Source organism: Streptomyces sp. NPDC006335, assembly GCF_040612795.1.
Lineage (GTDB): Bacteria > Actinomycetota > Actinomycetes > Streptomycetales > Streptomycetaceae > Streptomyces.
In genome coordinates, this window is record NZ_JBEXQX010000002.1 from 55181 (window position 1) to 110005 (window position 54825).

Here is a 54825-nt window from a genome sequence, read left to right on the forward strand (position 1 = left end):
CGGCGAGCAGCGCGGCCAGCGCGGTCTCCTCGTCGGCGCCCTCCGGCGGGTGCCCGCCCGCCTCGCGCCAGCGGTCGACGAGCGCGCCCGCGCCCGCGTAGGCCTCCAGGCAGCCGAGCGCACCGCAGCGGCAGCGGCGCCCCCTGACCCGCACGGTCACATGCCCCCACTCCAGGGCGCGGCCGTACTCCACCCCCTCGGTGACCAGACAGGCGCCGATGCCCGAGCCGAAGAGGACGACGACCGCGTTGCGGGAGCCCCGGCCGGCGCCGAACCACAGCTCGGCCTGGCCCAGCGTGCGGGCCCCGTTGTCGATGAAGTACGGGACGGAGTCGGGGAGTTCACAGGTCGAACGCAGCAGGGACTCCAGCGGGACGGCGTCCCAGCCCATCGTCTGGCCGTGCACCACCGCGCCCTGCCCGGGGGTGCGGGCCACGATGCCGGGGACTCCGATGCCGACGCCTAGAAGCTGTTCCGGGGTGATGTCCGTGCCGGTGAGGACCTCGGCGATGCCGTCGCGGATGTGGCCGACGACGACCTCGACGTCGTAGCCGTGCCGCTCCAGGGGCCGCTCGGCGCGGGCGAGTTCGGTGAGGGTGAGGTCGAAGAGCTCGACGCGCACGCGGGTCTCGCCGACGTCGACGCCGATCATGTGGCCGCCGGTGGGGGCGACGCGCAGCAGGGTGCGGGGGCGGCCGCCGTCGGACTCGACGGTGCCGGCCTCCTCGACCAGGCCGTCCTCGACCAGTTCCGCGACCACGTTGCTGATGGAGCCGCCGCTCAGACCGGTGGCCGGGGCCAGTTCGAAGCGGCTCATGGGGCCGTCGAAATACAACCGTTGCAGTACGGCGGTCCGGTTGCCCCGTCGCAGGTCACGCACCGTCCGCCCGTTACGCCCCGCCATGTGGATCCCTTCCGACGCCGCCTCGACCTGCAAGATACCGCTGCGCCGACTCTTGACGCGACTTTCCTTCGCGTCTTAAATCACGCCATAAATTAACTCCGGGGTGGTGTTCGAGAAGCGAACGCACCGGGGGTTACTCCCTGGAAGGGACACCAGAGCCATGCGCAGAACCCGAGCCGCGGCCGCCGGTGCGGTCACCGTTTCCCTCATGACTCTCGTGACCGCCTGCGGCGGCGGCTCGTCGACGAGCGGCGGGTCCAACGACTCGCCGAAGACCCTGACCTACTGGGCCTCCAACCAGGGCGCCAGCATCGAGGTCGACAAGAAGGTCCTCCAGCCCGAGCTCGACAAGTTCGAGAAGCAGACCGGCATCAAGGTCAAGGTCGAGGTCGTGCCCTGGTCCGACCTGCTCAACCGGATCCTCACCGCGACCACCTCGGGGCAGGGCCCCGACGTCCTCAACATCGGCAACACCTGGAGCGCCTCCCTCCAGGCCACCGGCGCACTGCTGCCCTGGGACACGAAGAACTTCGCCGCGATCGGCGGCAAGGACCGCTTCGTCGACTCCGCGCTCGGCTCCACCGGCGCCCAGGGCCAGGACCCGGCCGCGGTCCCGCTCTACTCCATGGCCTACGCCCTCTACTACAACAAGGAGATCTTCACCGACGCCGGCATCAGCAAGCCCCCGGCCACCTGGGACGAACTGATCGCCGACGGCAAGAAGATCCAGGCCAAGGGCAAGTCCGCGCTCGGCGCCGAGGGCGCGAACCTCTCCGAGAACATCCACCACGTCTTCGTCTTCGCCAAGCAGCACGGAGCCGACTTCTTCACCTCCGACGGCAAGCCCGACTTCACGAACGACAACGTGGTGGCCGCCGTCAAGCAGTACGTCGACCTCATGGCCAAGGACAAGGTCATCCCGGCCGGCGACGCCGAGTACGCCCAGAACCAGTCGGTCAGCGACTTCGCCAAGGGCAACCAGGCCATGCTGCTGTGGCAGTCCGCGTCCGCCAACCTCAAGTCCCAGGGCATGAGCGAGGACGAGTACGGCATCGCGCCCGTGCCCGTGCAGTCCGGCACCCCGGGCGGCGGCACCCAGGTCAACTCGGCCGTCATGGGCATCAACCTCGCCGTCTTCAAGAACACGGACAACATCGACGGCGCCAAGAAGTTCGTGAAGTTCATGACCAGCGACGCCGAGCAGAAGATCCTCAACACCGCCTACAGCTCCATCCCGCCGGTGAAGACCGTGCAGCAGGACTCCGTCTTCAGCTCGGGCGCCAACAAGGTCCTCAAGGACACCCTCGCCACCAGCGCGGCCGCCCTGCCGCAGGTCGCCGACGAGTCGCAGTTCGAGACGGCCGTGGGGACCGCCGTCAAGGACCTGTTCGCCGACGCGGCCGCCGGACGCGCGGTCACCACCGAGTCGGTGAAGGCGGCGCTGGACAAGGCCCAGCAGCAGATGCCGACGAAGTGAGCACGATGACCACCACCGCGCCCGCGGGGACGGCCGCGCACGAAACCCCCTCCGGGGTGGAGCGGCCCGGTCCCCGCCGCCGCCCCGGAAGGATCCGCCGCATCGGGCTGCCGTACCTGCTCCTGCTGCCGGCCCTGCTCCTCGAACTCCTGGTCCACCTGGTGCCGATGGTGATCGGCATCGTGATGAGCTTCAAGGAGCTCACGCAGTTCTACATCCGCGACTGGGGCACCGCGCCCTGGTCCGGCCTCGACAACTACAAGGTGTCGGTGGACTTCGACGCCCCGGTCGGCGAGGCGCTGCTGCACTCGTTCCTCGTCACCGTCGCCTTCACCCTGCTGTCGGTCGGCCTGTGCTGGCTGATCGGCACCGCGGCGGCGGTCTACCTGCAGGACACCTTCCGCGGCCGGGGCCTGCTGCGGGCGCTGTTCCTCATCCCGTACGCCCTGCCGGTCTACGCGGCCGTCATCACCTGGGTGTTCATGTTCCAGCACGACAACGGCCTGGTGAACCACGTCCTGCACGACCAGCTCCACCTCACCGACAAGCCGTCCTTCTGGCTGATCGGCGACAACAGCTTCTGGGCCCTGCTGACCGTCTCGGTGTGGAAGGGCTGGCCGTTCGCCTTCCTCATCGTCATGGCCGGACTGCAGAACATCCCCGACGAGCTGTACGAGGCGGCGGCCCTGGACGGCGCCGGGATGTGGCAGCAGATCCGCCGCATCACGCTGCCGTCGCTGCGGCCGGTCAACCAGGTGCTGCTCCTGGTGCTGTTTCTGTGGACGTTCAACGACTTCAACACGCCGTTCGTCCTGTTCGGCAAGTCGGCTCCGGAAGCCGCGGACCTCATCTCGGTCCACATCTACCAGGCGTCCTTCGTCACCTGGAACTTCGGCACCGGCTCCGCCATGTCCGTGCTCCTGCTGCTGTTCCTGCTCGTGGTGACGGGCGTCTACCTCCTGCTGACCTCCCGGGGAAGGAAGCCGGCCCGTGGCTAGCACCAACTCGCCGATGGCACCGCCGCGTTCGTTCTTCTGGTCCCGGCGGATCTTCCTCACCCTGCTCACCGGCTTCGTCCTGCTGCCGGTCTACGTCATGGTCTCCAGCTCGCTGAAGCCGCTCGCGGACGTCACGGGCGAATTCCACTGGCTGCCCAGCCGGTTGACCCTCCGGCCGTACATCGACATCTGGTCGACCATCCCGCTCGCCCGGTACTTCGTGAACTCGCTGGTGGTGGCGGGCGCGGCGACCGTCTGCTCGGTGGTGATCGCGGTGTTCGCCGCGTACGCCGTCAGCCGCTACGAGTTCCGCGGCAAGCGCGTCTTCACGGTCACCGTGCTGTCCACGCAGATGTTTCCCGGGATCCTCTTCCTCCTCCCCCTCTTCCTGATCTACGTCAACATCGGCAACGCCACCGGGATCGCCCTGTTCGGCTCGCGCGGCGGGCTGATCCTGACGTATCTGACCTTCTCCCTGCCGTTCTCGATCTGGATGCTGATCGGGTACTTCGACTCGGTGCCGCGCGACCTGGACGAGGCCGCGCTGGTCGACGGCTGCGGGCCGCTCGGCGCGCTCTTCCGGGTCGTCGTGCCGGCCGCGATCCCCGGGATCGTCGCGGTCGCCGTCTACGCCTTCATGACCGCGTGGGGCGAGGTGCTCTTCGCCTCCGTCATGACCAACGACACCACCCGCACCCTCGCCGTCGGACTCCAGGGCTACTCCACGCTCAACAACGTGTACTGGAACCAGATCATGGCCGCCTCGCTGGTCGTCAGCGTCCCCGTGGTCGCCGGGTTCCTGCTGCTCCAGCGCTATCTCGTCGCCGGGCTGACGGCGGGCGCCGTCAAGTGACCCATCGTGAAAGGACTTTCGTGAGCATCGACCTCGCCGCACTCCCGCACGACTTCCTGTGGGGCACGGCCACGGCGGCCTACCAGATCGAGGGAGCCGTGTCGGAGGACGGCCGCTCGCCGTCGATCTGGGACACCTTCTCGCACACCCCCGGCAAGGTCGCGGGCGGCGACACCGGCGACGTCGCCTGCGACCACTACCACCGCTGGCGCGAGGACATCGACCTGATGCGCCGCCTCGGCACCAACGCCTACCGCCTGTCCGTCGCCTGGCCGCGCGTGATCCCGGGCGGCGACGGCCCGGTCAACCCCAAGGGCCTCGACTTCTACGACGAGTTGATCGACGCCCTGCTGGCCGCCGGGATCACCCCGTCCGTCACCCTCTACCACTGGGACCTGCCCCAGGTCCTCCAGGACCGCGGCGGCTGGCCCGCCCGCGACACCGCCGAGCACTTCGCCGCGTACGCCTCGGTCGTGGCCGAGCGGCTCGGCGACCGGGTCCACCACTGGACCACCCTCAACGAACCCCTGTGCTCGGCCTGGATCGGCCACCTGGAAGGCACCATGGCCCCCGGCCTGACCGACCTCACGGCCGCCGTCCGCGCCTCCTACCACCTGCTCCTCGGCCACGGCCTGGCCGCGCGGGCGATCCGCGCCGCGTCCCCCTCCGCCCAGGTCGGCCTGGTCACCAACCTCTCCACGATCCACGCGGCCACCGACCGGCCCGAGGACCTCGCCGCCGCCCGCCGCATGGACGGCCACACCAACCGCTGGTGGCTCGACCCGGTCCACGGCCGAGGCTTCCCGGCGGACATGCGCGAGGTCTACGGCGTCGAACTCCCGGAGCGCGACGGCGACCTGTCGGTCATCGCCACCCCCCTGGACTGGCTCGGCCTCAACTACTACATGCCGATCACCGTCGCCGACGACCCCACGGGCCCGGCGCCCCGGGCCCGCCAGATCTCCCGCCCCGGCGTCCCGCGCACCGGCATGGACTGGGAGATCGACGCGAACGGCATCGAGACCCTCCTGCTTCGCCTCACGAACGAGTACGGCGTCCGCAAGCTCTACGTCACCGAGAACGGCTCCGCCTACCCCGACGTCGTACGCCCCGACGGCACGGTCGACGACCCGGAACGCCAGCGGTACCTGACCGACCACCTGGCCGCCTGCGCCTCCGCCGCCCGCAAGGGCGCCCCCCTGGCCGGCTACTTCGCCTGGTCCCTGCTCGACAACTTCGAGTGGGCCTACGGCTACGACAAGCGCTTCGGCCTGGTCCACGTCGACTACGAGACGCAGCGACGGACGATCAAGGGCACGGGGTACCGGTACGCGGACATCATCCGGGCGCACGGGGAGCGGGGCCGCAAGGCGGCCTGAGCGCGGGCCGCCCGAGTGCGCCTACTCGAAGGAAGGGGCGGGGTCCTCGGACCCCGCCCCTTCCTTTGCTGTTCACGGCCACACAAGGCAGTACGGCTGATGCCCCGCCTCATGCAACCGATGACTGAAGTCCTGCCACTCGTGCAGCAGTTGGTACACGTTGAACGCGTCCCGCGGGCCGCCCCGGTCCGGGACCGTCGACCAGATGAACGCCGCCGCGCCGACCGCTTCCTCGCCTATGCCGCGCAGGGGGTCCACGACCGTCATGGGGAGCTTGACCACCGCGTAGTCGGGGTGCAGGACGACCAGTTCGAGCGGGGGGACCTTGTGGAGGGGGACGCCTTCGATGCCGGTGAGGACCATCGCCGCCATGGTCTCCGGCTTGATCTTGGTGAACATGCCGTTCATGCCGAGCTCGTCGCCGCCGAGTTCCTCGGGGCGCATCGAGATCGGGACACGGGCCGCGGTCGCGCCGTCGGGCGCGCCGAAGTACTTGTACGTCACCCCCACCCGACCACCATTCCTGCTTCCCGCCCTCAACGGATCGATCCGACGTTCGATACGTCGCTCGTCGCGTTCCGACTCATCCGGGGTGCCCGGGGCACCGCGTCCCTGACGTGTCTCGGCCGCTTCCTCCGCCTCGCGCCGGTGCCTTCCCCGCCGGGCACGTCGAGGACCCAGGTCATCAGTCCCCTCGCCCAGTCCGCCACCGCGATGCATATCTCCACCCGACTGCTTTTCTAGGACGCGCAGGCCCCGCCGCGCAACCCGATCATCGTGTCAGTGACCTCCCCCACGGCCGCCCGCCGAAACGTGCGTTGAAACACCTGTCCGCAGGATCTTCGCAGCCCCTGAACAACCGACCGCGTGCCATCGTCTCCGTGAGCTGTGTGTATCTGCATCCAGTTTCGCAGATCGTGGGGCGCCGGGGGGTTTCGAGGGCTGGCCTACCCTGAGGTAGTCACCGGCAACGGAGTCCGAGAAAGCCGAACAAACCGGAGAAGGTCGGAGAAGTCGCAGGATATGAGTGAATTGCCCTATTCATACGAGGCGCCTGTCTCGCAGGCCCTGTTCGACCGCGCGTCCGCCGTCACACCGGGCGGCGTGAACTCCCCGGTCCGCGCCTTCCGTGCCGTGGGCGGCACCCCCCGCTTCATGGTGTCCGGCACCGGGCCTTATCTGACGGACGCCGACGGGCGGGAGTACGTCGACCTCGTCTGCTCCTGGGGCCCCATGATCCTCGGGCACGCGCACCCCGAGGTCATCGCCGCCGTCCAGGAAGCGGTGGCGAAGGGCACCTCCTTCGGCACCCCGGGCGAGGGAGAGGTCGCGCTCGCGGAGGAGATCGTCGCCCGGGTCGAGCCCGTCGACCAGGTACGGCTCGTCTCCAGCGGGACCGAGGCCACCATGTCCGCGATCCGGCTCGCCCGCGGTTTCACCCGGCGCACCAAGGTCATCAAGTTCGCCGGGTGCTACCACGGTCACGTCGACTCGCTGCTCGCCGCGGCCGGCAGTGGTGTGGCCACGTTCGCGCTTCCCGACACCCCGGGCGTCACCGGCGCCCAGGCAGGCGACACGATCGTGCTGCCGTACAACGATCTCGAAGCCGTCCACGAGGCCTTCCACCGCCACCCCGGCGAGATCGCCTGTGTGATCACCGAGGCTTCGCCCGGCAACATGGGCGTCGTGCCGCCGCTGCCCGGGTTCAACCAGGGACTGAAGGACGCCTGCGCGCAGAACGGCGCCCTCTACATCTCCGACGAGGTCATGACCGGGTTCCGGACGAGCCGTTCCGGCTGGTACGGCATCGACGGCGTCCGGCCCGACCTCATGACCTTCGGGAAGGTCATGGGTGGCGGGTTCCCCGCCGCCGCCTTCGGGGGGCGTGCCGATGTCATGGCGCACCTCGCTCCCGCCGGCCCCGTCTACCAGGCCGGCACCCTCTCCGGGAACCCCGTCGCCACCGCCGCCGGCCTCGCCCAGTTGCGGCTGCTCGACGAGGCGGCCTACGCCAAGGTCGACGCCGTGTCCGAGCAGATCCGCTCGCTCGTCTCGGAGGCGCTCGGCAAGGAAGGCGTCGCGCACACCGTCCAGAGCGCCTCCAACATGTTCTCGGTGTTCTTCACCGACCGGCCGGTGCGCGACTACGAGGACGCCAAGGCGCAGGAGTCCTTCCGGTTCACCGCGTTCTTCCACTCCCTCCTGGAGAACGGCGTCTACCTGCCGCCGTCCTCCTTCGAGTCGTGGTTCGTCTCCACGGCCCATGACGACCAGGCGGTTCAGCGCATCGCCGACGCCCTCCCGGCGGCGGCCCGAGCGGCGGCGGAGGCCACAGCGGCATGAGCACCCCGACCAACAGCGACATCACCGTCGTCCACCTGATGCGGCACGGCGAGGTCGCCAACCCCGACGGTGTCCTCTACGGCCGTCTCGCGGGCTACCACCTCTCCGAGCTCGGGCGGCAGATGGCCGACCGGGTCGCCGAGCACCTCGCGTCCCGGGACGTCACCTACGTCTGCGCCTCCCCGCTGGAGCGGGCGCAGGAGACCGCCACGCCGATCGCCAAGGCGCACGGCCTCGACATCGCGACCGACGAGCGGCTCATCGAGGCGGAGAACGTCTTCCAGGGCAAGACCTTCGGCGTCGGCGACGGGGCCCTGAAGAACCCGGACAACTGGAAGCACCTCGTCAACCCCTTCAAGCCGTCGTGGGGGGAGCCGTACATCGACCAGGTCGTCCGGATGAAGGGCGCGCTGGACGCGGCCAGGGACCGGGCGCGCGGCCACGAGGCCGTGCTGGTCAGCCACCAGTTGCCGATCTGGATCGTGCGGTCGTACGTCGAGAAGCGGCGGCTGTGGCACGACCCGCGCAAGCGGCAGTGCACGCTCGCCTCCCTGACGTCCTTCACGTACCAGGGCGACCGGATCGTGTCCGTGGGGTACAGCGAGCCGGCGATCGACCTGGTGCCGGTGCATCTCCGCGCCGGGGCCAAGCCGGTGAAGGGCAAGAGCAAAGCGTTCGGGGCGTAGCGCTCCGCGGGGAACCGAGCAAGAAGATCGTGGGGGGCTGCGGCGCCGTCGTGGCTGGTCGCGCAGTTCCCCGCGCCCCTTGAGGGGCGCGTTCCTGTTACCGAATCCGCAAATATCGCCGGAACCTTCCCCCTCGTCACGTCCTCTGACTGGGTGACCACCGGAGAACGTGACGAATCGGGGAAGCATGCACTCTCTCACCCGAAGGGGAGCGATAGGCCTGGGCGCGGGCGCCGCGGCCGCCGTGGGACTCTCGGCCTGCGGAACCCTCACCGGGTCCGACGGGGTGACCCACGCCTCGGGTCCCAGCGCCTCGCCCAGCAAGAAGCCGGTCACCGCCCGCCCCATCGGCGACGGCTCGACCTCCTTCACCGGCAAGCAGCCCCACCAGCCCGCCAAGCCGGTGCCGCTGGAGCCCGGGCAGACCCCGCCGCAGTTCGTCGTCTTCTCCTGGGACGGCGCCGGCGAGGTCGGCAACGGCCTCTTCCCGCGCTTCCTCGACCTCGCCCGCAAGCACGACGCGCACATGACCTTCTTCCTCTCCGGGCTGTATCTGCTGCCCGAGTCGAAGAAGCGCCTCTACGACCCCCCGAACAACCCCCGCGGTGCCTCCGACATCGGCTACCTCACCGACGAGCACGTCAAGGCGACCCTGACGAACGTCCGCCGGGCCTGGCTCGAGGGACACGAGATCGGCACCCACTTCAACGGCCACTTCTGCTCCGGCCACGGCACCGTCGGCAACTGGACGCCCCAGCAGTGGAAGAGCGAGATCGAGCAGGCGAAAGCTTTCGTCAAGGAGTGGCGCACCAACACCGGCTGGACCGACCTGCCCGCGCTGCCCTTCGACTACGACAAGGAACTCGTCGGCGGCCGCACCCCCTGCCTCCTCGGCCAGGACAACCTGCTGCCCACCGCCCGCGAGCTCGGCTGGCGCTACGACGCCTCCTCGCCCGGCGGCCGCCAGATCTGGCCCCAGAAGAAGAACGGCATCTGGGACCTGCCGCTCCAGGCGATACCTTTTCCCGGCCGCGGCTTCGAGGTCCTGTCCATGGACTACAACATGCTGGCCAACCAGTCGATCAACTCGACCAACGCGCCCGCCCACAACTACCCGGCCTGGCGCGAGCAGTCCGCCGGCGCCTACATCGCCGGCTTCCAGCGCGCCTACGAGACCAACCGCGCCCCCTTCTTCGTCGGCAACCACTTCGAGCACTGGAACGGCGGCCTCTACATGGACGCCGTCGAGCAGGCCTTCAAGCACATCGCGCGGGAGAAGGAGAAGGGCGCCGACGTCCGCATGGTCTCCTTCCGCCAGTTCGTCGACTGGATGGACGTGCAGAAGCCGGAGGTGCTCGCCAAGCTGCGCACGCTCGATGTCGGCCAGGAGCCGGCGGGCGGCTGGAAGACGTTCCTCAAGGGGTCCTCCACACCGCCCTCGGCACCCTCCTCGAACGCTGCCTGAAATGCGGGTTTCCGCCCGCAAGGGGGGTGCCCAAGATCCCCGGAACGGGCATGCGAAACTTTTCACATGAGTGCCGCCAGCCGTAGCCGCTCCCGAGTCCGCACCACCCTGCTCACCGCGGGTGCCGCAGTCGCGGCGCTGACCCTGTCCGCCTGCAGTTCGGGCGGCACCTCGGGCGGAGGCGGCGACACCAACTTCATCATGGGTGCGGACGGCATCTCGACGGCCAAGCAGGGAGACCGGGGCGCCGCCCCCGACCTGTCCGGCAAGACCGTCGACGGCGGCCGGCTCGACGTCGCCGACTACAAGGGCAAGGTCGTCGTCCTGAACATGTGGGGCTCCTGGTGCGCCCCCTGCCGGGCCGAGGCACCCAACCTGGAAGCGGTCTACAAGCAGCTCAAGGACAAGGACGTGCAGTTCGTCGGGGTGAACACCCGCGACACCAGCGTCCAGAACGCCCGCGCCTTCGAGAAGGACATGGGCATCACCTTCCCCAGCCTGTACGACCCGACCGGCAAGCTGATGCTCCGATTCTCCAAGGGCACCCTCAACCCGCAGGCCGTGCCCTCCACGCTCGTCATCGACCGGGACGGGAAGATCGCCGCCCGCTCACTGGCCGCGCTCAGCGAGAGCAAGCTGCGCAAGATGATCGACCCGGTCCTCGCGGAGAAGTGACGTGAGCGCAGTCGTCACGCTCGCCGCCGAGACGGGCTACAACGGCACCGTCCTCAACGGTGCCCTGCTCGTCGCCCTGCCCATCGCGGTCCTCGGCGGCCTCGTCTCCTTCTTCTCCCCGTGCGTCCTGCCACTGGTCCCCGGCTATCTGTCGTACGTCACCGGCGTGACCGGCACCGACCTGGCCGAGGCCCGGCGCGGCCGGATGGTCGCGGGCGCCTCCCTGTTCGTGCTCGGCTTCACCGCGGTGTTCGTCTCCAGCGGGGCGCTGTTCGGCTACTTCGGCCAGACGCTCCAGGAGAACCAGGGCGTGCTGTCCAAGGTGCTGGGCGTGCTCATGATCCTCATGGGCGTCTTCTTCATGGGCCTGATGCCCTGGATGACCCAGCGGGAGTTCCGCTTCCACAACAAGCCCACCATGGGCCTGGTCGGCGCCCCGCTGCTCGGCGCGCTGTTCGGCATCGGCTGGACCCCCTGCATCGGCCCGACCCTCGCCTCGGTGATCGCCCTGTCCTCCCAGCAGGGCAGCGCGGGCCGCGGTGCCATACTGACCGTCGCCTACTGCCTCGGCCTCGGGGTGCCCTTCGTGCTCGCCGCGGTCGCCTTCCGCAAGGCGCTCGGCGCCTTCGACTGGGTCAAGCGCCACTACGTCTGGGTCATGCGCATCGGCGGCACCATGATGATCGTGACCGGACTGCTGCTGCTGACCGGCGCGTGGGACCGCCTCGTGCAGGACGTCCAGTCCTGGTCCGCCGGCTTCACTGTGGGGATCTGATCCATGAGCAAGACCGCACCCGACACCTCCGACGCCTCCGAGGCTCCCACCGGTGACCAGGACCTCGGCGCCGCCGGCTCCCAGCTCTCCACCGCGCCCGTCGAGTCCTCGCCGAACCTTCCGTCGCTGGGCGTGATCGGCTGGGCCCGCTGGTTCTGGCGCCAGCTGACCTCCATGCGGGTCGCGCTGCTGCTGCTCCTTCTGGTGGCGCTCGGCGCGATCCCCGGCTCGCTGATCCCGCAGACCGGCACCGACGCCACGAAGGTCGCCGACTTCGTCAAGAACAACCCCACCCTCGGGGACGTCTACGACAAGCTCGGCCTCTTCCACGTCTACAGCTCGGTGTGGTTCTCCGCGATCTACATCCTGCTGTTCGTCTCCCTCATCGGCTGCATCGTGCCTCGCACCTGGCAGTTCGTCGGGCAGCTGCGCAGCAGGCCGCCGGGCGCCCCCAAGCGGCTGACCCGGCTGCCCGCCTACACCACCTGGCGCACCGAGGCAGAGCCCGAGCAGGTCCGCGAGGCCGCGCTCGTCCTGCTGAAGAAGAAGCGCTTCCGCGCCCACCTCGCCGGGGACAACGTCGCCGGTGAGAAGGGTTATCTGCGCGAGATCGGCAACCTCGCCTTCCACATCGCGCTGATCGTGATGCTGACCGCCTTCGCCTGGGGTCAGCTCTTCAAGTCCGAGGGCAACAAGCTGGTCGTCGAGGGCGACGGCTTCTCCAACACCCTCACCCAGTACGACGACTTCAAGTCCGGGAACCTCTTCGACACCGGAGACCTGGTGCCGCTCAGCTTCACCCTGAACAAGTTCACCGGCACCTACGAGACCAGCGGCCCCAACAAGGGCACCCCGCGCCTCTACCAGGCCGCCATCACCTACAGCGAGGGCGCCTACGGCAAGGACCACAAGACCCTCGTCAAGGTCAACGAGCCGCTGGAGATCGGCGACGCGAAGGTCTACCTCACCGCCCACGGCTACGCCCCCCTCATCACGGTGCGGGACGGCAGGGGCAACGTCGTCTTCCACGACGCGGTCGCCCTGCTGCCGCTGGACTCCAACGTCACCTCCACCGGTGTCATCAAGGTCCTCGACGGCTACAAGAACGCCAAGGGCGTCAGCGAGCAGCTCGGCATCTCGGCCTTCTTCCTGCCGACCTACACCAAGGGCAGCGAGACGGCCTCCACCTTCCCCGCGCTGCTCAACCCGGTGCTCAACCTCACGCCGTACCACGGCGACCTCGGTGTCGACTCGGGCATCCCGCAGAGCGTGTACCAGCTCGACAAGTCGCATGTGAAGGACTTCAAGGACGCCAAGGGCCAGGAGCTCAGGGAGAACCTGAAGCCGGGCGAGACCATGAAGCTCCCGAACGGCGCCGGCTCGGTCACCTACGAGGGCACCAAGCAGTGGGCGAACTTCCAGGTCGTCCAGCAGCCCGCCAGCGGCTGGGCCCTCGCCGGCGCCCTCACCGCGATCTTCGGCCTGGCCGCGTCCCTGTTCATCCAGCGCCGCCGGGTGTGGGTGCGGGCGGTGCGCGGCGACGACGGCGTGACGGTCGTCGAGATGGCCGGCCTCGGCCGCAGCGAGTCGGCGAAGGTACCCGAAGAACTGGGAGAGCTGGCGGGAGTGCTGTACGACCAGATGCCGAGCACCGAGCAACCCACCCCCGAACCCCAAGAAGCACCCTCTGAAGGGTCTGAAAAGTGACTCTCGCCGCCGCAACCGAGTTGGCCACCGCCACCAACGAGCACCTCGCCAACATCAGCAACACGCTGATCTACTCCTCCATGGCCGTCTACACCCTGGCCTTCTTCGCGTACATCGCGGAATGGCTCTTCGGCAGCCGCAGCAAGGTCGGCCGGACCGCCGCCGCGCTCACCGCCGACGCGAAGGCCAAGGCGCCCGCGGTCACCGTGAACCAGGGCGGCAGCACCGCCGTACTGGAGCGGCCGCAGGTCGTGGTGCGGTCGGCGGCCGGGTCGCGAGACGTGCCGGACGGGCCCGGGGCACACGGCGGGGACGAGCAGGGCGACCTCTACGGGCGTATCGCCATCTCCCTCACGGTGCTCGCCTTCCTCGTCGAGCTCGCCGGGGTGATCGCCCGCGCGGCCTCGGTGGAGCGGGCGCCCTGGGGCAACATGTACGAGTTCAACATCACTTTCTCAACGGTGGCCGTCGCCGTGTACCTGGGCCTGCTGGCCCTGAAGAAGAACGTGCGCTGGCTCGGGCTGTTCCTGGTCACCACGGTCCTCCTCGATCTCGGCCTCGCCGTCACCGTCTTGTACACCGCCAGCGACCAGTTGGTTCCCGCCCTTCACTCGTACTGGCTGTACATCCACGTCTCCACCGCGATCTTCTGCGGCGCGGTGTTCTACGTCGGCGCGGTCGCCACGATCCTGTACCTCTTCAAGGACAGCTACGAGAACAAGATCGCGTCCGGCGGCACCCCCGGCAGGTTCGCGAACTCCGTCCTCGACCGGCTGCCGGCCTCCGCGAGCCTCGACAAGTTCGCCTACCGCGTCAACGCGGCCGTCTTCCCGCTGTGGACGTTCACGATCATCGCGGGCGCGATCTGGGCGGGCGACGCGTGGGGCCGCTACTGGGGCTGGGACCCCAAGGAGACCTGGTCCTTCATCACCTGGGTCGCCTACGCCTGCTACCTGCACGCGCGCGCCACGGCCGGCTGGAAGGGCCGCAAGGCCGCCTACCTGGCGATGCTCGCCTTCGGCTGCTGGCTGTTCAACTACTACGGCGTCAACATCTTCGTCTCCGGCAAGCACTCGTACGCGGGCGTCTGAGTCCCCGCTCGACGACACTGGTGTCATGACCGGATCCGTCGAACAGGGCACCAGTCAGACCCGTGGAAGCAGCCGCGTCCTGCACTTCCTGGTGCGGCTGCCGGTCCCCATGGAGGGGGTCTGGCCCGTGGTGGGCAGTGCGGACGGGCTGGCGCGCTGGTGGACCGGCGTGCAGGTGCTGGAGCCCCGGCTCGGCGGCGCGGTCGTGCTGCCGGGTCTCGGGCAGGGGCAGGTCACCGCGTGGGACGTGGACCGGGTCGCCGAGTACACCCTGGAGCGGGGCGACCGGATCAGGTTCCATCTGGAGCGGGACGGGGACCAGGGGGCCGTCCTGCGCTTCACGCACGAGTACGAGGGGGCGGGGGAGACCGAGCCCGCCTGGCGGGCCCGGTTCGAGCGGTTGCTGGAGACCCTGGACGCCTAGAAGTGCACCTCCGCGCAGGCCCGCCCGCGTGACTCGAGTCCGCCGCCGGTGTGCTCCCAGCCCTCCGCGCACAGCACCGCGCCGTTGGGCAGGTCCCGGTGGACGTGCACGACGAACTTCTGGTGGTAGCCCCAGAACTGCGTCGCGCTGTTGGTGTCGATCCCGCCGCCCCAGATGTGGAAGTGCCCGGTGAAGTCGCCGTTCCAGGTGGTCGCCGCCGCGACCGTCTCGACGCGCAGTCCGGCGCCGTCGACGATGACGCAGGTGCGCTGGTTGCACCCGGTCGCTCCGGCGGAGGCGGCCGGCGCCCCCGCGATCGTCATCGCCAGCGCGCACACCGCGCCCAGTACCAGTCTCGTGAAAGTCCCGCTGTTCATGGGCGGGATCCTGGCAGTCACGGTGGGTGACCGGCCGGTACGACGCGCTACGACGGCGGCAGGCACTCCTTCGTGGGCGGTTTCCCCTCCGGCCAGGCGATCCGCACGAAGCGGGCGGTGCCCTGCGGGGTCAGTTCCACGATGGGTACGGCCTTGTCGTACGGGTTGCCGTGGTTGTCGAGGCAGATCCAGCCGCTCGCGCCGTCGACCCGCTGCTGGGTGCCCTTGACGAGCCGCCACTCGTTGCGGACCTCTTCGAGGGTGGGGATGTCCTTGGTGCCCTTGGCGAACCGGATGCCCTGGTACGTCAGCCGCATCGCGTCGTAGGCGATGATGAGCTGGCCGTCCTCCAGGTCGACGTCACCGATCGGGCCCACCTCGTTGCCCTGGCCCTCGCGCACCAGTTCCTGGAGGACCCTCGCGTCGGCGGCCGAACCCCCGGTGGCGGGCGGCGACTTGGTCCAGGCGTCCGGGTGGGCGAGCGCGGTGTAGCGGACGGTGAGGTTGCGGTTCAGGGCGTCCCGGTTCAGGTCCTTGTCGCCGGTGAGGTAGGACGCCTCGTCGCCGGTGAGCAGGGTGAACCTCCGCTTCTGGCAGCCGCGTTCGCCGAGCGCGTTGATGAACTGGCGCAACTGCGTGTGGCGTCCGGCGAACAGGATGGTGTCGGTGCCGGCGTCCGTGTCGCAGACCAGGTGGGTGATCTGCTCGAAGTCGTTGGCGGTGCTGCCCTCCAGACTGCGGTCGTCGGGCGGGTTGAACGACCAGGGGGCGTACGGCGATCCCTTGAGCAGTTTCTCGAAGGAGCGCTGGAGGGTCAGCGAGTAGGGGTCGCCGTGGTCCTTGTCGTCCGCCTTCTGGTCGTGGACCAGGACCGCCTTGTCGGCCGCGACCTGGGCGAAGGAGGTGAGCGCGCGGGCCTCGTCGGTGTTGGTGGGGGCCACTCGGGCGAGCCCGGGGAAGGGGTCCTTGCCGTTCTGGCCGTTGGCGAGGTTGTCGGCGGTGATGGAGGTGCCGACGACCGCGATGCCGCGGGCGGTGAGCGCGGCGACGGCCCGCTTGTTGTCGGCGGTGCTCAGTCCGACCCCGGCGACCGCCCGCAGCCTGTCCTCGCCCCCGGTCATGCCCTCCAGCTGGTCGACGGTGTGCTCCCAGTGGGCTCCGGTGGCACCGGGGTTGGCGAGCACCAGCCGGATCGCGGGGACGGTCCCGTTGGACCGGTGGTTGGCCTGGTACTGCGCGAGGTACGCGCCCTGGAGCTCGTGCAGCACGTCCCCGAGGTTGTCGGCGTCGGTCGCGGTGAAGGGCTCCAGGAGGGCCACGGTGACGTACGGGCCCTTGATGGACCGGTTCTCGCGGTCGATCGCGCGGACCACCGGCCGCAGCGGGGCCCGCCCCCAGTCGTAGTCGGTCGCCGAGACGCCCACGCACTCGTCGCTGCCCTCCGGTCTGACCACCCCGGCCGCGCAGGAGCGGTCGTCGTGGGCGAGGGTGCGGACGGCGAGGACCAGTGCCGCGGTCACCGCCACGCCGAGCACGATCGCGATGTACCGGCGCAGCGGGATCTCCCACACGCCCTCCCGCAGCCGTGCTCCGAAGCCCCGTCCGGCCATCACGCCTCCCCCTCGCCGTCGTCGCCGTCGTCGTTGCCGTCGGGGACCCGCAGGGGGCGCCCCGCGAGCGCGTCCTCGGGCCAGTCCCGGGAGGCCCGCCACAGCAGCGCGTTGCCGGCCGGGCGCAGGTTGGAGAGCTGCTCCAGCTCGAAGCGCAGCCGGTCGCAGACCCTCGGGTCGGGCAGCGCGAGCGGGTCGGTGAGCTGCCACACGGCGTGCAGCAGCCGTCGTACCCGCAGGTGCAGTGCGGGATCCGCGTCGCCCATGGGGTCCGGCATCCGCTGGGCCGCGTCCGTGTGGCCGAGCGCGATCGCCGCGCGCCGGTCGTCGCGGGCGGCGAAGTCGTGGCCCTCGGCGTCGTGCGCGTGGAAGTAGGGCGCCGAGGCGACGAAGCGCAGGGTGCGCAGCCAGGTGCGGGTGTCCAGGGCGGTGAAGGTGTCGCGCAGGTGGGCGACGGCCGACTCCGTGGCGCCGAGGGCGAGTTCGTGGTGCAGGCGGTAGCGGGCGTGGTGCTCGTCCGCGTCGGTGGGCGCGTAGTGCGCGATCAGCGTCTCGTGGGCCTCGCGCCAGCGCCCGTGGTCCGGGGAGCGGTGGTGCAGCCGGAGCAGCAGCAGCGTCCGTACGAAGGGGTCGCCGACGAACCGGCCCGGCACCTCGGGCAGCCCCTCCTCGACGAGCCTGGTCTGCAGGGCCCGTACGTCGGCCGGGCCGAAGTCGTCGGGCAGGAGGGCCTCGGCCAGGGCGGTGGCGGAGTCGTGGTCGTGGGCGGCGGCCAGCACCGTCAGTTCCTCCAGCCGGTCGGCGGGCACGAGCCGGTCCAGGAGTTCGACGTAGGTGGGTCTGCCGTCGCGGTCCTCGTGCAGCCGTACGTCCGAGGTGAGCAGTTCGCCGAGGGAGGCCGTGCCGTTCTGCGCGGCGGACTCGGTGAGCAGGGTGATACCGAGCGGGTTGCCGCCGGTCAACCGGTGGACGGCGTGGGGGAGTTGGGGCGGCGCCTGGTGTTCGTCGACGATGTGCAGGGTGTCGTCGGCGGTCAGCGGCGGCAGGGAGACCAGCAGGGCGCGGGAGGAGGGGGAGGCGGGGTCGGGCGTCCAGTCGGTGCGCCGGGCGACCTCGGGGAGGGTGTGCCGTACGGCGTTGCGCAGGGCGGGGCGTCCGGTGCCGCGCAGCGCGGTGATGAAGACTGCCTGGTCGGCGATGCCCTCGGAGCGGTCGCGCAGGACGGGGTCGGTGAGGCCGGGGCCGGGCGCGGACTGCGCGTTGTCGACGAGGACGAGGGGGCGGCCCAGGCGCCGCATGCGGGGCAGCACGCCGGTGTAGGCGTCGGTGAGGTCGGCGAGCAGGGCCCGGACCAGATGGCGCTCGGCGTGTTCGCGGGAGGTGCCGCCGGCCCTGAAGTGCCCGGACAGCAGCATGAGTCCGCGCCGGGCGTTGCGGCCGGCGTTGGGGTAGTCCCGCCACCAGGTGGCGGCCCGCTGCTGCCGGCGGTGGACGAAGTTGTCGGAGATGGACTCCAGGGTCGCCTCGATGGCGGACGACAGCAGCGGCCCGGTGCCGGTCGCGGCGGCGGCGACGTTGGCGGCGACCCCGCCGGCCCAGCGCCCGGCGAACGCGGCGACCCACGACCCGCTCTCGTTGAGCAGCAGGATCCGCTCGACCTCGCGCCGGATCCGCTCCGAGTCGGTGTCCCGCCACCCTCCGGCGGCGACCGCGACCAGGCCCGACATCAGCCGCGGGAAGGGGAGCCGTCCGGCGCCGGTCACCGGCTCCGCGAGCTGCTCGGCGATCACCAGCAGGGCCTGTGACACCGGCGACCAGGCCTCGGCGTCCCGGCCCGCGGGCGGCGCCGCGAACTCGGCCGCCTCGCAGTCCACCAGGGCGACCGGGGTGTGCCCCTGGTAGGCCTCCCGCAGCTCGGCGAGCAGGGCGCTCTTGCCCGTTCCGCGCGCGCCGGTGAGCACGACGAAGGGGATGTCCTGCGGGTGCTCCACCGCGGTGGCCCGGTGCTGGTGGGGCCGCAGCCCCACGAGCCGTGGTGCGAGCCCCGCCGGGTCCGTGTCGAACAGCGCTCCGCGCCCGTGCAGCCGTCTGTGCACCCGCATTCCCCCCATGCGCGCTGTTTATCAATACCAGGGTAGGGAGGGGGAGTTGGTTCGGACTAGATCGCGTGATGTCCGTTGGGTTACGAAAATGTCGGCACAGGACCGTCACCAGCACGAGCTGCCCGCGTCCTGGACATTCGGCGGCGAATTTTGACACGGTGGGGTGCGCCGGCCCGTAATCGAACACGTGGTCGATGACGCCTTTCGGGAGGCCCGTCGTGTCCCTCTCCTTCTACGCCGAGCAGAGCACCTTCTCCGACCCGGGCGACCTCGTGTCCCTGTACGGCGACCTGCCCCGCGACCCCGCTCGACTGGCCCGTGTCGCACGCGATGTGATGATCCATCGCGTCGAGGGCCACCTCTTCGACCACACCCACCCGACCGACCGGCTCCACGACGACGCCGAGTCCCGCTACATGGACGCCGTCCTGCGGATCGTCGTCGAGCGGAACGACGCCCCCCTGACCGTGCGGCGCGAGCCCGGTGACCGGTTCGTGGGGACCTGCCGGGACTTCACGCTGCTGCACGTCTCGCTGCTGCGCCACGCCGGCGTCCCGGCCCGGCTGCGGTCCGGGTTCGCGGACTACTTCGGGTCGGACGGCTTCCACCACGACCACGTGGTCACCGAGTACTGGGACGGGGAACGGGGCTGGCTGCTGGCGGACGCGCAGCTGGCCGACCCCGCGATCACCGCCAACTGGCCGGTGGACTTCGATCCGATGGACGTTCCCCGTTCACGGTTCCTCGTCGCCGGTGAGGCCTGGCGGGCGATCCGCGAGGAGGGGGCGGACGAGAAGACCTTCGGTCTGCATCCGCCGACGGAGGGGCCGTTCTTCGGGGAGCGGTTCGTGGCGGGCAACATCCGGCTCGACCTCGCCGCGCTGAACAAGGTGGAGACGCTGCTGTGGGACGTGTGGGGCGAGGACGACGGTGAGCCGGGGACGCCGTTGCCGCGGGGTGCGCGGGAGCTCTACGACCGGGTGGCGCCGGTGGTCAGCGGGGAGGTGTCGTTCGAGGCCGTGCGGAAGGTGTTCGCGGAGGAGGACGGGCTGCGGACCCCGCCCACGGTCACGTGTTACGCGCCCTTCAACGGGCCGCATGTCGTCGCACTGCGCTAAGCGGTCTGCTTGAAGCACGGCGCCGTCGTGGCTGGTCGCGCCCGCGCGGCGGTAGCCGCAGATGCAGCACCGCCCCGCGCAGAGCGGCCGTGCGGGTCGGGGAGCAGCCGTTGCGCGGAAAGGGCTCCAGGGTGCCCTGCACCAGGGCCGACAGGCGTTCTCTGTTGGCGGCCCCCCGCCCCTCGTCAGCTCCCGTTCCAGGGTCAGTGCCCGTCGGAGGCGGAGACCGCCTGGCCCACGGCGACCGTGAGGCCGGGGGCGGCTCGTCCGGCTGCGGGCTGCCGGGAGAGTACTTTCCGCACGTTGCCCTCGTGTTTCGGCCACAGGAGAGTGAGAGGCATGGACCCCATGGATCACGCACAGGCCCGGGCGTGGCTCGCCACCGCCGTCGAGGAGGCCCGCGCCGGGCTCGCCGAGGGCGGCATCCCCATCGGGGCCGCGCTCTACGGCGCCGACGGCACCCTCCTCGGGCGCGGGCACAACCGGCGCGTCCAGGACGGCGACCCCTCGGTGCACGGCGAGACGGACGCCTTCCGGGCGGCGGGACGGCAGCGGTCGTACCGTGGCACGACCATGGTGACCACCCTCTCCCCGTGCTGGTACTGCTCAGGGCTCGTCCGCCAGTTCGGCATCTCGCGTGTGGTGATCGGGGAGGCCGCCACCTTTCACGGCGGGCACGACTGGCTGGCCGAGCACGGTGTGGAGATCGTGCTCCTCGACGATCCCGAGTGCGTCCGGATGATGACCGACTTCATCGAGAAGAACCCGGCACTGTGGAATGAGGACATCGGTGAGTAAGCCCCGCATCCCCACCATCGATCTGCGCCCCTGGGTGGACGGCGACGCCGAGGCCCGCGCCGCGATCGCCAAAACCGTCGACGAGGCGCTCCAGAGCGCCGGATTCCTGCTGGTCACCGGGCACGGCGTCGACCCCGGCCTGCGCTCCGGCATCCGGGAGGCGGCGCGGACCTTCTTCCGGCTGCCGACGGAGACGAAGCAGGCGTACGAGGCGAAGGTCGGCGGCCGCGGCTGGCTCGGTCCCGGCGCCGAGGCCAACGGCTACTCCGAGGGCACCGAGACCCCGCCCGACCTCAAGGAGTCGCTGACCTTCGCCACCCACGAGCCCTTCGAGGACCCGGTCGTCAACGCGGAGTGGTACGCGCCGAACGTCTGGCCGGCCGAGGTCCCGGCACTGCGTGAGCTGTGCGAGGAGTACCTGGAGCGGATGGCCGAGCTGGAGAAGCGGCTGCTGTCCCTCCTCGGCGAGGCCCTCGGGCTCGAACCCGACTTCTTCTCCCGGCACATGGACCACCCGACGTACGGCTTCAACATCAACTGGTACCCGGGCACCGAGGTGATCGGGGAACCGCAACCGGGACAGTTCCGCATCGGCCCGCACACCGACTTCGGCACGGTCACCATCCTCGACCGGCAGGCCGGCAAGGGCGGGCTCCAGGTCTTCACGGACGAGGGCGGCTGGGAGGACGCCCCCTTCGACCCGGACGCCTTCACCATCAACATCGGCGACCTGCTGGCCCGTTGGACCGGTGACCGCTGGCGCTCCGGCCGCCACCGGGTACTGCCGCCGCCGGTCGACGCGCCCGCCGAGGAGCTGATGTCCCTGGTCTACTTCGGCGAGTGCACACCCGGCACGATCGTCGAGTCCGTGCCGGCACCGGTCGGACGGGTGGCCCACGAACCCGTCGACTCCCACGTGTACCTGAGGGCCAAGCTGGACTCGATCACGGTCGACTGAAGGGCTCCTCGCAGGCCTTCCGGCCACGGTGGATACAGTGCGACGGCCGCTTTCCCGGGGCGGCCGTCGAAGCTGGGGGAGACATGAGGAAGCGTGCCGTCGCGCGAGGCCTGCTGTATGGGGCGATCGCCCTGGTCGCCGGGGCCGCGGGCGTGGGAGGCACCCTGCTCCAGCAGCGGCTCACCGCCCCCGACACGACGGCCGTCGACGCGCAGGCCGCCGCCCTCGCCCAGGATCTGCGCCAGGACCTGAACGCCGGTTTCCACTCGGCGGGCGGCGGCACCTACGGCGGGCCTTTCACCGAGGGCACGCTGGTCGCCCAGACCGAGGAGCACGGCGGGGCGCTGCTGAGCGTCCGGTCCGCGGGCCTGACCCACACGGCCGAGGTGATGCTGGGCCTCGTACCGCCCGGCGGGACCACCGCCGTCGACGCCGACGCCTACCCGGTCCGCTGCTACCGCATCGCTTTCGCCCGCGGTTCCTACAGCGTGCAGCGGACCACCATCGCTTGCCCGGCCACCCGGCCGGACGGCCAACCCGGCAGTCTCGCCGCGCAGTTGGGCGGGCTGCTCGCGCGACAGCCCGACACCGCGAGCGACCACCGGACGATCTCGGCCGCCGGCTACGACCACACACCCAAGGGCGCCGCGCAGTTCCTGCACGGCAAGGGGCTGGTCTCCGCCGAGGACACCGTGACCGAGGTCGCGGGCCACGAAGCGGGCGACGACACGTACGCCGTCGCCCTGCGCGTCAACGGTGTCTGCCAGTACCTGCGGATGTCCTCCGAGGCCGACCTGGTCCCGCTGTGGACCGCCCCGGCCGCCGAACAGAAGACCTGCACGGCCCGACAGGCGGTCACCGCCTCCGCGTTGTACGGGACCGACCCGGCGAAGGAGGGCTGAACCGGCGGCGGGCGCCGGGTCAGTCGGTCCTGGGGTCCTCGCCCTGCTCCCGGCGCTTGAGCTCCTCCTCGCGGCGGCGCAGGTCGGCCTCCCAGTCCTTCAGGAGGGCCTCGTCCTTTTTGTTCTCCGCCTTGAGGGAGTTCAGGAACTCGGGGTTGTCGTCGGGGGCGACGTACTCCGTGCGGTGGTTGCGGTGCCACTCCGAGGGGGTGCGGCCGTTCGCGGGCGGGGTGCGCAGCTTGCCCGCGGCGAGCCAGGCGATCGGGCCGACGATCCAGAACAGCAGGATGATGAAGACCCAGGCGATCTTGGGAAGGTGCTTCGCCTCGTCCTCGGGGGTGTTGAGGCAGTCGATGAACGCGTAGATCGTCAGCGCCAGCGGGATCAGGTACATCAGCAGCCGGAACATGTGCTTTTGGCCCCCCAGGGAACGTGGTGTGGAGCCTGTGGCGGGCCCCTGACGGGGTCAGGGTAGCGGCTCGGGGATACTTGACCCCATGGCTTACGACGATCTTCGCTCCCTGCTCAGGGCACTGGAACGCGAGGGAGACCTCAAGCGGATCAAGGCCGAGGTCGACCCGTATCTGGAGGTCGGGGAGATCGTCGACCGGGTGCAGAAGGCGGGCGGCCCCGCGCTGCTCTTCGAGAACGTCCGCGGGTCGGCCATGCCGCTCGCCATGAACGTCTTCGGGACCGACCGCCGACTGCTGAAGGCCCTGGGCCTGAAGTCGTACGGCGACATCTCCGACAAGATCGGCGGGCTGCTCCGTCCCGAGCTGCCGCAGGGCTTCGTGGGTGTGCGCGAGGCCTTCGGGAAGCTCGGCGCGATGACCCACGTGCCGCCGAAGAAGGTGAAGTCGGGGGACGCCCCGGTCCAGGAGGTCGTCCTCACCGGCGACGACGTGGACCTCGACCGGCTGCCCGCCCTCTTCACCTGGCCCAAGGACGGCGGGTCCTTCTTCAACCTGGGGCTCACCCACACCAAGGACCCGGAGACCGGGATCCGCAACCTCGGGCTCTACCGGCTCCAGCGCCACGACAAGCGCACGATCGGCATGCACTGGCAGATCCACAAGGACAGCCGCAACCACTACCAGGTCGCCGCGCGGCGAGGTGAGCGCCTGCCGGTCGCCATCGCCTTCGGCTGCCCGCCCGCCGTCACCTACGCCTCCACGGCCCCCCTGCCCGGGGACATCGACGAGTACCTCTTCGCCGGGTTCATCGCGGGCAAGCGGATCGAGATGGTGGACTGCAAGACGGTCCCGCTCCAGGTCCCGGCGCAGGCGGAGGTGGTCATCGAGGGCTGGCTGGAGCCGGGCGAGATGCTGCCGGAGGGGCCCTTCGGCGACCACACCGGCTTCTACACCCCGCAGGAGCCGTTCCCGGCGCTGAAGATCGACTGCGTGACCATGCGGAAGCGGCCGCTGCTCCAGTCGATCGTCGTGGGCCGCCCCCCGACGGAGGACGGACCGCTGGGCCGCGCCACGGAACGCTTCTTCCTCCCGCTGCTGAAGATCATCGTCCCGGACATCGTGGACTACCACCTGCCCGAGGCGGGCGGCTTCCACAACTGCGCGATCGTCTCGATCGACAAGAAGTACCCGAAGCACGCGCAGAAGGTGATGCACGCGGTCTGGGGGGCACACATGATGTCGCTGACCAAACTGATCGTGGTCGTCGACGCCGACTGCGACGTGCACGACCTGCACGAGGTCGCCTGGCGGGCGCTGGGCAACACGGACTACTCCCGTGACCTCTCGGTCGTCGAGGGCCCGGTCGACCACCTCGACCACGCCTCCTACCAGCAGTTCTGGGGCGGCAAGGCGGGCATCGACGCGACGAAGAAGTGGCCCGAGGAGGGCTACACCCGGGACGGCGGCTGGCCGGACATGGTGGAGTCCGACCCCGAGACGGCGGCGAAGGTCGACCGCCGGTGGAAGGAGTACGGCCTGTGAGCCCCATCGCGGTGGGCGGCCCGGCCCTGTTCATCGGCACCGACACCGACTACGTGGCGCTGGTGCGTCCCGCGCTGGACCCGGCCGACCCGGGTGTCCGGCTGGCCGCCGAACAGGCGGGCGTCACACCGGAGGAGCTCGCAGGGCCCGGTGACACCTGGGCGGTCCTCTTCGAGCGGGACGGCGACGGCGACGGCTTCGAGCTGCCCGGTGTGCGCGACACGGAACCCGCCGACTTCGCGGAGCGGCTGCGCGCGGAACTCACCGCGGCGGACGGTCCGTTCACGGTCGACGGCGGAGCGGCACTGCGGCTGGACGCCCGCCCGGCCGGCGCGGACTCATACGCCTTCACGGCACACGTCACCCCGCCCGACGACACCGGGACCACGCTGACCGTGGAGACCGGGCCGCTGCCCGCCGCCGCACTCCTGACCGACCTCGACGCCTTCCTCGGGAGCCTCGCATGATGACCACCGCCGACGGGGTCGTGGGCCCGGGCCCGGCGCCGCAGCCGACCGGGAAGGTGAAGGGCTTCCTGCGCCTCGTGATGATCGAGCACTCGGTCTTCGCGCTGCCCTTCGCGTACATCGCCGCGCTGACCGCGATGTACGAGTGGGACAAGAACATCCACTGGGGGCGGCTGCTCCTGGTGACGATCTGCATGGTCGGCCTGCGCACCTTCGCGATGGCGGTCAACCGGATCATCGACCGCGAGATCGACGCGCGGAACCCCCGGACCGCACAGCGCGAGCTGGTCACCGGGGCGATGTCGGTGAAGCACGCCTGGACCGGGGCGCTGGTCGCGGTCGTCGTCTTCCTCGGCTCGGCGGCGCTGCTGAACCCGCTGTGCCTGGCCCTGGCCCCCGTCGCGGTGATCCCGATGGTGGTCTACCCGTACGGCAAACGGTTCACGAACTTCCCCCAGGCCATCCTCGGTCTCGCCCAGGCGATGGGCCCGGTCGGCGGCTGGCTCGCCATCACCGGGTCCTGGTCCTGGGACGCGGTCATCCTCGGCCTCGCGGTCGGCATCTGGATCGGCGGGTTCGACCTGATCTACGCCTGCCAGGACGTGGAGACGGACCGGGAGATCGGCGTCATGTCGGTGCCGGCGCGCTTCGGCATCCCGGCGGCGATCCGGGGCGCGCGGGTCTGCCACGCCCTGACGACGGCCCTCCTCGTCTGGTACGCCGTCGCCACGGACGCGGGTGGCTTCTTCTGGGTGGGGCTGATGATCGTCGCGGGCGCCTTCGTCTACGAGCACTCGATCGTGCGGCCGCACGACCTGTCCCGGCTGAACCGGGCGTTCTTCAGCGTGAACGGGTTCATCGGGATCGCCCTGTTCGTGTGTGCGCTGCTGGATCTGCTGGTGCGGGGGCTGACGGTCTGAGCCCGGGTCCGCAGGTTCATTGCGGGCTGCGAGTCGTGGGGGGTGCTCGCGCAGTTCCCCGCGCCCCTAGGTGGGGACAGGTCCCCGGCGTTTGAAGGCGAACGCCGTCGCCACCCCCGCCACCAGTCCCAGCAGGTGTGCTTGCCAGCTCACGCCCGACTGGATCGGTAGCAGGCCCACCACGATCGACGTGCCCCAGACCGCGGCGACCAGGAGGCCCACCAGCACGCCCAGGGGGCGGCGCTCCACGAAGCCCGTCACCACCAGGTAGCCGAACAGGCCGAAGATCAGGCCCGACGCGCCCGCCGTGTTGGTGTGCGCCGGGGCTATGAGCCAGACGCCCAGGCCGTCGGCGACGATGATCAGGGCGCAGACGGCGGCGAAACGACGGATACCGCCCAGCGCCGCGAGGAAGCCCATGACCAGCAGCGGGACGCTGTTCGCCGCCACGTGGGCGAAGCCGAAGTGGATGAAGGCGGCCGGGACGACGTCGACCAGCTCGGACGTGGTGCGGGGGGTGATGCCGAGGCCGTCGAGGGCGTGGCCGCTCGCCACGTCCACCACTTCCAGGAGCCACAGCAGCGCGACCCAGCCCACCATCAGCTTGGCCGCGGCCTTCGCACGGTCACCGCGCGACCACTCGAGTTCTCCGCCTGTCATGGCAAACCCCCATCCCCTCATACGAACGCCCCGACCCCCTTGGCCGGTTCCCACCCTGCGACGCCGGATAGGCTCGGGGGTGTGAACCCAGTCAAGCCAGGAGAGACGCGGCGTACGCCTTGGATCGTAGGGGTGTCCGGCGCCTCCGGCACCCCGTATGCCGCGTCCGTGCTGCGCGCGCTGCTCGCCGCCGGGGAGAGCGTAGACCTGGTGGTCTCGCGGGCCTCGCGGCTCACCCTCCTCGACGAGACGGGGATCTCCTTCCGGGACGCGCACTGGCGCGAGGACCTGCGGGAATGGCTGGGCCGGGGGGCCGACGGCAAGCCGGCTTTCGACGTCGACACCGACGCCGTGCGGTACTGGCCCGCCGGGGACCTGGCCGCGGGGCCGTCCTCGGGGTCGTATCCGAGCAAGGGGATGCTGATCGTCCCCGCCTCCACGGCCTGCGTCGCCGGAGTCGCCCTCGGCCTCTCCAAGGACCTGCTCCAGCGGGCCGCGAGCGTCACGCTGAAGGAGCGGCGGCCGCTGGTCGTGGCCGTACGGGAGACTCCCCTGAACGGGCAGACCCTCCGGCACCTCGTCGCGCTCGACGACGCCGGCGCGAGCGTGGTCCCGGCCTCGCCGGGCTTCTACGCGGGCGCCACCCACATCCAGGACCTGGTGGACTTCGTCGCCGGGCGGGTGCTGGACGCGGCGGGCGTGGAGCACGACCTGTACCGGCGCTGGCAGGGGGAACTGGGCGGCGGCACATCGGGTCAGTAGGACAAGTGGCAGTACCGGCAGTACCTCTCATCACTTCAGGCACTTTTCAGCGGAAGGCTTCGATCCCATGGACGCGGTGGACAGGCAGCTCATCCAGGCCCTGAGGGAGAACGGCCGGGCCTCCTACGCGGAGCTGGGGCGCCTCGTCGGTCTGTCGGGACCCAGCGTCACCGACCGCATCAACCGGCTGGAGGCGGCCGGTGTCATCACCGGTTACCGCGCCACCGTCGACGCCGCCTCGCTCGGCCTCGGCGTGACCGCGCTGATCGGTATCTCGCTGTCCGACGCGGTGGACCACGAGGACGTGGCGCGCCGGCTCAGGGACCTCACCGAGATCGAGGACTGCTGGTTCATCGCGGGCGACGACTCGTACATGCTGAAGGTCCGGGCGCCGGACGTCGACGGCCTGGAGAAGATCATCCGGCGGCTGTCCGGGACCGAGGGGGTCTCCCGGACCCGTACCACGATCGTGCTCTCCACGAAGTGGGAGAACCGGGTCGGCGAACTGCCCGAAGAGGCGTAGACGTACGGTGGGACAGGTTGTCGGAGAAAGGTGTGGGCATGGACGTCGGGCTCAAGCGCGAGCTGGAGGAGAAGGTCAGGGCCGGTGAGCGGCTGACCCGTGAGGACGGCATCGCGCTGTACGAGTCGGACGACCTGGCCTGGCTCGGTGGCCTCGCGCACGAGGTGCGGACGCGGAAGAACGGCGACGTCGTCCACTTCAACGTCAACCGCCACCTCAACATGACCAACGTGTGCACGGCGTCCTGCGCCTACTGCTCCTTCCAGCGCAAGCCGGGCGAGAAGGACGCGTACACGATGCGCATCGAGGAGGCGGTCAAGCTCGCCAAGGCGATGGAGGGCGAGAACCTCACCGAGCTGCACATCGTCAACGGCCTGCACCCGAACCTGCCGTGGCGTTACTACCCGAGGTCGCTGCGCGAGCTGAAGGCGGCGCTTCCGGGCGTCTCCCTGAAGGCCTTCACGGCGACGGAGATCCACCACTTCGAGACGATCAGCGGTCTGTCGGCGTCCGAGATCCTGGACGAACTGATCGACGCGGGCCTGGAGTCGTTGACCGGCGGTGGCGCGGAGATCTTCGACTGGGAGGTCCGCCAGCACATCGTGGACCACCGCACGCACTGGGAGGACTGGTCCCGGATCCACCGCCTGGCGCACGAGAAGGGTCTGAAGACCCCGAGCACCATGCTGTACGGCCACATCGAGGAGCCCCGCCACCGCGTGGACCACGTCCTGCGCCTGCGTGAGCTCCAGGACGAGACCGGCGGCTTCCAGGTCTTCATCCCGCTGCGCTACCAGCACGACTTCGTGGACGTGAAGGACGGCAAGGTCCGCAACAGGTTGCAGGCCCGCACCCAGATGGCGACCGGCGCGGAGGCCCTGAAGACCTTCGCGGTCTCCCGCCTGCTCTTCGACAACGTCCCCCACGTCAAGGTCTTCTGGGTCATGCACGGCGTCCAGACCGCCCAGCTCGCCCTCCAGCACGGCGCGGACGACATGGACGGCTCGGTGGTCGAGTACAAGATCACCCACGACGCCGACAACTACGGCACCCCGAACAAGCTCACCCGCGAGGACCTCCTGGACCTCATCCGCGACGCGGGCTTCCGCCCGGTGGAGCGCAACACCCGCTACGAGATCATCCGCGAGTACGACGGCCCCGACCCGGCCCGCCGGGAGGCCCCCCAGCCGATGCGCCTCTGAGCACCCGGCCACCGGCCACCAGGCGCACGGGCAACTCCGCACCCAGCCCCCACCGACCGGATCGTTCACCGCCCCTACCTACGGGTCCGTGAACGCCGCCAGGGGCGCGGGGAACTGCGCGCCCAGCCCCCACCGCCCGCACCCGGGACCGACACCGCACCCCACCCCGAGCCTCCGTTCACCCCCCACCCCCACGGGTACTCGGCCACCATGGTGAGCGCCAACGCACCTGAGGACGCCTACACAGCCGAACCCTTCCTCCCGGACCGCGGCGGCCTCCCAGCTCTGCGCCGGGCCGCCGCCGACTGCCGTGGCTGCCCCCTGCACAGGGATGCCACCCAGACCGTCTTCGGCACCGGAAACCCCCACGCGCGCGTGATGCTCGTGGGGGAGCAGCCCGGTGATCAGGAGGACCGGCAGGGGAAGCCGTTCGTCGGCCCCGCGGGCAAGCTGCTCGACCGGGCGCTCGCGGAGGCCGGGATCGAACCGGCGGACGCCTACGTCACTAACGCGGTGAAGCACTTCAAGTTCACCCAGGCCGAGCCGAAGAAGCGCCGGATCCACAAGGCGCCGAGCCTCCGCGAGATGACGGCCTGCGGACCCTGGCTCGCCAAGGAGCTGGAACTCGTCGAACCCGAGTTGATCGTCGTGCTCGGCGCCACCGCGGGCAAGGCGCTGCTCGGGTCGTCGTTCCGGGTGACGCAGGTGCGCGGGACCGTGCTGGAGGAGGAGATCCACGGCAGACGGGAGCGGCTCGTACCGACCGTGCATCCCTCGGCCGTGCTGCGGGCCGAGGACAGGGAGGCGGCGTACCGGGGCCTGGTCGCGGACCTGGAGGTGGCGGCCCAAGCGCTCGGGTGACGCAGGTGACGTACGTGACGCCGGAACCCACTTGAGGCGAGGGAGACGTAATGTCTAGCCTCGCCCCATGCCCCTTACCTTCACCCTCGACCCGGCCGTCACCCCCACCCTCCGCGACGGAATCCTCGACCTGTGGACGGACGTCTCGAACGCCGGCGGAGCCGTCGGCTTCGTCGCCCCGGTGGAGCGGGAGACGATCCGCCCCGAGCTGGTGAAGCACTTCGCGGGCATGGCGGAGGGGCGGACGCGGCTGCTCGTGGGACACGACGAGGACGGACGGGTCGCCGCCACCGCCTTCTTCAGCTTCAACACGCACCGCCTGATGACCCACTGGGTGTGGCTGTACACGGTGATGGTCCACCCCCGCCACCAGGGCCGGGGCTACGGCCGCGACCTCCTCGCGGCGGCCGCCGACGAGGCCCGCGCCTTCGACGGCATCGAGGCGATACGGCTGACCTGCCGCGGCGGCCTCGGCCTGGAGCGTTTCTACGGCTCCTGCGGTTACAAGGAGGTCGGCCGCATACCCGACGCCATCCGGGTCGCGCCGGGTGACGACCGGGACGACGTGATCATGCTCCTGCCGCTGGGCTGACCCCCTTCGACGACCGGGGCGCCCGGCGTGCTTCACTGGACAGTGCCCCTTTGGGGGGTTCAGGCCGTTCGATACGGATACGGAAGAGTGGATTGACATGCTCCGCTACACGCTGATGCGCCTCGGGATCTTCGTGGGCTGCCTCGTGGTCGTCTGGGGCCTCGTCTACTCCGGCCTCGCCCCGCGCGGCCTGGGCGACTCCAACGGCATGTGGATCGTCCTGCTCTCCCTGCTGCTCTCGGCCCCCATCAGCTTCGTGGTTCTGCGCAAGGAGCGCGACCGCGCCTCCATCCAGGTCGCCCAGCGGGTCGACCGCATGAAGACCAACCTGGAGGCCAATCGCAGCCAGGAGGACGAGGCGGTCGACGAGGCGAGCCGTACCCAGGGCCAGGCCCCGCAGACCTCCTGAGCCCTCCTGGGCCCAACGCCCCCGCCGCCGTGCCCGCGTGACCGTACGCTTTGGGCATGGGTGTCGTGAAGAGCAAGCGGATGCCGCGTGCCGTGCGGGAGCAGCAGATGCTGGACGCCGCCGTGGAGATCTTCGGGCGGCGCGGGTACATGGCCGCCTCGATGGACGAGATCGCCGAACTCGCGGGTGTGTCCAAGCCGTTGGTCTACCTGTACCTGAACTCCAAGGAAGACCTCTTCACCGCGTGCATCCGCCGGGAGGCGGCCGCGCTCACCGAGGCCGTGCGGACGGGCGTGCGGACCGACCTGCCCGCCGACCGTCAGCTGTGGGACGGGCTGCTGGCGTTCTTCACGCACACCTCGCAGAACCCGCCCGCCTGGTCCGTGCTGCACCTCCAGGCCCGTATCCACGGTGAGGCGTTCGCCGCCGAGGTCACCGCGATGCGCGAGGAGATCGTCGCTTTCGTGACCCATCTGATCGTGGTCGCGGCCCGCGAGGCCCACCGGGATCCGGACCTGCCGGAGCGTGAGGTCGCCGGTCTGGCCGAGGCGCTCGTGGGCGCCGCCGAGTCCCTCGCCGCCTGGGCCAACGCGACCCCGGGCGTGACGGCGAGGCAGTCCGCGGCGACCCTGATGAACTTCGCGTGGGCCGGACTCGGCAACCTCATGGAGGGCCGGCCGTGGACCCTCAAGGACACGCCGTCCGGGAGTGCCCCGCTCCAGGTCAGCTAGCGGGGCCTGCCGCGGCGGGCCCGGTCAGCGGGTACACGCCCCCGGTCACGTGCACGCGCTCGCCGTCGCACAGCTCGAACCGCTCCCCGTCCGCCGCGTACGTCACCGTCCCCGGCAGCAGCACCGGGGCCCTGAACTCGGCCCGCACCAGCGCCGCTTGAGGTGTGCCGTGCGCGGCCAGACAGCGGGCAGCCGTCCACATGCCGTGCGCGATGGCCCTCTTGAACCCGAAGAGGCGGGCCGTGAGCGGGTACAGGTGGATCGGGTTGCGGTCGCCGGACGCGGCGGCGTAACGCCGTCCGACGTCCCCGGCCAGCCGCCACTCGTCGACCCCGGGCAGCGGTCCGTGTTTCTCCGGCTCCCGGCTCCTGTCCCGCTCCCCGCCGGTCTCGTTCGTCCGGTGCCGGGCCAGGTACGTGCTCACCGACTCCCATACGACGTCCTCGCCCACCCGCAGCTCGGTGACGACCGAGACCTCCGTGCCGCGCCGGTGCGGTGCCAACCCGTCGACGTACACGGTGAGTTCGTACGCGCCGGAGGCGGCCAGCTCCCGGTACCGGGTGATCTCGATCGACGTGTGCACCAGCCCGAGCAACGGCAGCGGGAAGTCGCGCCCGCTCATCAGGCTCATGGCCAGGGGGAAGCCCAGCACGTGCGGGTACGTCACCGGCAGCGCGTCCTCCCCGGTCGGGAACCCGCACACCCGCTCGTAGGCGGCCAGTCGCGCGAGGTCCACTCGCAGCCGGGGCAGCACGAGACGGGTCCGGGGGAAGTCCGCGGTGGCCGAGGGCCGTTTGAAGGGGGAGCGCAGGGCGCCCGCGGCCAGGAGGGGGAGGAGGGCGGGGGACCGGGTGAGAACGGTCCGGGGGGCGCCGTGGGACCGCTCGGCCCGTGTGTCGTCGGAGTACATCCGCCCTACGCCCCCAACAGGCTCTGGCCGCACACCCGCACGACCTGCCCGTTCACCGCGCCGGAGGCCGGATGGGCCAGCCATGCCGTGGTCTCGGCCACGTCGACGGGCAGGCCGCCCTGTCCGAGGGAGTTCATGCGCCGGCCCGCCTCCCGGATGAACAGCGGGATCGCCGCCGTCATCCTCGTCTCGATGAATCCCGGGGCGACGGCGTTCACCGTGACCCCGTGCCCGGCCAGCGCCCGGGGCGCCAGGGAGCGCACCAGTCCGACGACTCCGGCCTTGCTGGCGCCGTAGTTCGTCTGACCGGCGTTCCCGGCGAGCCCCGCGATGGAGGCGGTGGCGACGATCCGCCCGCCCCGCCGCAGCGTGCCCGTCTCCAGCAGGGCGTCCGTCGTGCGCAGCACGCTCGCCAGGTTCACTTCCAGCACCGAACTCCAGCGCTCGGCGGGCATGTTGGCCAGTCGCCGGTCCCGGGTGATGCCCGCGTTGTGGACCAGCACGTCCAGCCCGTCCGGCAGCGCCTCGGCGATCCGCGCGCCCGCGTCCGGGGCCGTGATGTCCAGCGCGAGCGCGCTGCCCCCGAGCCGAGCGGCGAGCTGCTCGGCATCCGCCGACGCCCCCGGCACATCGAGGACGACCACCCGCGCCCCGTCCCTCGCCAGCGTCTCGGCGACCGCCGCGCCGATGCCTCGCGCACCGCCGGTCACCAGGGCCGTCCGCCCGGCGAGCGGGAGGTCCCGGTCGTAGTCGGCCTCCTGCGGCTGCCCGACCTCGATCACCTGGCCGCTGACGTAGGCCGACCTGGGGGAGAGCAGGAACCGCAGGGTCGACTCGGCGGCGGACGCGTCGGTCAGCCGTACGAGGTTGACCGTCCTGCCCCGCCCGATCTCCTTGCCGAGCGAGCGGGTGAACCCTTCCAGCGCCTGCTGGGCGGCGGCCTGGTGGTGGTCGGCGGGGTCGAGCGGCGCGCCCAGGACGACGACCCGCCCGCTCGTGGCGACCGACCGCACCACCGGGTGCAGTGCCGCGTGCACCTCGGCGAGTCCTTCGACGTCCCGGACACCGGTGGCGTCGAGGAGGACCGCGGCGGGCGCGTCCGACGGGGCGGGGAGCTCCAGGGCGGAGAGCTGGGACTTCCCGGCCGTGAGGTGCAGCACCCCGCCCGCGAACTCCGGGGACTCCGACGACCACCGGCGCAGCACGGCCGGCTGCGGGAGGCCGAGGCGGCGGGTGAGGAACCGACCCGGCGCGGTACCGGTGAAGCTCAGATAGCGGTCGGCCATGTCCATCTCCCGGGTCGGTCGCAGATTCCTTACTCTGGAGTAAGGTTACCGTAGGTAAGTCGATTTTCGAGGTGAGGAGCTGGTGGAGATGAGCCCCCTGAAGCCGCCGGTGGCCCGACGCGTGGCGGTCGTCGCCGGGAGCCGCGTCCCCTTCGCCCGCTCCGACGGCCCGTACGCCACCGCCTCGAACCAGGAGATGCTCACCGCGGCCCTCGACGCCCTCGTGGAGCGCCACGGGCTCCAGGAGCCGGGCGCCGTCGGGGAGTTCGTGGCCGGTGCCGTCCTCAAGCACGCCCGCGACTTCAACCTCGCCCGCGAGACGGTCCTCGGCTCGAAGCTGGACCCGCGCACCCCGGCGTACGACATCCAGCAGGCCTGCGGGACCGGACTCCAGGCCGTCATCGCCGCCGCCAACAAGATCACCCTCGGCCAGACCGAGTCAGCCGTCGCGGGCGGCGCCGACACCGCGAGCGACGCGCCCCTCGGCGTCAACGACGCCCTGCGCCGCATCCTGCTGGAGGCCCGGCGCGCGAAGTCGGCCGGCGCCCGCCTCAAGGCGCTCGCACGCATCCGCCCCACCCACCTCGTGCCCGACATCCCGCGCAACGCCGAACCCCGCACCGGTCTGTCGATGGGCGAGCACGCCGCCGTCACCGCCCGCGCCTGGGGCGTGAGCCGCCAGGCCCAGGACGAGCTGGCGGCGACGAGTCACCAGCGGCTGGCGGCGGCCTACGAGCGGGGCTTCTTCGAGGAACTGGTGGTCCCCTTCCGGGGGCTGGCCCGCGACCAGAACCTCCGCCCCGACTCGACGGCCGCCAAACTCGCCGCGCTCAAGCCGGTGTTCGGCCTCAAGGGCCCCGAACCGACCATGACGGCCGGGAACTCGACCCCGCTGACCGACGGCGCGGCTCTCGTCCTGCTCGCGTCGGAGGAGTGGGCGAAGGCGCGCGGCCTCGAAGTGCTGGCCTACCTCACGGCCTACGAGACGGCGGCCGTGGACTTCGTCCAGGGAGATGTCGCGCACGGTGAGGACGGGCTGCTCATGGCCCCGGCCCACGCCGTCCCGCGCATGCTGGAGCGGGCCGGGCTCGGCATGGAGGACTTCGACCTGGTCGAGATCCACGAGGCCTTCGCCTCCCAGGTCCTGGCGACCCTCGCGGCCTGGGAGAAGCGGGGCCTGGCCCCGGTGGACCGGGCCCGGCTCAACGTCACCGGGTCCTCCCTCGCCACCGGGCACCCCTTCGCCGCGACCGGCGCGCGGATCGTGGCCACGCTCGCGAAGCTGCTGGCCGAGCGGGAGGGGCCGGGCCGCGGACTGATCTCGGTGTGCGCGGCGGGCGGACAGGGGGTGACGGCGATCCTGGAGCGGCCGTAGGGATAGCTGACAAACTCTCACTTTGCGGTCGAGGTTGCACAGTCCTGGCTCCGGACCATCAACGAACCCGCACAGACTCGCCACTTGAGCCACTTAGGATCACCGTCCTACCCCTGGTAACCCTTCCCGGCGCACTCGCGGGTGAACGCCCCGGTACGTCCTCTGCGTACCTCATGCAGCGGAGCGGTACCGAGCTGCACGTCCCAGGAGCTGACCATGTCCCTCTCGTACGTGTCCGGCCACGACTACGACGGCGCACCCGTGCTCGTGGAACCAGAGATCGTGCGGCTGGACGGTGAGGTCCGTGAGGTGTCGGTGCCGCCGCTGGTCCCGCCGGTGACCCACGGCTCGCTCGCCGACCTGCCGTTCGACAACGCGGAGGCGGCGCCGGAGCAGCGGGTGATGAGCCGCCGTACCGAGGACGGCCGCTGGGTCGACCTCACGGCGGCCGAGTTCGCCCGGCAGGTGCTGGCCGTGGCCAAGGGGCTGATCTCCGAGGGCCTGATGCCGGGCGACCGGGTCGCGATCATGGCCCGCACGACCTACGAGTGGACGCTCCTGGACTTCGCCGCCTGGGCCGCGGGCCTGGTGACGGTCCCCGTCTACCCCACGTCCTCCGTCTTCCAGACCCGGTTCATCCTCCAGGACTCCGGCGCGGTCGCCCTGGTCACGGAGACGGCCGCGCAGGCCGCCGCCCTGGGCCCCGAGCTCAGCCGGCTGCCCGACCTGCGCCACATGTGGATCATGGAGAAGGGGCACGTGGAGCGCCTGGGCGAGCTCGGCCAGGCCGTCCCGGACCAGGAGATCGGTGTACGGCGGGGCATGCTGGGGCCGGGCACGGTCGCCACCGTCGTCTACACCTCCGGCACCACAGGGCGCCCCAAGGGCTGTGTGCTCAGCCACGGCAACTTCCTCGCCGAGATCGACAACGCGATCGAGCTCCTCTACCCGGTCTTCAAGTCGAAGTCGGACGACACTGACCTGGCGACCCTTCTCTTCCTGCCCATCTCGCACGTCTTCGGCCGCATGGTCGCCGTCGCCTGCGTACGCGCCCGCGTCCGCCTCGGCCACGCGCCGAGCCTCCAGGCCGAGGACCTGCTGGCCGACCTGGCCAGCTTCAAACCGACCTTCCTCCTCGTGATCCCGTACATGTTGGAGAAGGTCTTCAACAACGCCCGCGCCAAGGCGGAGAGCGGCGGCCGGGTCACCGTCTTCGACCGCGCGACCAACGTCGCCGTGCGCTACGGCGAGGCGACGGAGGCCCGCCAGGCGGGCACCGGCTCCGGCCCGGGCGCGGCCCTGAAGGCGGCCCGCACCTTCTACGACCCGCTGGTGTACCGCCGTATCCGCAACGCCATGGGCGGCCGGATCCGGCACATCATCTCGGGCGGCTCCCCGCTCGGCCGCCGTCTCGCCGCCTTCTACGCGGGCGCGGGCATGGAGATCTACGAGGGCTACGGCCTGACGGAGTCGACGGGGGCCGCCACCTGCACCCCGCCGCTGAAGCCCCGCCTGGGCACGGTCGGCTGGCCCCTCCCGGGCACCCGGATCCGCATCGCGGCCGACGGCGAGATCCTGCTGAACGGCGGGCAGGTGTTCCGCGGCTACTGGGACCCGTTCGGCGAGGGGGTGGCCCCCGCCTCGGCCGACGGCTGGTTCCCGACCGGTGACATCGGGCAGCTGGACGACGAGGGCTATCTGACGATCACGGGCCGCAAGAAGGAGATCCTGATCACCGCAGGCGGCAAGAACGTCGCCCCGGCCCCGCTGGAGAACTGGCTGCGCTCCCACCCGCTGATCTCGCAGTGCATGGTCCTCGGCGACCGCCGCCCCTACATCTCCGCGCTGATCAGCCTCGACATGGACGGCGTCCACCACTGGCGCCAGATGAACGGCAAGCACCCCGTGCCCGCCGAACTCCTCGTCAACGACGAGGAGTTGAGGCAGGTCCTGCAACGCGCGGTGGACGAGGCGAACAAGATGGTCTCCCGACCCGAGTCCATCCGCCGCTTCACCGTCCTGCCGACCGACCTCACGGAGGCGGCCGGCCACCTGACCCCGTCGATGAAGCTGCGCCGGGAGGCGGTCATGCGGGACTTCGCGGGGGAGATCGAGAAGCTCTACGAGCGCTGAGCGCAGTGCGGGGGCGGCCTCGCCCGGGTGCTGCTGATGTTCCGCGGGACGGCGCGAGTCCGCCGCCGGTGGCCCCGGCACCGGGGTCCACCCGGCAGCAGACGGCCGCGCACGGCCCCGACCGGCAGAACCCGGCCGTCCGTCAGGGCATGCCCAAACGCTGGCGGTAGGACGGGAGAGGGCCGGCGTTCGCCAGGACCGCGGCGCAGATGGAGTTGGCGGCGCAGGCCCGGCCGGGGTGGCGGGGCGGCAGCAGGGTGTTGTCGGTGAAGGTCAGGCGGTGGGGGTTGCCGCATCCTTCCTCCGGGTTCTGCTCGTTGGCCGGGGGCCAGGCTCCGGGGAAGTCCCGCCGTGCGACCCATTCGGGTACGGCGTCGTCCCAGAAGTTGCCGCGGTAGCGCACGTTCTGGACGGGTCGGTCGCCCCATTCCTCGCTGCAACCGCCGATGGAGGCCACGTAGTCGTAGACCGTGTTGCCGTCCACGGTGGCCCAGTTGGTGCTGTCGTCGGTGTAGATCCCGACCTTCCAGTCGCCGTGTTCGCTGTCGGTGACGGCGTTGCCGCTGATGACGGCCCCGTCTGCGAAGGAGGTGCCCTGTTCGCCGCGCAGGTAGATGCCGCCTCCGTCCTCGAGGAGCTGGTTCGTCGCGAAGACGCGGTTGTCGAGGATGCGGTTGCGGCGCATGATGCCCCGCAGGTCGTCGCCGGGCCCGGACAGGATGCCGGAGTAGGGCACGTCGTTGACCTGGTTGTGCGCGATGGTGGTCTGCTGGGTCGCGGTGTCCCAGATACCGGAGGCCGCGTGGTACTCGGCGCCGACGTGGTGAATCCAGTTGTTGGTGATCCGGTTGCCGCGGTTGGTCCCCTTCTGGTCGGGCGGGACCACCCCCATCAGGATGCCGCCGTCGGAGACATCGCTGATGACGTTGCCGTCGACGACGTTGTGCGAGCTGTTCTCGGACAACTCCAGCGCCTGGGCGCCCAGGTGGGTGAACCGGTTGCCCTCGAAGGTGATCCGCTCGGCCGTGCGGAAGGCGACCGTGCCGGGCACCGTGAGCAGTGCCGCGTCATCGCCCTTCCCGGGCCTCAGGTACATGCTCCACGCGGAGGGGAACCCGGCGGGTTCGCTGGGCGCCAGCCAGGTGGCGTACGCGAATGTCAGGCCGCGGAAAGCGATGTCGTGGAGCGGACGGCCGGGGCGGCCGGTGCCGGTGACCAGGTTCTCCAGGACCGGGGCGACCACCTGGGCCCGGCGCATGTCCTCCCCGGGCCGAGGGAGGTAGAGCACCTCGTGGTGCCCGGGCCGGGAGCGGTCGAGGTACCAGCTGCCGGGCCTGCCCGCGAAGCTGGGGGAGTTCTCCACACTGCTCGGGGCTTCGAGCAACTCCGTTCCCCCGTAAAGCTGTTGGGCCAGAGTCCAGCACGGCTGGTCCATGGTGATGGTCGTCCGGCGGGCGTTCCCGGAGACCGACGCGACTCCGCAGCGGCCCTCGAGATAACCGGCTCGGTAGACGAACTCGATGTCGCCGGGGTTCCGCCAGGTTCGAGGGACGGCACTGGTGGTGACGTAACCGGTCCTGGTCGCCTGCAACGCGCCCGGAAAACCGACGCCGTCGCGTGTGAGGCGTGTGGCGCGCCGGTCGTCGACGTAGAGCTGACGGGTCTCAAGGCCGCCCACGTCCGCGCGCCAGAAGCCCCTGAGCCGTTGGTCCGGCCGCCACTGGGAGATCCGACGGCCGCCACTGATCGTCACCCGCTCCTGTCGCGGTGTCCCGTGGCCGTACGCCTGGTAGATCACCCGGTGCCCGCTCCGGCCGGAGTCCCCCGCGGCCTCCGACAGGCGCAGCGGCGCCTTGAGGCGGTACGTCCCACCGCGCAGGTTCACCACCAGGTCCGACGTCATCCGCGGCACCCGGGCGCGTACGGCCTGTTGAGCGCGGGCGGGTGTGGCGAACGGCCGGTCCAGGGTGCCGGGCCAGGAGTCTTTGCCCCAGGGGGCGACGTACAACTGTGCGGGAGCCGTCGCCGGAACCGGTAAGGCCGCCGCCGCAGACGGTACGGCGGCCACCGAGAGCCCGATCGCCATCGCCGCCCGCGTCGCGACGCCTGTCCTTGTCCGTGTACGGAACATCGCCATGCTGCCTCCTCGATGTACGGAGTTCCACCGTGGGGCAGCACGACAGGGTACGCAGTCGTCCTGAGGTAGCCGCGTCGTCGACCAAAGTCGCAGTCGCCGGCCCCCAGTCGGTGCAGCGGCCAAGGGGACTTGGAGAGGTCCTGACTACAACCATGCCGCTCCACCGTGAGTCTTCTCCCCGCCGGACTCAGATCACCGCAGGAGACTCATGTTCACCCGAAGCACCTTCCGCCTGGCACTGGCCACGGCCACGGCCGTGTCCCTGACCGGCGGACTGCTCACCCTCAGTGTGAGCACCGCGAGCGCGGCCACCCCGGCGAAGTACGCCGACGACTTCAACGGGGACGGCTACCGCGACTACGCCGTCGCCGGCCTCGGCGGTGAGGTCACCGTGACGTACGGGACGGCCACCGGCGTCGGCTCGACCACCAAGACGTTCACCCAGTCCAGCGCGGGCATCCCGGGCACCGCCGGTGACGCGGGCGGCTACGCGGACGCGTTCGGCGAGGACGTCGCCACCGCCGACCTCAACCGCGACGGCTACGCCGACCTCGCCGTCGCCGACTTCACCGAGAAGGTGAGCGGCAAGGTGAGCTCCGGCGCGGTCACCGTCCTGTGGGGCAGGAAGACCGGCCTCACCGGTACCGACGCCACCCGTCTCAAGGTCACCGCCCGCTCCCACCAGGGCTTCGGGAAGGCGATCGAGACCGGCGACTTCGACGGCGACGGCAAGGCCGACCTGGCCGTCGCCGACGCCTTCAAGTCCGTCTACGTCTACCGCGGCGGCTTCGCCAAGTCCGGTACGACGGGCAAGGTCACCAAGCACACCCGCGACGCCACCTTCGAGACCACCGGCCTGGTCGCCGGCAAGGTCACCAAGGACAAGGCGACCGATCTCTACCTCCTCGGCCAGGGCTACCACAGCGACAAGATGACGCAGGACGCGTGGTTCCTGCGGGGCGGCTCCACCATCAAGCCCGGCAAGGCCACCGTCATCAACAGCTCGACCCCGGACTACAGCCCCACCGGTGTCGTCGCCGACTTCGACAAGAACGGCTACGGCGACCTCGCGGTCAGCGACACCCGCCACAACAACAAGGCGGGCTCGGTGGTCGTCTGGCGCGGCGGCAGCACCGGCCCGACGACGAAGTACCGGCTCACGCAGTCCACCGCGGGCGTGACCTCGGCCGCCACGGCACGCGACTACTTCGGCTCGTCCCTCTCCGCCGGGGACACCAACCGCGACGGCTACCCGGACCTGGCGGTCGGCGTGCCCTACGAGACGGTCAGCTCGGTCGACGACGCGGGCGGCGTCCACGTCCTGCGCGGCGGCAGGTCCGGCCTGACCGGCCAGAACTCCCAGTGGTTCTCCCGCGCGACGGCCGGCGTCCCCGGGAACCCCGCCCAGTACGAGAACTTCGGCTCCCTCGTCCGCCTGCGCGACATCGACCGCGACGGCGACCAGGACCTGCTGGTGTCGAGCGACTACTACGGCCCGGGGGTGCTGCTTCCCGGCACGGGTTCCGCCATCACAGCGACCGGCGCCCGGGAGCTGAACGTGGTGGCCGCGTTCCCGCAGTAGGGGAGAGGAAGGCCGACCAGGCCGTGGGGGAGAGGGCGAGGTGAGGGCCGGTGGGGTGCTTGGAGTCGCGGAGGTGGATGGTGTCGGGGGTGACGGCGACTTCCAGGCACTGGCCGCCCTCGCCGTCGCTGTAGCTCGACTTGAACCAGGTCAACTTCTCTATGGTCATCGCTCTTCCAGCATCTTCTCGATCAAGTCCAGGGACTCGTACGGGTTGAGGGCCTGAGCTCGGATGATCCCATAGCGGGCAGCGAGGACGCGCACCTCTTCTCGGTCGGTGATCAGGCGTGGATATCCCTGGATCTCCATGTACGCGACCTGCTCCTTCCCCTTGGGGATGAGCAGCGTGAACGAACCGCCCAGGCTGGGGTGTTCGACCCGAGTAGTCGGCATCACCTGAAGCTGGACGTTCCGCATACGCCCGAGGTCCAGCAGCCGTCGCAACTGACCCGCGTGCACCGAGGGGCCGCCGATCGGCCGTTCCAGCACGGCCTGTTCGAGGACGAAGCTGCATTCCGGCGGCGGCCACTTCTCGAAGAGCTGCTGGCGGGAGAGCCGGTCGGCGACACGCTTCTCGATGGTCTCCTCGTCGAGCGGTGGGTGCCGTTGCGTGAACACGGCCCGGGCGTAGTCCTCCGTCTGGAGCAGGCCCAGTACGCCCATGGTGCTGTAGTCATAGAGCGACACCGCCTCCGCCTCCAGCCCCGCGTAGTTGCGGTACCACTCCGGATGCCGGGTCCGAGACTTCGCCATCGCCTCCTCGACCTCCGGGACGACCTCCTTCAACAGACCCCCCGCGTCGAGCAGTTCGTCCGCCTTCAGCAGGACCTCGGGCCGGAGTGTCCGTACGCCCCGCTCCATCGCCGAGACCGCGTCGGGGCCGTACCCCACCAGCTCCCCGAACTCCTTCTGTGTGAGCCCCTTCCGCTCACGCAGCAGCTTCACCATCTTGCCCAGCGCGACGAACAGCCCCGCCGTGCCGTCCGCCTCCGCAGGCGTCTCCGGCCTCCGCTCACCCACGCGCCCCACCTCTCCCACGCGACAACCCGTACACCGAACCCACCGCACCCGTACAGCTACTCAGCGTCGCCAAGTCGCTCCTGGTCAGCGTAGATTCAACCCAGCACGCTGAGGCACGTGAACGCCGAAATCTCCACCCCCACCGACGAACTGACCCAGCGTCTGTCGGCCACCCCGCGAGGTGCCCGCCTGGCCCGCAGGCTCACCGCCACGCAGCTCGCACAGTGGGGTCATCCCCACGACAGCGAGGTGAACGACACCGTGCAGCACCTCGTCGCCGAGCTCGCCGCCAACGCGGTGACCCACGGCCGCGTCCCCGGAAGGGACTTCGAGCTGCGCCTCTTGCTGCTGCCGGGGAACACGCTGCGTATCGAGGTGAGCGACCCGCGAGGCGACCGCCGGCTCAGGTTCGTCCGGGACGAGGACGGCGAACACGGCCGCGGCCTGATCCTCGTCACCCTCCTCGCCGACACCTGGGGCGTCGCGGAGCGGGACGTCGGCAAGACGGTGTGGGCCGAGATCGGGCTCGGGTGATCACGCCGAGGAGAAGTGCTCCGAAGCACTCCGACTGCGTGAGCAGCGGGGCGAGGGGAAAGAAATGGTGACGGTCCGGCGTGGGGCACATGACGAGGCAGGCTGGGCCGACCTCTTCGATCGGTACGGCCTCGACCTGCCCCGGCAGCGGTGCCACCTCTCCGTCGTCGATCTGGTCGGGAGAAGTACGAAAGTCGGCAGTGATGGGGAGAGTATGCGTGAGCGGCGACTTCACGGATGTTTCGGAACGGCGATGGGGCTTGCTCTCGCGGTGCTCGCTGCCATGCTTCTCGATAGAGCGCTGAGTGCCTGCGACGCCGGCGTCAACAGTGCGGCGAACAGTACCTTCCTTGTCGTTCTTTTCATCCCGTCCCTGTGGGGCCTTCTGACCCTGAGTTGGGTGATGGTGGGAGCTCTTTTGGGGAAACTACCCCTCCTCCATGCCCTTGCTCTCATGGTGGTGCTCCCCGCTCTGTGCTGGTGTGCTGTCTCCTTCTTCTGGAGCGGCGCCACGTACGCATGCCCCAGTGGCGTACCACCGTGGTGGCCGGGGTTCGTCCCCGCTCCCGGATTCTGAGCTGAGCTCGGTGGAACCTTCGCGTGGTGTGGCCGGGGACCGAGTGCCTGTAGCAGCCCCTGCCTGGCGGGACACCCTCGACGTCCTCCACACCCCTTGACTTCTCAAGACCCCCGCGCGACGTTCCGGACCTCTTCGTCCATACCGACCGCGGGGGGACCCGACCATGAGCGTGACGCGAAGACATCTGCTGGCCGCCGGAGCCGGGGCGGCCGTCGCCGCCGGGGTTCAACGGGGCGCGAGTGCCGCGGACCTGCCACCCCTCGGCACGTACGACGTCGTCGTCATCGGTTCCGGCGCCGCCGGCATGACCGCCGCGCTCACCGCCGCCAGGCAGGGCCTCACCGCCGTGGTGCTGGAGAAGGCGCCCACGTTCGGCGGGTCCGCCGCCCGGTCCGGGGCCGGGATCTGGATCCCCAACAACCCCGTCATCCTGGCCGCCGGTGTCCCCGACGCCCCCGCCAAGGCGGCCGCCTACCTCGCCGCCGTGGTCGGGGCGGACGTCCCCGCCGCCCGGCAGCGGGCCTTCCTCACCCACGGCCCGGCGATGATCTCCTTCGTCCTGGCCAACAGCCCGCTCCGCTTCCGCTGGATGGAGGGCTACAGCGACTACTACCCCGAGCTCCCGGGCGGCCTCCCGAACGGCCGCTCCATCGAGCCCGACCAGCTCGACGGCAAGCTGCTCGGCGCCGAACTCGCCCACCTGAACCCGCCGTACCTCGAAGTCCCCGCCGGACTGGTCGTGTTCAGCGCCGACTACAAGTGGCTCGCCCTGGCCGCCGTGAGCGCCAAGGGGGCCGCCGTCGCCGCCGAGTGCCTGGCGCGGGGCACGAAGGCGGCCCTGCTCGGGCAGACCCCGCTCACCATGGGACAGTCGCTGGCCGCCGGGCTGAGGAAGGGCCTCCTGGACGCGAACGTGCCCGTCCGGCTCAACACCCCCCTCACCGAGCTCTACGTCGAGAACGGCACCGTCGCCGGAGCGGTCACCCCCGCCGGCCTCTTCCGTGCCCGCCGGGGCGTGATCGTCGGGTCCGGAGGCTTCGAGCACAACGCGGCGATGCGGGCCCAGTACCAGCGACAGCCCATCGGCACCGGGTGGACCGTGGGCGCGAGGGAGAACACGGGGGACGGCATCCGGGCCGGGCAGCGACTCGGCGCCGCCGTCGCGTTGATGGACGACGCCTGGTGGGGCCCGGCCGTCCCGCTCCCCGACGAGCCGTACTTCTGCCTCGCCGAACGCACCCTCCCCGGCGGCCTCGTCGTCAACGCGGCCGGCCGGCGGTTCGTCAACGAGGCCGCCCCTTACAGCGATGTCGTCCACGTCATGTACGACCGCGACCCGACCGACCCCGACATCCCGTCCTGGCTGATCGTCGACCAGAACTACCGCAACCGGTACCTCTTCAAGGACATCGCCCCGACCTTCGTCCTCCCCGACGACTGGTACCGCTCAGGCGCCGCCCACAAGGCCTGGACGCTCGACGCCCTCGCCGGGTCCATCGGCGTCCCGGCCGCCGCCCTCCGCGCCACCGTCGACCGCTTCAACTCCCTCGCCCTGAAAGGCGACGACACGGACTTCGGACGCGGTGACAGCGCCTACGACCACTACTACACGGACCCGTCCGTCCTCCCGAACTCCTGCCTGGCCCCGCTCTGGCTGCCCCCGTACTACGCCTTCCGGCTCGTCCCGGGAGACCTCGGGACCAAGGGCGGCCTGGTGACCGACGCCCGCGCCCGCGTCCTGCGGCCCGACGGCTCGGTCGTCCCCGGCCTGTACGCCGCCGGGAACGCCAGCGCGGCCGTGATGGGCCACAGTTACGCGGGCGCGGGCTCGACGATCGGCCCCGCGATGACCTTCGGGTACATCGCGGCCCGGGATCTCGCCGGGGTGCTCTAGTCGCGGCGGACGATCAGGGCGGCCTGCCGGGTCGACTCGTTGGCGTGGGGTTCGCGCACCGTTCGGGACACTGGCGCGAACCCGGCCGCCGTGAGCAGCTCGCCCATGTGATCCGGCTGCCGCCGCAGGAAGTCCAGCGTCACCGGGTGCCCCCAGGGATTCTCGTGGCGGCGGGGCTCGTCACCGATCTGGAACGCCAGGAGCAGATGTCCGCCGGGGGCCAGGACCCGCCTGAACTCGGCGAACAGAGCGGGGAGTTCGTCCACAGGGGTGTGGATGGAGGAGTACCAGGACACCACGCCCGCGAGCGAACCGTCGGGCAGGTCGAGCTCCAGCATCGAGCCCTGCTCGAACCGCAGCCCCGGGTTCTCCCGGCGGGCGATCGCCAGCATCGACTCCGACAGGTCGAGCCCGAAGACGGACAGTCCCAGGGAGGCGAGGTGGGCGGTGACCCGGCCGGGTCCGCAGCCCAGGTCGGCGACGGGTTTACCCGGTCCGACCAGGTCGGCGAACGCGGCGAACACCGCCCGGTCCAGCGGCTTGCCGGTGATCTCGTCCGGGAAGCGCTCGGCGTAGTCCTCGGCGACGGCGTCGTAGAAGGTGCGGGTGGCGGTCACGAAATCGGTCATGGGTGGGGACGGTAGTGGGTGGGTGCGGGTGTGTGGGGGCTGGTCGCGCAGTTCCCCGCGCCCCTGGCTGGGTCACGCCAGACCCAGTCCGCGCAGTACCGCTGTTGTCGCAGCCGCCCCGAGCACCACCACCACGAACGGCGCCCTCCGCCACGCCAGCGCGGCTCCCGTCAGGACCCCGGCCGGGCGGGCCCAGCCCGCGAAGCCGCCGCCCTCCGTCAGTGCCCCCGTCGCCAGCAGGGCCACCAGCAGGACGATCGCGCCCGCCGACAGCAACTCCCGCATGCGGTCCGGCAGTTCCACCCGCCCGTGCAGCACCGGCCCGACCAGCCGGAAGGCGTACGTCCCGACCGCCAGCGCCAGGATCATGGCGACCGTCGCGTTCACGCCCGCCTCCTGTCGCCGTGGACGACCAGCCCGGCCAGTGCCAGCAGCACCGGCACCCCCGCCGGGACCGCCGGGGTCACCGCGAGGGCCAGCCCGGCGCCGAGCAGCGCGGACCGCCGTGTCGCGGGGGACTCGCGCAGCGCCGGCAGCACCAGGGCGACGAGCACGGCGGGGAAGGCCGCGTCCAGACCGTAGGTGCCGGTGTCGCCCAGCGCGCCCCCGGCGAGGGCCCCGGCCAGGACGCCGAGGTTCCAGACGGCGAACAGGCCGATCCCGGAGATCCAGAACGCCGCCCGGCGCCGCGCCGGATCCGGCTGGGCGAGAGCGAAGGCCACCGTCTCGTCGGTGACCAGGTGGGCGCCGAGGAGACGGGCGAGCCGGCCCCGGCCGAGGATGTCGGCGACGGCGAGGCTGAAGGCCGCCGTGCGGGTGTTGAGCAGCAGACCGGTGGCCGCCGCGGCGACCGGCCCGCCCCCGGCGAGCAGCACGCCCACCGCGCTGAACTGGGCGGAGCCCGCGTACACGACCAGGGACATCACCACCGGCACCCACACCGGCAGGCCGCCGGTGACGGCGATCGCGCCGAAGGAGACGCCCACGACCCCGCTCGCGAGCCAGACGAGCGCGCTGTCACGGACCAAGGCTGTTCGCTCTGCCGTACGCATGTTCACTACAGTGGACGGTAGGAGTCGTGTTCGTCAAGGCGAACGATCGTACCGATGGAGCGAACAGCATGCCCGAACGCCCCCTGGAGTGGATCGCCGCCGCGCTCCGCCGCGAACGCACCCGCGCCGGTCTCTCCCTGTCCGAGCTGGCCAAGCGCGCCGGAATCGCCAAGTCGACGCTGTCCCAGTTGGAGGCGGCTAGCGGCAACCCGAGCGTGGAGACGCTGTGGGCGCTGGGGGTGGCGCTCGGCGTGCCGTTCAGCGCGCTGGTGGAGCCGCCGGTGTCGTCCGTGCAGGTGGTCAGGGCGGGGCAGGGGCCGACGGTGGCCTCGGAGAAGGCCGACTACGCGGCCACCCTGCTCTCCGCCAGCCCGCCCGGGGCGCGCCGGGACATCTACCACCTGCGGGCCGAACCGGGCGCGGTACGGGAATCGGATCCGCACATTCCGGGCTCCGTGGAGCATCTGATCGTGAGCACGGGGCGGCTGAAGGCCGGGCCGGCCGGGGAGACGGTGGAGCTGGAGCCCGGGGACTACATGGCGTATCGCGGGGATGTGCCGCACTCGTACGAGGCGCTGGTCCCCGGGACGACGTTCGTGCTGGTCATGCAGCACGTCTGACGCTCACGGAAAAGGCAGGAGCCCCGCTGCCGTGCGGCGCGGGGCTCCTTGGGTACTGCATTCAGGTCCGGATCAGAGGCTGGAGCGCCTGTGAGACGGGATCACTATGAGACGAGATCGCTCAGACGGGGGTGACGTTCTCCGCCTGCGGGCCCTTCGGGCCCTGGGTCACGTCGAAGGAGACCTGCTGGTTCTCCTCCAGCGAACGGAAGCCGCTCGCGTTGATCGCGGAGTAGTGGACGAAGACGTCGGGGCCGCCGCCCTCCTGGGCGATGAAGCCAAAGCCCTTTTCGGCGTTGAACCACTTCACGGTTCCGGTAGCCATAAGCCCTCCTTGGGCCCAAAAGGGTTGCCCTGCTCCAGAACCTGCAAGTGTGAAAACAGTGCCGCACAACTGCATTCTTCTGAAAACGACTAGAGCCTGCGGTTACATGCTCCGCAGGCTCTGTACTGCAAGGGAAACCAAACTGCAACTTGCGGCGAGCCTAGCATGTGGGCAGCCGAAAGCAATAGAGGCCAAGATCACGTCACCCGGATGTTTGAAGATCGCAAAGGGGTTGACCCCGGGGCCGGAGTCCGAAGCGTACCCCAAGGGGTCTAGTGTCGCGATGTGGACAATTCTCGCACCCGGCCGCGCGTCGGCCACATCCAGTTCCTGAACTGCCTGCCCCTGTACTGGGGGCTCGCGAGGACGGGCACGCTCCTCGACTTCGAGCTCACGAAGGACACCCCGGAGAAGCTCAGCGAGAAGCTGGTGCAGGGAGATCTCGACATCGGGCCCATCACCCTGGTCGAGTTCCTCAAGAACGCGGACGACCTGGTCGCCTTCCCCGACATCGCCGTCGGCTGCGACGGCCCGGTCATGTCCTGCGTCATCGTCTCGCAGGTCCCGCTGGACGAACTGGACGGAGCGAGGGTGGCCCTCGGGTCGACCTCGCGCACCTCCGTACGCCTCGCCCAACTCCTCCTCGCCGAGCGCTACGGCGTCCGGCCCGACTACTACACCTGCCCGCCCGACCTCAGCCTGATGATGCAGGAGGCGGAGGCGGCCGTACTCATCGGAGACGCGGCGCTGCGGGCGAACCTCCTCGACGGCCCGCGCTTCGGCCTCCAGGTCCACGACCTCGGCTCGCTCTGGAAGGAGTGGACCGGGCTGCCGTTCGTCTTCGCCGTGTGGGCCGCCCGCCGGGACTACCTCGAACGCGAACCGGTCATCACCCGCAAGGTCCACGAGGCCTTCCTCGCCTCCCGGAACCTCTCCCTGGAGGAGGTCGGCAAGGTCGCGGAGCAGGCGGCCCGCTGGGAGGCCTTCGACGAGGAGGTCCTGGAGAAGTACTTCACGACCCTGGACTTCCGCTTCGGCGGCCCGCAGCTCGCGGCGGTCACGGAGTTCGCCCGGCGGGTGGGCCCGACGACGGGTTTCCCCGGGGACGTGAAGGTGGAACTGCTTCAGCCGTAATCTGCATCTGAACCTGACGGGGGACCCACGGGGACTCCCGGGGCTTACGGGGGAGGCAGGATGCAGCCGCTCGGCGTCGACGAACCCACCGCCGTGGGCCCCTACCGGCTGCTCGGCCGACTGGGCTCCGGCGGCATGGGCCGGGTCTACCTCGGCCGCAGCGCCGGGGGCCGCACGGTCGCCGTCAAGATCGTGCACCCGCACTTCGCGCTCGACGAGGAGTTCCGCGCCCGCTTCCGGCGCGAGGTGGACGCGGCGCGCAGAGTCGGCGGGGCCTGGACCGCGCCGGTCCTCGACGCCGACCCGGACGCGGCGGTGCCCTGGGTCGCGACGGGGTACGCGGCCGGTCCCTCGCTGGCGACAGCGGTCACGGACGGGGGCCCGCTGCCCGAGCATTCCGTACGGGTGCTGGGCGCGGGGCTGGCCGAGGCGCTGGCCGCCGTGCACGAACTGGGGCTCGTCCACCGGGACGTGAAGCCCTCCAACGTCCTGCTCACCGTCGACGGCCCCCTCCTCATCGACTTCGGCATCGCCCGCGCCACCGACGGCACCGCGTCCCTCACCTCCACCGGCGTCTCCATCGGCTCACCCGGCTACATGTCCCCCGAACAGATCCTCAGCAAGGGGGTGTCGGGGGCGGCGGACGTCTTCTCCCTCGGCGCGGTCCTGGCGTTCGCGGCCACGGGGACACCGCCCTTCCCCGGGGACTCCTCGGCCTCCCTCCTCTACAAGGTCGTCCACGAGCAGCCCGAACTCGGCTCCCTGAGCGGCGAGTTGCGGGACGTCGTGGCGGCGTGCCTGGACAAGTCCGCTCAGGAGCGCCCCACTCCGGGCGAGGTGGCCCGGCGGCTGGCTCCGCAGGGCGCGGCGCGGCTGGTGGCGGCGGGGTGGCTGCCGGGGGCCCTGGTCGAGCAGGTGGGGCGCAGCGCCGTACAGCTGCTGAATCTTGAGGCGGTGGGGGAGCAGCCCTCCGGACCGGTGGGGTTCAGCAGTCCTTCGGTGGGCGGCGGTTCGGCCGGTCAGGGGGGTGCGGCGGGTCCGGTCGGCGCGTTCGGACCGCCGCCGGTGATGCCGGCGGTGTTGCCGGGGGCGCCTCCGGCTCCCACGGGTCTCCCCTCCGTGCCCGAGCCCCGGGACGCGGTGCCGCGGGAAGGCGCGGGGCACGAGACGGTGGTGCCCTCGGACCGGCGACCCGGTGACGGTGCCGGTTCGGGCCCCGGCAGGCTCTCCGTCTCCGTGGCCGCCACCGCCGTACCCGGGGACAACGGGCGCGGCCGTCGGCTGAGTTGCACCGTGGCGCTCGCCGTCGCGGGGGCGCTGGCCGCGGTGACCGTGGGGTCGGTGTTCCTGTTCGACCTGCTGCCGGAGCGGGGCGACGACGACTCGGCGAGTTCCCCACCCGGCAGCGACGCGTACTCGTCGGCGCCGACGTCCGTACCGTCCGCCTCCGCGCCGTCGGCGGCTTCCCCCTCCGTCTCCCGGTCGCCGTCGGACCAGGTGTCCAGCGAGCCGTCCGGCGCAGCGGCCGACGTCCCCGCCCGTTATCTCGGCACCTGGGAGGGTGAGGGCACGGGTCTCGGCGGGAGCCTGCCGATGGGGACCTTCCGTATCACCGTCAAGGAGGCGGCCGTCGGCGAGGAGTTGGGCCGGCTTCAGCAGACCGACGCGATCGGCGCGGTCTGCACCGACGTCCTCACCCTGAAGAAGGTCACCGACTCGGAGCTCGTCACCACGGCCGTGGGCGCCGAGGACAACCACGCCGGCTGCAACCCCACCGCCCACACGGTCCGCCTCACCACCGTGGGCGACGACCTGAAGTACACCTCGGAGAGCGAGGCCGAGGGCTACCCGGAGGCACGGATGTCGAAGGTCGGGCGGTGACGGAACTGCTCGTCGTCGTGGCCGCCCTGTGGGGAGCGGCGGCGGGCGCGCTGCTGCCGCGCGCGGCCTACCGCTTCTCCGTCCCGCCCGAGACCCCGTGGCGCGGGACATGCCCCGCCGGGCACCCCCTGAACGGCTGGCTCGGACGGGGGAGATGCGCAAGCTGCGGCCCCGAGCGGTCGTACGGTCCCGGCGCCCCCCTCCTCCCCACCGTCACCGCCCTGCTCTGCGCCGTCCTCGCCGCGGCCACCGGCACCCGCCCGGAGATCGCCGTCTGGCTGCTGCTGGCCCCCGTGGGAGTCCTGCTCGCCGTGGTCGACCTGCGCGTACGTCGGCTGCCCGACCCGCTCACCCTCCCCCTCGCGGCCGCCGCGCTCGCGCTGCTCGGAGTCGTCTCGTTCGTCCCGGAGCACACCGGGACCTGGTCGCACGCCCTGTTCGGCGCCCTCGCCCTCGGCGCCGGCTATTACGTGCTGTGGCGCATCAACCCCGGCGGCATGGGCTTCGGCGATGTGAAGCTGGCGCTCGGGGCGGGGGCGGTCCTGGGCTGGTACGGCTGGGACACCGTGCTGCTGGGCACCTTCGCCGGCTTCCTGCTCGGCGCGCTGTACGGCGGAGCCCTGGTCCTGCTGGGGAAGGCGGGCCGCAAGACGGCGATCCCGTTCGGGCCGTTCCTGATCGCGGGGGCGTACGCGGGGCTGCTGATCGGTGCGTACACGGCCTGACATCCGGCCTGTCACAGGGCTGGCGTAGGCTGGCCCAGACCGCCCGAACCCTTGACGAAAGGCACGCCCCGGTGACCGAGAAGGCCGACCTTCAGTCCGTCCTCGACCGTGCCGCCGAGGGTGGGCGCATCACTCCTCAGGAGGCGCTCGACCTCTACCGCGACGCCCCGCTGCACGCGCTGGGCTCCGCCGCGGACGCCGTGCGCCGCCGCCGGTACGCGGGCACGGAGCACATCGCGACGTACATCATCGAGCGGAACATCAACTACACCAACGTCTGCGTCACGGCGTGCAAGTTCTGCGCGTTCTACGCCCCGCCCACCGCCAAGGACAAGGGCTGGACCCGCGACCTGGACGACATCCTGCGCCGGTGCGCGGAGACCGTCGAACTCGGCGGCACTCAGATCATGTTCCAGGGCGGCCACCACCCGGACTACGGCGTCGAGTACTACGAGAAGCACTTCGCCGCCATCAAGAAGGAGTTCCCCCAGCTGGTGATCCACTCGCTGGGCGCCTCCGAGGTCGAGCACATGGCCCGGATCTCCAAGGTGAGCGTCGAGGAGGCGATCCAGCGGATCCACGCGGCCGGCCTCGACTCCTTCGCCGGCGCGGGCGCGGAGCTGCTCCCCGAGCGCCCCCGCAAGGCCATCGCGCCGCTCAAGGAGTCCGGCGAGCGCTGGCTGGAGATCATGGAGACGGCGCACAACCTGGGCGTGGAGTCCACCTCCACCATGCTCATGGGCACCGGCGAGACCAACGCCGAGCGCATCGAGCACCTGCGGATGATCCGTGACGTCCAGGACCGCACGGGCGGCTTCCGCGCCTTCATCCCGTACCTCTACCAGCCGATGAACAACCACCTGAAGGGCCGCACCCAGGCCACGATCTTCGAGTACCTGCGGATGATCGCGATCTCCCGGCTCTTCATGGACAACATCGCCCACATCCAGGGCTCCTGGCTGACCACCGGCCAGGACGCGGGCCAGCTCACGCTGCACTACGGCGCGGACGACCTCGGCTCGGTCATGCTGGAGGAGAACGTCGTCTCGGCGGCCGGCGCCAGGCACCGCTCCAACCTCCAGGAAATGATCGACATGATCCGCACCGCGGGCCGTGTCCCGGCCCAGCGCTCCACGACGTACGAACACCTCGTCGTCCACGACGACCCGGCGAACGACCCGGTCGACGCGCGCGTGCAGTCCCACATCTCCTCCACAGCCATCGAGGGCGGCACGGCACACCCCGAGCTGAAGATCCTCGCGTCCAACTAGGTGCGCGGTGCTGACGATCCACACGGCCGACCTCGTGGTCTTCGGGGACGGCCGTCCGTCCCTGCCCGGCGGCGCGGTACTGGTCGAGGGGCGAGCGTTCGCGGCCGTGGGGGCGTACGAGGATCTGGCGGCCGCCCATCCGACGGCACGGGTGCGCCGCTGGCCGGGAGTTCTCACCCCGGGCCTGCTCAACCCGCACGGCCCCGAGCTCCTGGAGCGGTCCTACCACCCGGATCCCCGGGAGGACTTGGGCAGCGAGCCCCTCACAGGCGAGGCCCTGTCGGCCCTCGACATGACCGACGCGCGGTGGGGCGCGAGCGCGCGGCGGGGGGTGCAGCGGTTGCTGGCGCACGGGGTGGTGGCGGTGGCGGGTGACCTTCGACGCCCTGCGGTGGCGGACGCCGTGCACCGGGTGGGGATGACGAGTGAGGAGCGCTTCGAAGACCCTCCCGGCCCGCCCGCCTTCGACCCGCTGATCGGGCGGAGCCTGGCGGAGGCGATCCTGACACCCCTGCTGCCGCACATGGGCATGGACGCGACCTTCGCGGTCTTCGACCTACCGGACGAGGCGGCGCTGACGAAAAGCGGCGCGACGGCCTGCGTGGCTACGGTGATCCAGGGCCGCTTGCTGCACCGGCGCAGGTGAAGTCTTTGGGGGCGCGGGGCCGTAGCGATTCTGCGGCTCCGCCGCGGGGCGCGACCAGCCCCCACAGAGCCGCACCCGAAACTCAACCCGCCAACGCCTCCCCGAACGCTCCGGCATCCTGAGCGACCCCACTGCAATTCGTCAGGGCGTCATCCTCATCGGCGTCCCCCTCCTCGCACTCCTGATCCCGAAACGTCGACCACATCGACACCCACGCCACCTCCTTCGCCTCGGCGAACTCCCTCACCTGCGCCGCGTCCGACAACGTGAACGTCTCCCCGTCCACGTCATTCGTCCCGATCATCGAAGTGAGCGCCATGGCCCGCCACGCGGTGGAGTCGCCGGTGCCGAAAACCTCCTTCAACTGACGGTGCGCCGCCTTCGCCGAAGTGATCGCGTAATCCCCCATGTCCCCGTCGTACGACTCCCCGTAGTTCATCGTCATGATGTTGACCGTCGACACCTGAACGGCGTTGTCGTTCGCGGACTCCAGCAATGCCACGCTGTCGTCGTCGAGCCCGGACGGCATCACGGGAAGCGTGAACGAGACGGCGAGATCGGTCCGTTCCTCCTGGAGCAACGCGATCGCCTCGGACCGCAGGTCCACCGAGCCGGAATCCGTCAGCGCGTCCCCCTCGATGTCGAAGTCGGCGAGAGAGGAACCGGCCGCGTCCAGCGCGGAGCCGTACGCCGCGGCCAGCTCCGCCGCGCTGGAGCAGGTCTCTGCCAGCTCCTTCCCGGACGCCCCTCCGAAGGAGACCCGCACCTCGGCCCCGTCCGCCTTCAGCGCGCTGACGCGGGACGCGACCGACGAGTCCCCGATGGCGGACGTGCCGTTCCAGGACGGCGTGCAGTCACCGCCGTCGGCGATCACGAACGCGAGGTTGTACACCGAGGGCGAGCCGGCTGAGTCGTTGGCGGAGGCCTCGGTCGCGCTGACGTAGGGCGCGTACGAAGTGACCGCCTCCGATTCGCTGGAGCACCCCGCCGCGGCCAGGGCCAAAAGACACATGACCCCGGCCGTCGGCTTCAGGAAACTCCGCATGCGCTTGCACCCGCTCTCGTGAGGACGTTTTCGGGGAGCGAATGTCTCACACGGACCTGAGCCTCATGACGACGGTTTCGTGGACTTCTCAGGAAACAGACAGCCCTAGAGCTTTCTCATATGCGCCTCACAACAACGCCACATGTGGACACATAAAGACTGCCTAACGTCTGGGGAATGCATTCCGAGCCTGCCACCGAAAACCGCGCCGAAACGCGCGGTCGCCGCCGCAAACGCGGAAGTAACGGGTCCGCCGAAGGTCCCGTGTTCGTCGACAACTCCGGACGCCGCTCCAAGCTGCTGCGCCGGATAGGGCTTCTCC

The 54825-nt window shown here is 70.7% G+C and carries 56 protein-coding genes (2 of these 56 only partly in view); 38 read left to right on the plus strand and 18 right to left on the minus strand.

What is annotated here, in order from left to right; all coding sequences use genetic code 11:
• Window positions 1-904, minus strand: partial view of an ROK family transcriptional regulator gene (locus tag ABZ098_RS06110; protein WP_356587756.1) — the 5' portion only. The gene continues 389 nt to the left of window position 1, outside the view; 904 of the gene's 1293 nt are visible here — the first part of the coding sequence; its start codon is at window positions 902-904; its stop codon lies off the left edge, out of view.
• A 160-nt stretch (window positions 905-1064) separates the two neighbouring features.
• Here ABZ098_RS06110 and ABZ098_RS06115 point away from each other — a divergent pair, with 160 nt between their 5' ends.
• The 4 genes from ABZ098_RS06115 to ABZ098_RS06130 are packed head-to-tail and all read left to right on the plus strand — an operon-like array spanning window position 1065 to window position 5611.
• A complete protein-coding gene (locus ABZ098_RS06115) occupies window positions 1065-2381 on the plus strand; it encodes a sugar ABC transporter substrate-binding protein (RefSeq protein WP_356587758.1) in 1317 nt (438 codons plus the stop codon).
• Between the two features lie 5 nt (window positions 2382-2386).
• Complete coding sequence (locus ABZ098_RS06120) at window positions 2387-3379, plus strand: sugar ABC transporter permease (RefSeq protein ID WP_356587760.1); 993 nt, start codon at window positions 2387-2389, stop codon at window positions 3377-3379.
• A 13-nt stretch (window positions 3380-3392) separates the two neighbouring features.
• Window positions 3393-4232 (plus strand): carbohydrate ABC transporter permease, encoded by an 840-nt coding sequence (locus ABZ098_RS06125; RefSeq protein ID WP_356589321.1) that lies wholly within the window; start codon window positions 3393-3395, stop codon window positions 4230-4232.
• Between the two features lie 20 nt (window positions 4233-4252).
• The gene (locus tag ABZ098_RS06130; protein ID WP_356587762.1) at window positions 4253-5611 is read left to right on the plus strand and encodes a GH1 family beta-glucosidase; all 1359 of its coding nucleotides are present in this window, start codon (window positions 4253-4255) and stop codon (window positions 5609-5611) included.
• Window positions 5612-5683: 72 nt separating this feature from the next.
• On the opposite strand, the gene ABZ098_RS06135 is transcribed toward ABZ098_RS06130, so the two are convergent.
• The gene (locus ABZ098_RS06135; protein ID WP_078959859.1) at window positions 5684-6331 is read right to left on the minus strand and encodes a hypothetical protein; all 648 of its coding nucleotides are present in this window, start codon (window positions 6329-6331) and stop codon (window positions 5684-5686) included.
• Window positions 6332-6634: 303 nt separating this feature from the next.
• Between ABZ098_RS06135 and hemL the strand changes: the two genes are divergently transcribed.
• The 8 genes from hemL (at window position 6635) to ABZ098_RS06175 (ending at window position 14777) form a co-directional block, all read left to right on the plus strand.
• Window positions 6635-7954, plus strand: coding sequence for a glutamate-1-semialdehyde 2,1-aminomutase (gene hemL / locus ABZ098_RS06140; RefSeq protein WP_356587765.1), 1320 nt, complete (start codon window positions 6635-6637; stop codon window positions 7952-7954).
• A complete protein-coding gene (locus tag ABZ098_RS06145; protein ID WP_356587767.1) occupies window positions 7951-8640 on the plus strand; it encodes a histidine phosphatase family protein in 690 nt (229 codons plus the stop codon). Before hemL ends, ABZ098_RS06145 begins: the two co-directional genes overlap by 4 nt.
• Window positions 8641-8827: 187 nt before the next feature.
• The gene (locus ABZ098_RS06150) at window positions 8828-10105 is read left to right on the plus strand and encodes a hypothetical protein (RefSeq protein ID WP_356587769.1); all 1278 of its coding nucleotides are present in this window, start codon (window positions 8828-8830) and stop codon (window positions 10103-10105) included.
• A 66-nt stretch (window positions 10106-10171) separates the two neighbouring features.
• A complete protein-coding gene (locus ABZ098_RS06155) occupies window positions 10172-10780 on the plus strand; it encodes a TlpA disulfide reductase family protein (RefSeq protein WP_356587771.1) in 609 nt (202 codons plus the stop codon).
• Window position 10781: 1 nt separating this feature from the next.
• Window positions 10782-11555: a cytochrome c biogenesis protein CcdA gene (locus ABZ098_RS06160; RefSeq protein WP_356587773.1), complete on the plus strand. Its 774-nt coding sequence runs from the start codon at window positions 10782-10784 to the stop codon at window positions 11553-11555.
• Between the two features lie 3 nt (window positions 11556-11558).
• Window positions 11559-13262 carry a cytochrome c biogenesis protein ResB gene (locus ABZ098_RS06165; protein WP_356587775.1) on the plus strand — a complete coding sequence of 568 codons (1704 nt, stop codon included), beginning with the start codon at window positions 11559-11561 and terminating at the stop codon, window positions 13260-13262.
• Window positions 13259-14353 carry a c-type cytochrome biogenesis protein CcsB gene (gene ccsB, locus ABZ098_RS06170; RefSeq protein ID WP_356587777.1) on the plus strand — a complete coding sequence of 365 codons (1095 nt, stop codon included), beginning with the start codon at window positions 13259-13261 and terminating at the stop codon, window positions 14351-14353. Before ABZ098_RS06165 ends, ccsB begins: the two co-directional genes overlap by 4 nt.
• 25 nt (window positions 14354-14378) lie before the next feature.
• Window positions 14379-14777, plus strand: coding sequence for a hypothetical protein (locus ABZ098_RS06175; RefSeq protein WP_356587779.1), 399 nt, complete (start codon window positions 14379-14381; stop codon window positions 14775-14777).
• Here ABZ098_RS06175 and ABZ098_RS06180 read toward each other — a convergent pair.
• From ABZ098_RS06180 to ABZ098_RS06190, 3 genes are read right to left on the minus strand one after another with little or no spacing between them, the layout of a single operon-like run.
• On the minus strand, window positions 14774-15154 hold the full coding sequence (locus tag ABZ098_RS06180) for a hypothetical protein (RefSeq protein WP_356587781.1): 381 nt from the start codon (window positions 15152-15154) through the stop codon (window positions 14774-14776). The genes ABZ098_RS06175 and ABZ098_RS06180 overlap by 4 nt on opposite strands.
• 47 nt (window positions 15155-15201) lie before the next feature.
• The gene (locus ABZ098_RS06185; protein ID WP_356587783.1) at window positions 15202-16764 is read right to left on the minus strand and encodes a hypothetical protein; all 1563 of its coding nucleotides are present in this window, start codon (window positions 16762-16764) and stop codon (window positions 15202-15204) included.
• A complete protein-coding gene (locus tag ABZ098_RS06190; protein WP_356589323.1) occupies window positions 16764-18866 on the minus strand; it encodes a hypothetical protein in 2103 nt (700 codons plus the stop codon). Before ABZ098_RS06190 ends, ABZ098_RS06185 begins: the two co-directional genes overlap by 1 nt.
• A 218-nt stretch (window positions 18867-19084) precedes the next feature.
• Between ABZ098_RS06190 and ABZ098_RS06195 the strand changes: the two genes are divergently transcribed.
• Window positions 19085-19984 carry a transglutaminase-like domain-containing protein gene (locus ABZ098_RS06195; RefSeq protein ID WP_356587785.1) on the plus strand — a complete coding sequence of 300 codons (900 nt, stop codon included), beginning with the start codon at window positions 19085-19087 and terminating at the stop codon, window positions 19982-19984.
• 203 nt (window positions 19985-20187) lie between these two features.
• Here the strand turns inward: ABZ098_RS06195 and ABZ098_RS06200 are convergent, their stop codons facing one another.
• Window positions 20188-20325, minus strand: a complete 138-nt coding sequence (locus ABZ098_RS06200) for a hypothetical protein (protein WP_356587787.1) — start codon at window positions 20323-20325, stop codon at window positions 20188-20190.
• On the opposite strand from ABZ098_RS06200, the gene ABZ098_RS06205 reads away from it, so the two are divergent.
• The 3 genes from ABZ098_RS06205 to ABZ098_RS06215 all read left to right on the plus strand — a co-directional run bounded on the left by ABZ098_RS06205 (window position 20324) and on the right by ABZ098_RS06215 (window position 22642).
• Window positions 20324-20782, plus strand: a complete 459-nt coding sequence (locus ABZ098_RS06205; RefSeq protein WP_356587789.1) for a nucleoside deaminase — start codon at window positions 20324-20326, stop codon at window positions 20780-20782. The genes ABZ098_RS06200 and ABZ098_RS06205 overlap by 2 nt on opposite strands.
• The gene (locus ABZ098_RS06210) at window positions 20763-21740 is read left to right on the plus strand and encodes a 2-oxoglutarate and iron-dependent oxygenase domain-containing protein (RefSeq protein ID WP_356587791.1); all 978 of its coding nucleotides are present in this window, start codon (window positions 20763-20765) and stop codon (window positions 21738-21740) included. The genes ABZ098_RS06205 and ABZ098_RS06210 overlap by 20 nt, the downstream gene beginning before the upstream one ends.
• An 83-nt stretch (window positions 21741-21823) precedes the next feature.
• Complete coding sequence (locus ABZ098_RS06215) at window positions 21824-22642, plus strand: hypothetical protein (RefSeq protein ID WP_356587793.1); 819 nt, start codon at window positions 21824-21826, stop codon at window positions 22640-22642.
• A 19-nt stretch (window positions 22643-22661) separates the two neighbouring features.
• On the opposite strand, the gene ABZ098_RS06220 is transcribed toward ABZ098_RS06215, so the two are convergent.
• Entirely contained in the window at window positions 22662-23051 is a 390-nt protein-coding gene (locus tag ABZ098_RS06220) for a PLD nuclease N-terminal domain-containing protein (RefSeq protein ID WP_356587795.1), read from the minus strand.
• Window positions 23052-23139: 88 nt separating this feature from the next.
• Between ABZ098_RS06220 and ABZ098_RS06225 the strand changes: the two genes are divergently transcribed.
• The 3 genes from ABZ098_RS06225 to mqnP are packed head-to-tail and all read left to right on the plus strand — an operon-like array spanning window position 23140 to window position 25984.
• Complete coding sequence (locus tag ABZ098_RS06225; protein WP_356587797.1) at window positions 23140-24597, plus strand: menaquinone biosynthesis decarboxylase; 1458 nt, start codon at window positions 23140-23142, stop codon at window positions 24595-24597.
• A complete protein-coding gene (locus ABZ098_RS06230) occupies window positions 24594-25064 on the plus strand; it encodes a hypothetical protein (RefSeq protein ID WP_356587799.1) in 471 nt (156 codons plus the stop codon). The genes ABZ098_RS06225 and ABZ098_RS06230 overlap by 4 nt, the downstream gene beginning before the upstream one ends.
• Entirely contained in the window at window positions 25061-25984 is a 924-nt protein-coding gene (gene mqnP / locus ABZ098_RS06235; RefSeq protein ID WP_356587801.1) for a menaquinone biosynthesis prenyltransferase MqnP, read from the plus strand. The genes ABZ098_RS06230 and mqnP overlap by 4 nt, the downstream gene beginning before the upstream one ends.
• 66 nt (window positions 25985-26050) lie before the next feature.
• Here mqnP and ABZ098_RS06240 read toward each other — a convergent pair whose 3' ends face one another.
• On the minus strand, window positions 26051-26644 hold the full coding sequence (locus ABZ098_RS06240; RefSeq protein WP_356587803.1) for a rhomboid family intramembrane serine protease: 594 nt from the start codon (window positions 26642-26644) through the stop codon (window positions 26051-26053).
• 132 nt (window positions 26645-26776) lie between these two features.
• Between ABZ098_RS06240 and ABZ098_RS06245 the strand changes: the two genes are divergently transcribed.
• The 7 genes from ABZ098_RS06245 to ABZ098_RS06275 all read left to right on the plus strand — a co-directional run bounded on the left by ABZ098_RS06245 (window position 26777) and on the right by ABZ098_RS06275 (window position 31724).
• A complete protein-coding gene (locus tag ABZ098_RS06245; RefSeq protein WP_356587805.1) occupies window positions 26777-27406 on the plus strand; it encodes a UbiX family flavin prenyltransferase in 630 nt (209 codons plus the stop codon).
• A gap of 67 nt (window positions 27407-27473) precedes the next feature.
• Window positions 27474-27929, plus strand: a complete 456-nt coding sequence (locus tag ABZ098_RS06250) for an Lrp/AsnC family transcriptional regulator (RefSeq protein ID WP_037720768.1) — start codon at window positions 27474-27476, stop codon at window positions 27927-27929.
• 38 nt (window positions 27930-27967) lie between these two features.
• Window positions 27968-29131, plus strand: a complete 1164-nt coding sequence (gene mqnE / locus ABZ098_RS06255; RefSeq protein WP_356587807.1) for an aminofutalosine synthase MqnE — start codon at window positions 27968-27970, stop codon at window positions 29129-29131.
• Between the two features lie 210 nt (window positions 29132-29341).
• Entirely contained in the window at window positions 29342-29992 is a 651-nt protein-coding gene (locus tag ABZ098_RS06260; protein ID WP_356587809.1) for a UdgX family uracil-DNA binding protein, read from the plus strand.
• 67 nt (window positions 29993-30059) lie between these two features.
• Window positions 30060-30584 (plus strand): GNAT family N-acetyltransferase, encoded by a 525-nt coding sequence (locus ABZ098_RS06265; RefSeq protein ID WP_356587811.1) that lies wholly within the window; start codon window positions 30060-30062, stop codon window positions 30582-30584.
• A gap of 97 nt (window positions 30585-30681) precedes the next feature.
• Window positions 30682-30993: a DUF4229 domain-containing protein gene (locus ABZ098_RS06270; protein WP_356587813.1), complete on the plus strand. Its 312-nt coding sequence runs from the start codon at window positions 30682-30684 to the stop codon at window positions 30991-30993.
• A gap of 56 nt (window positions 30994-31049) precedes the next feature.
• Window positions 31050-31724, plus strand: a complete 675-nt coding sequence (locus ABZ098_RS06275; protein ID WP_356587815.1) for a TetR/AcrR family transcriptional regulator — start codon at window positions 31050-31052, stop codon at window positions 31722-31724.
• Here ABZ098_RS06275 and ABZ098_RS06280 read toward each other — a convergent pair.
• Together ABZ098_RS06280 and ABZ098_RS06285 are read right to left on the minus strand one after the other, a co-directional pair.
• Complete coding sequence (locus tag ABZ098_RS06280; RefSeq protein WP_356587817.1) at window positions 31717-32634, minus strand: MaoC/PaaZ C-terminal domain-containing protein; 918 nt, start codon at window positions 32632-32634, stop codon at window positions 31717-31719. The two genes, ABZ098_RS06275 and ABZ098_RS06280, sit on opposite strands and share 8 nt — an antisense overlap.
• Before the next feature lie 5 nt (window positions 32635-32639).
• Window positions 32640-33920 (minus strand): 3-oxoacyl-ACP reductase, encoded by a 1281-nt coding sequence (locus tag ABZ098_RS06285; protein WP_356587819.1) that lies wholly within the window; start codon window positions 33918-33920, stop codon window positions 32640-32642.
• Between the two features lie 88 nt (window positions 33921-34008).
• Here ABZ098_RS06285 and ABZ098_RS06290 point away from each other — a divergent pair, with 88 nt between their 5' ends.
• Window positions 34009-35295, plus strand: a complete 1287-nt coding sequence (locus ABZ098_RS06290) for an acetyl-CoA C-acetyltransferase (protein WP_356587821.1) — start codon at window positions 34009-34011, stop codon at window positions 35293-35295.
• 216 nt (window positions 35296-35511) lie between these two features.
• Window positions 35512-37428, plus strand: a complete 1917-nt coding sequence (locus ABZ098_RS06295) for an AMP-dependent synthetase/ligase (RefSeq protein WP_356587823.1) — start codon at window positions 35512-35514, stop codon at window positions 37426-37428.
• A 142-nt stretch (window positions 37429-37570) separates the two neighbouring features.
• Here the strand turns inward: ABZ098_RS06295 and ABZ098_RS06300 are convergent, their stop codons facing one another.
• Window positions 37571-39565 carry a right-handed parallel beta-helix repeat-containing protein gene (locus tag ABZ098_RS06300; protein WP_356587825.1) on the minus strand — a complete coding sequence of 665 codons (1995 nt, stop codon included), beginning with the start codon at window positions 39563-39565 and terminating at the stop codon, window positions 37571-37573.
• Between the two features lie 208 nt (window positions 39566-39773).
• On the opposite strand from ABZ098_RS06300, the gene ABZ098_RS06305 reads away from it, so the two are divergent.
• Complete coding sequence (locus tag ABZ098_RS06305; RefSeq protein ID WP_356587827.1) at window positions 39774-41147, plus strand: FG-GAP and VCBS repeat-containing protein; 1374 nt, start codon at window positions 39774-39776, stop codon at window positions 41145-41147.
• On the opposite strand, the gene ABZ098_RS06310 is transcribed toward ABZ098_RS06305, so the two are convergent.
• Both ABZ098_RS06310 and ABZ098_RS06315 read right to left on the minus strand, forming a co-directional pair.
• Entirely contained in the window at window positions 41095-41316 is a 222-nt protein-coding gene (locus ABZ098_RS06310; RefSeq protein WP_356587829.1) for a DUF397 domain-containing protein, read from the minus strand. The genes ABZ098_RS06305 and ABZ098_RS06310 overlap by 53 nt on opposite strands.
• Window positions 41313-42167, minus strand: a complete 855-nt coding sequence (locus tag ABZ098_RS06315) for a helix-turn-helix transcriptional regulator (protein ID WP_356587831.1) — start codon at window positions 42165-42167, stop codon at window positions 41313-41315. The genes ABZ098_RS06310 and ABZ098_RS06315 overlap by 4 nt, the downstream gene beginning before the upstream one ends.
• Window positions 42168-42284: 117 nt before the next feature.
• Here ABZ098_RS06315 and ABZ098_RS06320 point away from each other — a divergent pair, with 117 nt between their 5' ends.
• Window positions 42285-42701 (plus strand): ATP-binding protein, encoded by a 417-nt coding sequence (locus ABZ098_RS06320; protein ID WP_356587833.1) that lies wholly within the window; start codon window positions 42285-42287, stop codon window positions 42699-42701.
• Between the two features lie 743 nt (window positions 42702-43444).
• Window positions 43445-45175, plus strand: a complete 1731-nt coding sequence (kstD, locus tag ABZ098_RS06325) for a 3-oxosteroid 1-dehydrogenase (RefSeq protein WP_356587835.1) — start codon at window positions 43445-43447, stop codon at window positions 45173-45175.
• On the opposite strand, the gene ABZ098_RS06330 is transcribed toward kstD, so the two are convergent.
• The 3 genes from ABZ098_RS06330 to ABZ098_RS06340 all read right to left on the minus strand — a co-directional run bounded on the left by ABZ098_RS06330 (window position 45172) and on the right by ABZ098_RS06340 (window position 46856).
• Window positions 45172-45804 (minus strand): methyltransferase domain-containing protein, encoded by a 633-nt coding sequence (locus ABZ098_RS06330; protein ID WP_356587837.1) that lies wholly within the window; start codon window positions 45802-45804, stop codon window positions 45172-45174. The two genes, kstD and ABZ098_RS06330, sit on opposite strands and share 4 nt — an antisense overlap.
• A gap of 72 nt (window positions 45805-45876) precedes the next feature.
• Complete coding sequence (locus tag ABZ098_RS06335; protein ID WP_356587839.1) at window positions 45877-46191, minus strand: AzlD domain-containing protein; 315 nt, start codon at window positions 46189-46191, stop codon at window positions 45877-45879.
• Window positions 46188-46856 carry an AzlC family ABC transporter permease gene (locus ABZ098_RS06340; RefSeq protein ID WP_356587841.1) on the minus strand — a complete coding sequence of 223 codons (669 nt, stop codon included), beginning with the start codon at window positions 46854-46856 and terminating at the stop codon, window positions 46188-46190. Before ABZ098_RS06340 ends, ABZ098_RS06335 begins: the two co-directional genes overlap by 4 nt.
• A gap of 68 nt (window positions 46857-46924) precedes the next feature.
• Between ABZ098_RS06340 and ABZ098_RS06345 the strand changes: the two genes are divergently transcribed.
• Window positions 46925-47476, plus strand: coding sequence for an XRE family transcriptional regulator (locus ABZ098_RS06345; protein ID WP_356587843.1), 552 nt, complete (start codon window positions 46925-46927; stop codon window positions 47474-47476).
• Window positions 47477-47597: 121 nt separating this feature from the next.
• On the opposite strand, the gene ABZ098_RS06350 is transcribed toward ABZ098_RS06345, so the two are convergent.
• Window positions 47598-47801 (minus strand): cold-shock protein, encoded by a 204-nt coding sequence (locus ABZ098_RS06350; RefSeq protein WP_003992177.1) that lies wholly within the window; start codon window positions 47799-47801, stop codon window positions 47598-47600.
• 285 nt (window positions 47802-48086) lie between these two features.
• Here ABZ098_RS06350 and ABZ098_RS06355 point away from each other — a divergent pair, with 285 nt between their 5' ends.
• From ABZ098_RS06355 to ABZ098_RS06375, 5 genes are all read left to right on the plus strand, one after another.
• Complete coding sequence (locus tag ABZ098_RS06355) at window positions 48087-48935, plus strand: menaquinone biosynthesis protein (protein ID WP_356456039.1); 849 nt, start codon at window positions 48087-48089, stop codon at window positions 48933-48935.
• Between the two features lie 60 nt (window positions 48936-48995).
• Window positions 48996-50816: a serine/threonine-protein kinase gene (locus ABZ098_RS06360; protein WP_356587845.1), complete on the plus strand. Its 1821-nt coding sequence runs from the start codon at window positions 48996-48998 to the stop codon at window positions 50814-50816.
• Window positions 50813-51541, plus strand: a complete 729-nt coding sequence (locus ABZ098_RS06365; RefSeq protein ID WP_356587847.1) for an A24 family peptidase — start codon at window positions 50813-50815, stop codon at window positions 51539-51541. Before ABZ098_RS06360 ends, ABZ098_RS06365 begins: the two co-directional genes overlap by 4 nt.
• 71 nt (window positions 51542-51612) lie before the next feature.
• Window positions 51613-52812: a cyclic dehypoxanthinyl futalosine synthase gene (gene mqnC / locus ABZ098_RS06370; protein ID WP_356587849.1), complete on the plus strand. Its 1200-nt coding sequence runs from the start codon at window positions 51613-51615 to the stop codon at window positions 52810-52812.
• Window positions 52813-52819: 7 nt separating this feature from the next.
• The gene (locus ABZ098_RS06375) at window positions 52820-53458 is read left to right on the plus strand and encodes a hypothetical protein (protein ID WP_356587851.1); all 639 of its coding nucleotides are present in this window, start codon (window positions 52820-52822) and stop codon (window positions 53456-53458) included.
• Between the two features lie 82 nt (window positions 53459-53540).
• Here the strand turns inward: ABZ098_RS06375 and ABZ098_RS06380 are convergent, their stop codons facing one another.
• Complete coding sequence (locus tag ABZ098_RS06380; RefSeq protein WP_356587853.1) at window positions 53541-54503, minus strand: chitinase; 963 nt, start codon at window positions 54501-54503, stop codon at window positions 53541-53543.
• Window positions 54504-54767: 264 nt separating this feature from the next.
• On the opposite strand from ABZ098_RS06380, the gene ABZ098_RS06385 reads away from it, so the two are divergent.
• Window positions 54768-54825: the start of a hypothetical protein gene (locus ABZ098_RS06385; protein ID WP_356587855.1), read on the plus strand. The gene runs 257 nt beyond the window's last position; 58 of the gene's 315 nt are visible here — the first part of the coding sequence; it begins with the start codon at window positions 54768-54770; its stop codon lies beyond the right edge, outside the window.

Coding starts and splice junctions, on each gene's coding strand:
- ABZ098_RS06115 (WP_356587758.1), top strand. CDS start 1,065: ATGCGCAGAACCCGAGCCGCGGCCGCCGGTGCGGTCACCGTTTCCCTC.
- ABZ098_RS06120 (WP_356587760.1), top strand. CDS start 2,387: ATGACCACCACCGCGCCCGCGGGGACGGCCGCGCACGAAACCCCCTCC.
- ABZ098_RS06125 (WP_356589321.1), top strand. CDS start 3,393: ATGGCACCGCCGCGTTCGTTCTTCTGGTCCCGGCGGATCTTCCTCACC.
- ABZ098_RS06135 (WP_078959859.1), bottom strand. CDS start 6,331: ATGCATCGCGGTGGCGGACTGGGCGAGGGGACTGATGACCTGGGTCCT.
- hemL (WP_356587765.1), top strand. CDS start 6,635: ATGAGTGAATTGCCCTATTCATACGAGGCGCCTGTCTCGCAGGCCCTG.
- ABZ098_RS06145 (WP_356587767.1), top strand. CDS start 7,951: ATGAGCACCCCGACCAACAGCGACATCACCGTCGTCCACCTGATGCGG.
- ABZ098_RS06150 (WP_356587769.1), top strand. CDS start 8,828: ATGCACTCTCTCACCCGAAGGGGAGCGATAGGCCTGGGCGCGGGCGCC.
- ABZ098_RS06155 (WP_356587771.1), top strand. CDS start 10,172: ATGAGTGCCGCCAGCCGTAGCCGCTCCCGAGTCCGCACCACCCTGCTC.
- ABZ098_RS06165 (WP_356587775.1), top strand. CDS start 11,559: ATGAGCAAGACCGCACCCGACACCTCCGACGCCTCCGAGGCTCCCACC.
- ABZ098_RS06175 (WP_356587779.1), top strand. CDS start 14,379: ATGACCGGATCCGTCGAACAGGGCACCAGTCAGACCCGTGGAAGCAGC.
- ABZ098_RS06180 (WP_356587781.1), bottom strand. CDS start 15,154: ATGAACAGCGGGACTTTCACGAGACTGGTACTGGGCGCGGTGTGCGCG.
- ABZ098_RS06185 (WP_356587783.1), bottom strand. CDS start 16,764: ATGGCCGGACGGGGCTTCGGAGCACGGCTGCGGGAGGGCGTGTGGGAG.
- ABZ098_RS06190 (WP_356589323.1), bottom strand. CDS start 18,866: ATGCGGGTGCACAGACGGCTGCACGGGCGCGGAGCGCTGTTCGACACG.
- ABZ098_RS06205 (WP_356587789.1), top strand. CDS start 20,324: ATGGACCCCATGGATCACGCACAGGCCCGGGCGTGGCTCGCCACCGCC.
- ABZ098_RS06200 (WP_356587787.1), bottom strand. CDS start 20,325: ATGCCTCTCACTCTCCTGTGGCCGAAACACGAGGGCAACGTGCGGAAA.
- ABZ098_RS06210 (WP_356587791.1), top strand. CDS start 20,763: ATGAGGACATCGGTGAGTAAGCCCCGCATCCCCACCATCGATCTGCGC.
- ABZ098_RS06215 (WP_356587793.1), top strand. CDS start 21,824: ATGAGGAAGCGTGCCGTCGCGCGAGGCCTGCTGTATGGGGCGATCGCC.
- ABZ098_RS06220 (WP_356587795.1), bottom strand. CDS start 23,051: ATGTTCCGGCTGCTGATGTACCTGATCCCGCTGGCGCTGACGATCTAC.
- ABZ098_RS06225 (WP_356587797.1), top strand. CDS start 23,140: ATGGCTTACGACGATCTTCGCTCCCTGCTCAGGGCACTGGAACGCGAG.
- mqnP (WP_356587801.1), top strand. CDS start 25,061: ATGATGACCACCGCCGACGGGGTCGTGGGCCCGGGCCCGGCGCCGCAG.
- ABZ098_RS06240 (WP_356587803.1), bottom strand. CDS start 26,644: ATGACAGGCGGAGAACTCGAGTGGTCGCGCGGTGACCGTGCGAAGGCC.
- ABZ098_RS06250 (WP_037720768.1), top strand. CDS start 27,474: ATGGACGCGGTGGACAGGCAGCTCATCCAGGCCCTGAGGGAGAACGGC.
- mqnE (WP_356587807.1), top strand. CDS start 27,968: ATGGACGTCGGGCTCAAGCGCGAGCTGGAGGAGAAGGTCAGGGCCGGT.
- ABZ098_RS06260 (WP_356587809.1), top strand. CDS start 29,342: ATGGTGAGCGCCAACGCACCTGAGGACGCCTACACAGCCGAACCCTTC.
- ABZ098_RS06265 (WP_356587811.1), top strand. CDS start 30,060: ATGCCCCTTACCTTCACCCTCGACCCGGCCGTCACCCCCACCCTCCGC.
- ABZ098_RS06270 (WP_356587813.1), top strand. CDS start 30,682: ATGCTCCGCTACACGCTGATGCGCCTCGGGATCTTCGTGGGCTGCCTC.
- ABZ098_RS06275 (WP_356587815.1), top strand. CDS start 31,050: ATGGGTGTCGTGAAGAGCAAGCGGATGCCGCGTGCCGTGCGGGAGCAG.
- ABZ098_RS06280 (WP_356587817.1), bottom strand. CDS start 32,634: ATGTACTCCGACGACACACGGGCCGAGCGGTCCCACGGCGCCCCCCGG.
- ABZ098_RS06285 (WP_356587819.1), bottom strand. CDS start 33,920: ATGGCCGACCGCTATCTGAGCTTCACCGGTACCGCGCCGGGTCGGTTC.
- ABZ098_RS06290 (WP_356587821.1), top strand. CDS start 34,009: ATGAGCCCCCTGAAGCCGCCGGTGGCCCGACGCGTGGCGGTCGTCGCC.
- ABZ098_RS06295 (WP_356587823.1), top strand. CDS start 35,512: ATGTCCCTCTCGTACGTGTCCGGCCACGACTACGACGGCGCACCCGTG.
- ABZ098_RS06300 (WP_356587825.1), bottom strand. CDS start 39,565: ATGGCGATGTTCCGTACACGGACAAGGACAGGCGTCGCGACGCGGGCG.
- ABZ098_RS06305 (WP_356587827.1), top strand. CDS start 39,774: ATGTTCACCCGAAGCACCTTCCGCCTGGCACTGGCCACGGCCACGGCC.
- ABZ098_RS06310 (WP_356587829.1), bottom strand. CDS start 41,316: ATGACCATAGAGAAGTTGACCTGGTTCAAGTCGAGCTACAGCGACGGC.
- kstD (WP_356587835.1), top strand. CDS start 43,445: ATGAGCGTGACGCGAAGACATCTGCTGGCCGCCGGAGCCGGGGCGGCC.
- ABZ098_RS06330 (WP_356587837.1), bottom strand. CDS start 45,804: ATGACCGATTTCGTGACCGCCACCCGCACCTTCTACGACGCCGTCGCC.
- ABZ098_RS06340 (WP_356587841.1), bottom strand. CDS start 46,856: ATGCGTACGGCAGAGCGAACAGCCTTGGTCCGTGACAGCGCGCTCGTC.
- ABZ098_RS06345 (WP_356587843.1), top strand. CDS start 46,925: ATGCCCGAACGCCCCCTGGAGTGGATCGCCGCCGCGCTCCGCCGCGAA.
- ABZ098_RS06350 (WP_003992177.1), bottom strand. CDS start 47,801: ATGGCTACCGGAACCGTGAAGTGGTTCAACGCCGAAAAGGGCTTTGGC.
- ABZ098_RS06360 (WP_356587845.1), top strand. CDS start 48,996: ATGCAGCCGCTCGGCGTCGACGAACCCACCGCCGTGGGCCCCTACCGG.
- ABZ098_RS06380 (WP_356587853.1), bottom strand. CDS start 54,503: ATGCGGAGTTTCCTGAAGCCGACGGCCGGGGTCATGTGTCTTTTGGCC.